Source organism: Streptomyces sp. NPDC059695, from assembly GCF_042733785.1.
Taxonomy (GTDB): Bacteria; Actinomycetota; Actinomycetes; order Streptomycetales; family Streptomycetaceae; genus Streptomyces.
The window spans coordinates 157696-213713 of record NZ_JBHWFF010000005.1 but is presented as its reverse complement, the minus strand read 5'-3'; the positions used below and the strand labels follow the sequence as shown (position 1 = coordinate 213713).

The following is a 56018-nucleotide window of genomic DNA, read 5'->3' as shown; positions in this document are numbered from 1 at the left end:
GAGAACGCCTCCGCGCCCTGCGAGAACGCCACGATCCGCACCGCGCTCCGGTACTCCTGCAACAACGTCTTCGCCAAGATGGCCGCCGACCTGGGCCAGGACAAGGTGAAGGCGATGGCGGAGAAGTTCGGCTTCAACGACGCCGAGCTGGACGTCCCGGTCCGCGCCTACGCGAGCGTGTACCCCTCCGGCATGGACAGGGCGCAGACGGCGCTCACCGGCATCGGCCAGTTCGACGTGACCGCCACCCCGCTCCAGATGGCCATGGTGTCGGCCGCGATCGCGAACGACGGCCTGCTCGCCGCCCCGCACATGGTCCAGCAGGTCGTCGACTCCGACGGGGACCCGCTGACCTCGTACAAGGACGGGGACACCGAGCGGGTCGTCTCCTCCTCGACGGCCGAGCAGCTGCGGAGCGCGATGGTGACGGTGGTGGAGAAGGGCACCGGCACCAACGCGGCCGTGGACGGGGCCGAGGTGGGCGGCAAGACCGGTACCGCGCAGCACGGCGAGAACAACAGCAAGACGCCGTACGCCTGGTTCACCTCGTACGCCAAGGACCCCTCGACCGGGAAGCAGGTCGCCGTCGCGGTGATGATCGAGGACTCGGGCGCGGCCCGCTCCGAGGTCAGCGGCAACGGCCTGGCCGCCCCGGTGGCGCAGAAGATGATGGAGGCGGCGCTGAAGTGACATGAGCCGGGGGCCGATTGGCCGCCGGGTCCTGTCACACGATATGCAGGGGGCACACCCCATGATTCGCACGCGTGCGCGGATCGCGGGGTGTGCCCCTGCTCTTCGTCCCTCGGAGGACCGCCGTGCGCCTGCCCCGTTCCCTGTCCGGCTGGACCATGGCGGTCTTCGGCGTGCTCGCCGCCGCCCTCGGGGTGGTGGGCCTGGTCGCCCCGGACGCCCTGCTCACCGTCATGGGCTTCGAGCCGGTGCCCGAGGGCGGGCGCGCGGACGGGGACCACACCCTGGTCTTCCTGACGGCCTCCTCGATGGCCGCGCTCAACATGGGCGTCTACTACGTCCTGGCCTCCCTCGCCGACTGGAAGGCCTTCTTCCGCTGGACGGTCCCCTTCCGGCTGCTCACCTGCGCGGTCTTCACCCTGGCGGTCGTCACCGGCCGCGCCCCGGCCGGGTTCCTCGGCGTGGGCCTGTGGGAGGGACTCGGCGCGGTGGTGACGGGGCTCGCCCTGCGGTTCGAGAAGCGCGCGGTCCCGGGGGCGCAGGCCCCGGCGTGAGCCCCGGCGTGAGCGACACCCCCTAGGTCACCGCGCGCGTCTCCGGGGAGTCGATCTAGGGCGACTGACCGATCCGGAGGACCCGCCTCAGACCGCAGTCTTCGGCCATGCGTTGGTATCTGACAGGTGTCGTCGTGTCCGGATTCGGCACGACGGCGATGTGGCTGGTCTCCGGTGTCTGGGTCAAGTCCCTCACCGGGTCCGACAGTCTCGCGGCCCTCGCCGCCTTCACCCTCTGGGCGCCCGTGCTGCTCGGGCCGCTGCTCGGCACGCTCGCCGACCGGGTGCGGCGCAGGCCGCTGCTCGTCGTCCTGAACCTGGTGATGGCGGCCCTGCTGCCGCTGCTGCTGTGGGTGGAGTCGGCGGACCGGGTGTGGCTGCTCTTCGCCGTCCTCGTGCTGTACGGGGCGCAGGGCACCGTCCACGACGCGGCCGAGCAGGCCCTGGTGGCCTCCGTGGTCGACGGGGAGCGGCTCGGCACGTTCAACGGGCTGCGGATGACGGCGAACGAGTCCATGAAGCTGATCGCCCCGCTGGCCGCGGCGGGCCTCTTCGCCGCGTACGGCAGCGGGCCCGTCGTCCTCCTCGACGCGGCGAGCTTCGCGGTCGCGGCGGCCGTGTTCGCCCTGATGCCGGTCCGGGAGGCCCGGCCGTCCCGGCCCGGGGCGCGGAACTGGTGGCGGGAGACCGCCGAGGGCGTGCGCCTGCTCCGGGCCTCACGGGTGCTCCGGCCCCTGGTGGCGACCGGTGCCTTCACGATGCTGCTCGCCGGGGTGAACGGAGCCGCGATCTACGCCGTGGTGGACCGGGGCCTCGGGCACGCGCCCGCGTACGCCGGGGTGCTGTACGCGGTGCAGGGCGTGGGCTCGGTCCTCGCCGGCCTGCTCACCGGTCCCCTGCTCCGCAGGATCCCGGAACGGACCCTCGCCGCCGCCGGCCTCGCGCTGTTCGCCGTGGCGATGGGCGTACGGGGAGCGCTGCCGTACGAGGCGACGGCCCTGGCGGCGAGCGCGGTGATCGGCCTCGGGATGCCCTGGGTCCTGGTCTCGGTGATGACGGCGGTCCAGCGGGAGGCCCCGGCCTCGGCGGTCGGCCGGGTGGCGGCGAGCGCGAACACCCTGGTCATGGCCCCGAACGCGCTGGCCATCGCGCTCGGCGCGGGCCTGGTCGCGGTGGCCGACGTCCGCGTCCTGCTGCCGCTGCTGGCGGCGGCGGGCCTCGGCTGGGCGTGCACGCTGCTCCCTGGCGCGTACCGGCACGGCCTGCTGCCCCGGACCGGCGGCACCCCGTAGCACCCGGCCCCACGGGCACCTTCGCCCACCCCCGCGTGGGCCGTCGCCCCCGCCCGGCAGCACGCGCCTGCCGCAGTGCGGGCCTTCGCCCGCTGCCCGTGTGGGCAATCGTCCCGCAGGGCGGGACGGGTGGGCACACGGGACGGCGCGCTTAGCGGCGCCTCCGCGTTCCGCGCCTGGACCCGCACCACGTGCGCGCCGCACCAGGAGGTGCGGGTCAGGGCACGGGAGCCTAGGCCCGGCAAGGGGCGCCGTTCCGTTGTGCCCACCCTCCCCCAAGCTCTCGGCTTCGCTCGAGCAGGGGGGACCCCCATCGCCCCAGCGGAACGATTGCCCACAACGGGCGGGGCGCGGGCCCACAACGGGCGGGGCGCGGGCCCGCAACGGGGCGGGCGCCGCCCACAACGGGCGCCGGGGGCCCGTGGCGGGGAGCATGGAGGGAGGCGGTGGGAGGAGGGCGGTGTGACGGCTGGTTCCTTCCCGGGGACAGCGGGACGGGTCGGCGTGCCCCTCGACGGCAAGGGGCTCCTCGACGTGCTCGGGGTCGCCGCCGTGGTCGTCGACGCCCGGGGCCGCATCGTCCTGTGGAGCCCGCAGGCGGAGGCCCTCTTCGGCTTCCGCGCCGACGAGGCCCTCGGCCAGTACGTGGCCCGGCTGATCGTCGGCGCGGACCACCGCGAGGAGGCGATGCGCCTCTTCGGCGAGGTGCTGCGCGGCGGCCCGGCCTGGGCGGGCACCTTCCCCGTACGGCACAAGGACGGCTCGGTGCGGCGGGTGGAGTTCCGCAACATGCGGCTCACCGACGACCTGGGCGACCCGTACGCCCTGGGCATCGCCGCCGACGGCGCCGCCGTCGAGCGCATCGAGACCGAGCTCGCGCTCTCCGACCGGCTGGTGTCCCAGTCGCCGCTCGGCCTGGCCGTCCTGGACACCGAGCTGCGCTACGTCCTGGTGAACCCCGCCCTGGAACGGATCAACGGCATCCCGGCGGCGGAGCACCTCGGACGGCGGATCGCCGACATGCTTCCGCAGGTCGACGCCGAGGTCCTGGAGGAGGCGCTGCGCGGGGTGCTGGCCACGGGGACTCCCGTGCTCGACCACGCCGTGGCCGGCCGGACCCCGGCGGACCCGGAGCACGAGCACATCTGGTCGCTCTCCTTCTACCGGCTGGAAGGGGCCGACGGCCGGGTCCAGGGCGTCGCGGCCTCGGTGATCGACGTGACCGAGCGGCACCGGGCGGCCGCGGACGCCGACCGGTCCCGGCGGCGGCTGGCACTCATCGCGGACGCCTCGGCGCGGGTGGGCACCACCCTGGAGGTGGAGCGCACGGCCGACGAACTGGCCTCGGTGGTGGTGCCGGAGCTCGCGGACATCGCCGCCGTCGACGTCCTGGACTCCGTCCTGGCGCTGCGCAGGCCCGGCGCGCCGGAGGAGGGGCCCGAGCTGTTCCGGGCGCTCGCGGTGAAGGCCGTGGGCCGTACGGAGGCCCTGCCGGCGGCGGATCCGCCCGGGGAGGTCGCGATGTACGGGGCGGACCGGCTCGTCACCCGCTGTGTGCACACCGGTCTGCCGGTCCTGGTGGAGCACGTGGGGCCCGGCGACCTGTCGCGGATCGCCCGGAGCCCGGAGGCCGCCGAGCTGCTCGCGCAGGCCGGGGTGCACTCGTACCTGGCGGTGCCGCTGATCGCGCGCGGCGAGGTGCTGGGCGCGCTGGACCTCAAGCGGGACCGCAACGCGCTGCCCTTCGACGGGGACGACGTCCTGCTCGCGACCGAACTGGCGGCCCGCGCGGCCGTCAGCATCGACAACGCCCGCTGGTACCAGAGCGTGCGGAACTCGGCGGTGACGCTCCAGCGCAGTCTGCTGCCGGGGGCTCCCCCGGACCGGGCGGGCCTGGAGGTCGCCGCCCGCTACCAGCCGGCGCACGCGTCGAGCGAGGTCGGCGGCGACTGGTACGACGTGATCGCGCTGCCCGACGACAAGACGGCGCTGGTCGTCGGGGACGTGATGGGCAGCGGGATCGACGCGGCGGCGACGATGGGCCGGCTGCGGACGGCGACCTGCGCGTTCGCGGACCTCGATCTCTCCCCGGCCCAGGTGCTGCGGCACCTGGACCGGATCACGGCGGGCCTGGAGCACTACATCGCGACCTGTCTCTTCGCCGTGCACGACCCGGTGCGGCAGCGGTGCCGGATCGCGAACGCGGGGCATCTGCCTCCCGTGCGGGTCCCGGTGGACGGGCCGGCGGAGCTGGTGCGGCTCTCCACGGGCGTGCCGCTGGGGGTCGGCGGAGGGACCTTCCGGACCACCCGGGTGACCTTCCGGCCCGGGGACCTGCTGGTGCTCTACACGGACGGCCTGATCGAGACCCGCACGGATGCGATCGACGACCGGCTCGCCCTGCTCGTACGGCTCCTGGACGAGATGCGCGGGCCCCTCGAGGAGACCTGCGACCGGCTGCTCCGGGCGCTGCGGCGGCCGGGCGCACCGGACGACGTGGCGCTCCTCATCGCCCGGAGCACGGGATGACCCGGGGCCGTGGGCAGGGGCGGGGAAAGGACAGCGGGCGCGGTACGGGGCTGCGGAGCGTCGCCGGGCAGGTGTTCGCGCTGGAGGCGCTGATCGCGCTCCTGGTGATCGCGGCGGCCGTGTTCGTGACGTTCCACCAGGCGCGCAGCGACACCGAGCGGGACGCCCGCGTCCGGTCGCTCGCGGTGGCGGAGGCCTTCGCGCACGCGCCGGGCATCGACTCCGCGCTGACCTCCCTCGATCCCACGGCGGTGCTGCAGAGCCGCGCGGAGGCGACCCGGAAGGCGACGGGGGTGGACTTCATCACGGTCCTGAGCCCCACGGGGGTGCGGTACACCGACTCGGATCCGGCGCTGATCGGCCGGAGGGCGACCGGTGACCTCTCGCGGGCGGAGGTGGACAAGGAGGCGTTCACGGAGCTGTTCCGCGGCGCGCCGAACGACGCGGTGCGCGCCGTGGTCCCGGTCCTCGACGAGAAGGGACAGCTCGTCGGCATGGTCAGCAGCGGCATAGAGGTGGAGAGCATCTCGCACGCGGTGCAGGGCCGGCTGCCGCTGCTCATCGGCGTGGCGGGCGGCGCGCTCGCGGCGGCGGTGGGCGGGGCGGCGCTGGTGAGCCGGCGGCTGCGGCGGCAGACGCACGGGCTGGGCCCCGCGGAGATGACCCGGATGAAGGAGCACCACGAGGCGGTGCTGCACGCGGTGCGGGAGGGCGTCCTGATCGTGGGCGCCGACCACCGGCTGCTGCTCGCCAACGACGAGGCGCGCCGGCTGCTCGGCCTGACGGCGGACGCGGAGCGGCGGCACGTGTCGGAGCTCGGCCTCGATCCGCGGACGGTCGAGCTCCTGGAGTCGGGGCGGTCGGCGACGGACGAGGTGCACCGGGCGGGCGACCGGCTCCTCGCGGTGAGCGTGCGGCCCACCCTGCCGCACGGCTCGGAGTCGGGGTGCGTGATGACGATGCGGGACACCACCGAGCTGGCGGCGGTGACCGGACGGGCGGCGGTGGCCCGCGGCCGCCTGCAGCTGCTGTACGAGGCGGGGGTGCGGATCGGGACGACGCTGGAGGTCGTACGGACGGCGGAGGAGCTGGCGGAGGTGGCCGTCCCCCGGTTCGCGGACTTCGCGACGGTGGAGCTCCTCGAACCGGTGCTGCGCGGCGAGGAGCCCGTGGAGATCGCGGACCCGTCCACGCCCACCGAGATGCGGCGGACGGCGCTGAGCGGGCTGCGGCCGGACCAGCCGCTCCAGCCCGTCGGGGACACCGTCCGCTTCGACGTGACCAGCACTCCGATGGCGACGGCCCTGCACGCGGGGCACGCGGTGGTGCAGGCGGAGCTGGCCGCGGCGGAGGGCTGGCGGGCGCAGGATCCGGAGGGGGCGGCGCAGGCGCTGGCGTACGGGATGCACTCGCTGCTCACGGTGCCGCTGCTGGCCCGCGGGGTCGTCCTGGGGATGGCGAACTTCTGGCGTGCGGACACCCCGGAGCCGTTCGGGGAGGAGGACCTGTCGTTCGCGGAGGAGCTGGCGGCGCGGGCGGCGGTCGCGATCGACAACGCGCGCCGGTTCACCCGGGAGCACGCGATGGCGGTGACGCTCCAGCGGAGCCTGCTGCCGCGGGTGCTGCCCGATCAGAGCGCGGTGGAGGTCTCGTACCGCTACCTTCCGGCGAAGGCCGGGGTGGGCGGCGACTGGTTCGACGTGATCCCGCTGCCGGGGGCGCGGGTGGCGCTGGTGGTCGGGGACGTGGTGGGGCACGGGCTGCACGCGGCGGCGACGATGGGGCGGCTGCGGACGGCGGTGCACAACTTCTCGACCCTGGACGTGCCGCCGGACGAGCTCCTGGGCCATCTCGACGAGCTGACGGGCCGGATCGACGACCGGGAGTCCGAGGGGACGGACGGCGAGGGACGGCGGCGGGACGAGGGCATCACGGGCGCGACCTGTCTGTACGCGATCTACGATCCCGCGTCCGGGCACTGCACGGTGGCGAGCGCGGGGCATCCCGGTCCGGCGCTGGTGAGTCCGGACGGGCGGGTCGAGTTCCCCGAGCTGTCGCCGGGCCTCCCGCTGGGCCTGGGCCTGGGGGACGCGCCGTTCGAGTCGACGGAGCTGGTGCTGCCGGAGGGCAGCAAGCTGGTCCTGTTCACGGACGGGCTCCTGGAGGACCACGGGCGGGACATGGACACGGGACTCGGGCTGCTGCGCTCGACGCTGGCCCGGCCGGACCGGAGCCCGGAGCAGACCTGCGCGGACGTGCTGGCGACGCTGCTGTCGCCGACCCCGCGCGACGACATCGCGCTGCTCGTGGCGCGGACCCGGCTGCTGGACCGGGAGCGGATCGCCGAGTGGGAGGTGCCCCGGGACCCGTCGGCGGTGTCGCCGGTGCGGAACGCGGCGGCGGCGAAGCTGTCGGAGTGGGGGCTCGACGGGCTCGCGTTCACGGCGGAGCTGATCCTGAGCGAGCTGATCACGAACGCGGTGCGGTACGGGGCGGATCCGGTGCGCGTGCGCCTCCTGCACGACCGGACGCTGATCTGCGAGGTCTCGGACGGCAGCAGTACCTCCCCGCACCTGCGGCACGCGGCGACGACGGACGAGGGCGGGCGCGGGCTCTATCTGGTCGCGCAGTACGCGGAGCGGTGGGGCACGCGGTACGCCCGGCGGGGCAAGACGATCTGGGCGGAGCTGCGGGTGAACGGGGAGGGCTCCGAGCCGGTGGCGATGGTCGTACCGGACCTGGACGCGCTGGAGGACCTGGCGTGGTGAGGGGGCCCGGTGTCGTGGGACCCGGCGCGGGGAGGCGGACCCGGGGCTGTGGGACCCGGCGCGGTGGGACCCGGAAAGCGTTTCTGGTATACCAAATGGAGTCCCGTTCCCGTGACTCCGAGGAGACCCCGTGACCCCGCCGCCCCGCACCGCCACCCTCTTCCACGACGTCCGGCCCTTCGGCGGACCGGCCCGCGACCTGGTCGCCGTGGACGGGGTGCTCGTCGACGGGGTGCCGGAGGGCGCCGTCGTCGAGCGGGTCGAGGGCGGCGGACGGCTGGCGCTGCCGACCCTGGTCGACGCGCACATCCACCCCGACAAGACCTCCTGGGGCGAACCCTGGCACAGCCGCCGTCCCGCGCACGGCATCGCCGAGTACGTCGCCGGGGACGTGGAGCTGGCCCGCGCCCTGCCGACCCCGGTGGCCGAGCGGGCGCTGCGGCTGATGTCGCACGCCGCCGCCCAGGGCACCCGGGCGATGCGGGCCCACGCGGACGTGGCCCCGGCCTACGGGCTCTCCGGGATCGAGGGGGTCGCGGAGGCGGCCCGGAAGCTCGCCGGGATCGTCGACGTGGAGCTCGTCGCGTTCCCGCAGCACGGGGTGGTCCGGACGCCGGGCGTGGCGGAGCTCCTGGCGGAGGCCGCGGCGAGCGGGCTCGTCACCCACATCGGCGGCATCGACCCGGCCGGCTTCGACGCGGACGGCGGCGACGGCGACCAGCTCGGGACGGTGTTCGGGCTCGCCGGGAAGCACGGGCTCGGGCTCGACATCCACCTCCACGACCGGGGCGAGCAGGGCCTCGCGCCGCTGCGGGACATCGCCGCCCGCACCCGGGCCCTCGGGCTCCAGGGGCGGGTGAGCGTGGCGCACGCCTTCGCGGTCGCCGGACTCTCCGGCGCGGAGCTCGACGAGACGGCGGACCTGCTGGCGGAGGCGGGGGTCGCGCTCACCACGGTCGCGCTGTCCGCGACCACCGTCCTGCCGTTCCGGCGGCTCGCCGAGCGCGGGGTGACGGTCGGCCTCGGTTCGGACGGGGTCAGGGACAGCTGGAGCCCCTTCGGGAACGCGGACATGCTGCACCGCGCCTGGCTCGCCGCCTGGGCCCTGGACGCGCGGCTCGACGAGGAGCTGGAGGGCTGCTTCCGGCTCGCCGCCGACGGGGGCGCGGACCTGCTCGGCCTGGCGCGGGCGGACCTGCGGCCGGGCTCGCCCGCCGACTTCATGCTCGTCGACGGCGAGTGCCTGCCGCAGGCGGTGGTGGACCTGCCCCGCCGCGACCTCGTGGTCCGCGCGGGCCGGGTGGTGGCGCGGGACGGCCGCCTGGTGTGAGGGCGTACGGGGCGGGGGCCGGCCTCCGCCCCGTACGCACCGCCGTCAGTCCCGCTCCACGTCCACGGTGGTGAGCGAGGCGTAGCGGGCGGGGTCCGTGCGCCGGATGCGGAGGGCCACGAGCAGACCGGTCGCCAGGACCACGGGCAGCGGCACCAGGAGGGCCGTGTTCACGGCGCCGGTGCGGCCGGTGAGCAGGTCGAAGTGGACCACCGCGAGCACGGTGAGCAGGGCGAGGCCGGCGCAGGAGACCAGCGGCGCCCAGACGACCCGGGCGGCCGACAGGCCCATCCGGTCGCGCCGGAAGTAGGCCCAGACGGCGAGCGCGGCGAGGGCCTGCATGCCCATGATGCCGAGGACGCCCACGCTGTTGGTCCACAGGAAGACCTCGCCGTACGGGTCGGCGGCGAGGAGCGCCCCGGCGGCGACGACGGCCAGGTTGAAGCCGGTCTGGGCGACGACGGCGCCGCCGGGCGAGCCGTGCTTCCCGGAGACCGTGCCGAGGCGGCGGGGCAGCAGGCCCTCGCGGCCGAGGGCGTACAGGTAGCGGGCGCCGGCGTTGTGGAAGGCGAGCGTGGCGGCGAAGGCGCTGACGACGATGAGCCCGTGCATGGCGTCCGCCAGCCAGGGTCCCGCGTACAGCTCGGCGGCCCGGAAGGTGAGTTCGGGTCCGTCGGCCGCGCGGGCCAGCCGCACGGCCTCGTCGGTGCCGAAGGCGCCCATGATCAGCCAGCAGCCGAGCGCGTAGAAGACGGCGAGGAAGCCGATCGCGATGAAGGTGGCCCGGGGGACGGTCCGGCGCGGTTCGCGCACCTCCTCGGCGAAGATCGCGGTGGCCTCGAAGCCGGTGAAGGCGCCGATGACCAGGACGAACATGCCCGCGACGCCGCCGGCGGCGAGCGTGGAGGGGGCGAAGGACGCGGTGTCGAGGGCGGCGGTGCCGCGCTCGCCGAGGATGCCGCCGTCCATGACGACGAGCGAGAGGACCTCCAGGACCAGGGCGATGCCGAGGACCTTGGCGCTGAGCGTGACCTTCAGCCAGCCGAGGACGCCGACGGCCAGGACGCAGAGCCCGGAGAGCGGCCACCACGGCACGTCGGTGCCGGTCGCGTCGCGGATCGAGCCGGCGGCGAAGTAGCCGAAGGCCGCGGCGACGCCCGGCGTGACGAGGTTGTACGAGACGACGGCGACGTAGGCGGTGCCGACGCCGAGGGTGCGGCCGAGGCCGCGGGCGACGTACGCGTAGAAGGCACCGGCGTTGCGCACGTGCAGGCTCATCGCGGTGAACCCGGCGGCGAAGAGGGCGAGCAGCGCGCCGGAGACGAGGTAGGCGAGCGGGGCGCCGGGGCCGCCGATGCCGATGGCGAAGGGGGCGACGCCGGCGAGGACGGTGAGCGGCGCGGCGGCGGCCACGACGAAGAAGACGAGGTCGAAGGTGCCGATCCGGCCGGCGGCGAGCTTCCCCGCCGCCTCCGGGGCCTGCGGAGCCGTGCGGGGGGCGGTGTCGGTGGTCACGCGGCTCCTCCGGCGGACGGGACGGGCACGGACGGGGCGAGGGCCGGCGAGGCGGGGGCCGGCGGGACGAGCGCGGGGTAGGCGTCGTCGGCGAAGGGGCCGACGACCTGTCCGGCGTGCAGCACGAGCAGGCGGCGGGGGTGCGCGGCGACGGCCTCGGGGACGGAGCCGGCGGCGACCACGACCAGGTCGGCGCGGGTGCCGGGGGCGATGCCGTGGTCGGTGAGGCCGAGCTCGGCGGCGGCCTCACCGGTGACGAGGGAGGCGGCGAAGGACAGCTCGGGGTCGGTCATGAGCCCGGTCCTGAGACCGATGATCGTGGCGCGTTCGAGCATGTCGGCGGTGCCGTAGGGCCACCAGGTGTCGCGGATGTTGTCGGAGCCCGCGAAGACCCGGACACCGTGCTCGCGCAGCCGGAGGACGGGCGGTACGGGGCCGCTCGGGCCGTTGGTCATGATCGCGACCCCGGCGGCGGCGAGGGCCGTGCAGGTGCGGTCGAGCTCGGCGTCGCCGACGTCCCCGAGGGCGTAGGCGTGGCTGACGGCGACCCTGCCGCCGAGGCCGAGGGCGGCGGTGCGGGCGGCGATGTCCCGCAGCTGGGCGGTGCCGGTCTCGCCGCCGTCGTGGAGGTGCAGGTCGATGCCCTTGCCGTGACGCTCGGCGAGCCCGAAGACGGTGTCGAGCTGTCCGGCGGCGTCACCGTCGAAGCCCACCGGGTCGAGGCCGCCGACGAGGTCGGCGCCGTCGGCGAGCGCGGCGTCGAGGAGGTCGGCGACGCCGGGCGCGCCGACGACCCCGGACTGCGGGAAGGCGACGAGCTGGATGCCGAGCCGGTCGCGGAACGCCTCGCGGACGCCGAGGAGGGCGTGCAGGTGGTCGAGGCCGGTGTCGGGGTCGACGTCGACGTGGGAGCGGACGTGTCCGGTGCCGAGGGAGACCATCCGGCGGGCGAGGGCGGCGGCCCGCTCGGCGACGGGCACCTCCTCGGCGCGGCGGGAGGCGCGCTCGGCCTCGATCTGCTCGTGCAGTGTGGCGGTGGTCCGGTGCGGGCGCCAGGGGGCGCCGAGGAGGGTCTTGTCGAGGTGGGCGTGGCCGTCGACGAGGGCCGGCAGCAGCAGCGCGCCGCCGAGGTGGAGGGCGCCGGGCACGGCGGGGCGGGCCGGGTCGTGCGCCTCGACGGCGCTCACCCGGCCGCCGTGGAGGCGGACGTCGGCGGTGCGGCCGTCGGGGAGGGTGGCTCCGAGGAGTGCGGTGGGGGCGGGCGGGGCGGTTCCGAGGAGGGTGGTGGGGCCGGGCGGGGCGGATGCCTCGCTCATGGTGTCTCCTTCACGACGTACGGACGGGTGGCGGGGGCGCGCGTCGGGATCCCCCCGGTGACCGCGGTGCGACGCAAAGGTAATTGGTATACCGAATACCAGGCAATGCCTGGAGGGCCCTCACTTCGGGACCCGCCCGAACCCGTCTGCGAAGATCGGGGCACCACAGCCCCCGCCGACTGGAGCCCGCCCGATGACCACCCCCCGCCCCGCCGGCCGCAGCACCGCCATCGGGGACACCCATCCGTCCCTGCGTGAGCGGGTGTACGCCGAGCTGCGCGAGCGGATCATCGAGGGCGAGTACCCGGCGGGGCTGCGGCTGGTGGAGCGCGAGATCGCCGACGAACTGCGGGTCTCCCGGGTGCCGGTGCGCGAGGCGATGCAGCGCCTGGAGTCGGAGGGGTTCCTCTCGGTGCAGCCTCGCCGCGGGTCGGTGGTGGCCGCGTTCGGCCCGGAGGACGCCGCGTACCTCTTCGACGTGCGGGAGAACCTGGAGGGCCTGGCGGCGCGGCTCGCCGCCCGGCACGCGAGCGCCGAACGGCTGCGGGACCTGGAGCGCCTCCTCGCGCGGGCGCGGAGGGCCGCGGAGTCCGGGCGGCTGCGCGAGGCGGTCTCGCTGAACGCCGACTTCCACCGCCGGATCGTCGAGTTCTCCGGGAACCCGCTCCTGGTGGACCTGATGGCCCCGCTCGACTCCCGGCTGCGCCGCCTCTTCCGGCTCACCTCGGCGCAGTCCGACGGCGAGCCGATGTGCGGGGCGCACGAGCGGCTCTTCGAGGCGCTCCGCGACCGCGACGAGGACGCCGCCGAGGCCCTGGCCCGCGCCCATGTCGCCGACACCCGCACGTCGACCCTGCGTCTGCTGGCGGAGCTGCCGGACACCGCCTGAGGCAGGTCGGGACGGCGGGACGGCGCGGGACCTCCCGGGCGTCCCCCGTTGGCCCGTTAGGGTGCCGGGATGGCGGACACGGGGGCGCACGGCGGGTACCGGACGGGCTGGCTGTGGGCCGTGGCGGGGGTCGCGTTCGGCGCGGTGCTGCTCGGCTCGGCGGCGGCGCTGCTGGGCATGCTCGAGTACGACGAGCGGTGCATGCAGGGGCTGGTGCGGGGTCCGGGCCGACTGCTGCGGACCCGGGACCAGGCGTTCCCCCCGGCCACCGTCTGCGTGTTCGAGCGGGGCGAGGTCTCCTCCCTCGACGGCTGGCCCGTCCTCGGCGCACTGCTCCGGACCGCCCTGGCGGTCCTGGTCGTCTGCCTGCTCGCGGCGCTGGTCGCGGAGTGGTTCGCACCGCGCCCCGGCGGCCGCTGGGTGCTGCCGACGTCCCGGGCCGAGAAGCTGCGCCGGACGGGGACGGCGTTCTTCGTGACCGGCTCCGCGTTCCTGGTGCTGTACGCGACGGCGGGCTGGAAGCTGCTCGCGGGCCCGTCGTCGGCCTGCGTCCGGGGCGGGGACTGGCGCTACCACCCGCCGAGGACGCTGGAGTACTCCTTCTTCCCGCCGCAGGCCACCTGCCGGTTCGCGAGCGGCGCGACGTCGCGGCTCAACCCCGACTGGCTGGCGTCGCTGACGGGGTGGGCAGCCGTCCCGGCGCTGCTCGCGGCCATGGGCTTCGCGCTGGCGTGGCGGCGCCGGCACGAGGAGCGGCGGACGGCGGACCCGGCCCGCACCCGCCCGCCGGACCACAGTGACGAAGGAGACACCTCTTGACCCGTCCACTCGCCCTCGTCACCGGCGTCGGCCGCACCGTCGGCATCGGCGCGGGCATCGCCCACCGACTCGCGGAGTCGGGCTGGGACATCGCGTTCACCTGCTGGACCCCCTACGACCTGCGCATGGAGTGGGGTGTCGAGCAGGGGGCGACCCGGGCGATCCTCGGGGACCTCGCCGAGCGGGGCGCGACCGCCCTGGCCGTCGAGGCGGACCTCGCCGATCCGGAGGCTCCCGGGCGCGTGTTCGACGCGGTCGGGGAGCGGTACGGCCGCCCGGTCACGGCCCTCGTCCTGTGTCACTGCGAGTCGGTCGACTCGGGCCTGCTCGACACGACGCTCGAGAGCTTCGACCGGCACTTCGCCGTCAACACGCGCGCGTCGTGGCTGCTGATCCGGGAGTTCGGCCGCCGCTTCACCGGCGCTCCGGGCACCGGTCGCATCGTCGCCCTGACCAGCGACCACACCGCCGGGAACCTCCCGTACGGGGCGAGCAAGGGAGCGCTCGACCGGATCACCCTGGCCGCGGCGCGGGAGCTCGCGCACCTCGGGGTCACCGCCAACGCCGTCAACCCGGGCCCGGTGGACACCGGTTGGATGACGGCGGAGCTGCGGCGGGAGACGGTCCGGCAGACCCCGCTCGGCCGCCTCGGCACGCCCCGGGACACCGCGCACCTGGTGGACTTCCTCTGCTCCCCCGAGGGCCAGTGGGTCAACGGGCAGCTGCTGATGAGCAACGGAGGACTGGCGTGAGCGGTGGGGTACGCAGGACCCGGCCGGACTGATACGGGGGAGCCGGCCGGGGCCCGGGCCGCGATGCGCGCCTCGGCGCATCCGACCAGCTCACCGTAGGCGCGGCTGAAGATCATCGCGATCCGCTGAACGCGGCAGCTGTCCGGATTGCGCGGTGGGTCGGTGCAAAGGAGCACGCGCCCGCCCGCCGGTGCGCCCCGGCGCCCCCTTCGACGCCCCCGACGGCCGTCCGGCGGCCCCCCGCGACCGTCCAGACGCCTCGACGCCCCGGCGCCCGTCAGCGGCCCGTCCGGAGCGTGCGGGAGGGCGACTCGCCGAACCGCTCCCGGTAGTGGGCCGCGAACCGGCCCTGGTGGGCGAAGCCCCAGCGCCAGGCCACCTCGCTCACGCTCACCTCGTCCGGCGCGGACGCCCGCAGCTCCTCGCGGACCCGGTCGAGACGGACCTCCCGCACGTACGCCATCGGCGACATCCCCACGTACTCCCGGAAGGACTCCTGGAGGCGGCGCACGCTCACCCGCGCGAGGGCGGCGAGCTCGGTGGTCGTGAACGGGTGCTCCGGGCGCTCCCGCACCGCGTCCATGGCGCGCTTGACCGGGGCCGGGCGCCGCGCCTCCGCCGGGTGCGCGAGCGCCTCGCGCCAGGGGTGCTCGGCCGCCAGCAGGAGCCCGTTCAGGAGCGCCTCCTGGAGCGGTCCGGCGACCAGCTCGTGCGTGGCGAGACCGTCCCCGGCCAGGGCCTCGGCGGCGACCTGGCGGGCGAAGCGCACCCAGCTCAGGCCGGGGCCGCGCGTGATGTCCAGGCGGGGCGCGAAGACGAGCGGACCGCGCGGCGGGCGGCCCGTCAGCCGTTCCAGGCGGTCGCGCAGCTCGGCCGCCCCGATCTTCACGGACAGGGTCCGGCAGTCCCCGCTCCAGCGGTCGAGGAAGGTGTCCCCGGCCGGGTCGAGGAGCAGTGCCTCCGCGGGCGTCGCGACGATCCGGGAGCCGCCGCCGCCCTGGCGCATCTCCATCGTCCCGCTCAGCGGAGCGTTCAGGTGGTACGCGCCGAGCTCGCCGAAACTCATCCGGACGTCGGCGCCGCAGCTGAGGTCGCCGATGACCAGCGGTCCGAGCGCCACGGTGTCGAAGCGGGCCGCGAAGGGGCGCCGCTCCCGGTCGACGACGGCCATGCGGTTCGCGTAGTAGCGCGCGTCGAGCTCCACGCGCGCCTCGTCCACGTCGCCCGTCCGGAACGAGCTCCCGCCCCCAGCACCCGCGCCGCGCGCGGCCCCCACACTCCCCATGGACCGAAAGAATATTCATATGACGGATCTGACCGGGAACGGCAGGATGCCCGGCATGCCACGACCCCAGGGATTCACCTACGAACAGCGCCGCGACGGCTCCGTCGTCCTCACCCACCGGGGACGCGCCGCGGGCGTGCTCCGCGGCGGGCGCGCCGCGAAGTTCCTGGCCGAGGTCGAGGCGGGCGACGCCCAGCTGGTCATGGCGCGGTGGACGGGCGCGTACCGCTTCGGCAACGAACGGCAGGCCAGGGACCACCCGCGTAACCGGTCCGGCCGAACCGGGCGCGGGTAAGGGAACGGCAAAGGGGGCCGGATCGTTAGCCCTGGCATGACCGCTATGACCCCCGGCTCGAACATCCCTCTCACCGCCGCGCGCGTGGCGGTGGACGTGGCCGCCCCCGTGCGGCTCGACGTCTCGGGCCTGCTGCTCGGCGCCAACGGCAAGGTGCGCTCGGACGACGACTTCATCTTCTACAACCAGCCTGCCGGGCCCGGCGTCACCTACCGCTCCGGCGGCGGGGCCGCGCCCGACGCGATCCAGGTGGACACCGGCGCCCTCCCCGCCGGCATCGAGAGGATCGTCGTCACCGCGAGCCCGGACGCCGCGGGCCAGACCTTCCAGGGCATCGAGCCCACGGCCACCATCCGGAACGCGGACGACGGCACCGTGATCGCGACGTTCACGCCGCCGCGGCTGGCCACCGAGACGGCCCTGGTGGTCGTGGAGATCTACCAGCGCAACGGCGCCTGGAAGGCCCGCGCGGTGGGCCAGGGATACGCGAACGGGCTCGCCGGCATCGCGACCGACTTCGGCGTCTCGGTGGACGACGAGCCCGCCGCCCAGGCCCCGGCCCCCGCCGCCCCCGCACCCGTCGCCCCGGCCCCCGTCGCCCCGCCGGTGCCGCCCGCGCCGCCCGCCGCCCCCGTGGACCCGCGCGTCGCCGCCCCCGTCCCGCCGGCCGCTCCCCCGGCCGCCGCCCCCGTCTCCAACGGCAAGATCAACCTCGACAAGGGCCGGGTCAGCCTCCAGAAGAACCAGACCGTGTCCCTGGTCAAGGGCGGCCGGCCGCTGCTCTCCCAGGTGAGGATGGGCCTCGGCTGGGAGCCCGCCTACCGGGGCAAGGACATCGACCTGGACGCCTCCGTCATCGCGTACGGCCCCCAGCGCAACCACCTGGACAGCTGCTACTTCGGCAAGCTGACCATCCTCGGCGGGTCGGTCAAGCACTCCGGCGACAACCTCACCGGCGAGGGCGCGGGCGACGACGAGGTCATCACGGTCGACCTCGGCCGTCTTCCGGCCGACGCCACCGGCCTCGTCTTCACCGTCAACTCCTTCTCCGGCCAGAAGTTCACCGAGGTCGCCAAGGCCTACTGCCGGCTGATCGACGCGGCGACGGGCGAGGAGCTGGTCCGCTTCGACCTCACCTCCGCCGAGCCGCAGACCGGCGTGATGATGGCCAAGCTGATCAAGCAGTTCTCCGGGGAGTGGGAGATGACGGCGATGGGCGAGTTCGTGAAATCGCGGACCGTCCGGGGCATGGTGAAGCCGGCCGCCCAGGCGCTGTAGACCTCAGAACAGCGCGCTGTAGGCGTTGAGGGCGGGCTGGCCGCCGAGGTGGGCGTAGAGCACGGTCGAGTCTCCGCCGATCTCCCCCCGGTCCACCAGGTCGATCAGACCCGCCATCGACTTCCCCTCGTAGACCGGGTCGGTGACCATGCCCTCGGTGCGGGCGGCCAGCCGCATCGCGTCGAGGGTGGTCTCGTCCGGGACGCCGTAGACGCCCGCGTGGTACCGCTCGTCCAGCTCGACGTCGGCCGCCGTCACCGCGCGCTCGACGCCGATGAGGGCGGCGGTGTCCCGGGCGATCCGGGTGATCTGCTCGTGCGTCGGGACGGGCTTCGCGGAGGCGTCGATCCCGATGACGCGGCGGGCCGGTCCGCCCTCCTCGGCGAGCGCGGCGAAGCCCGCGACCATGCCGGCCTGGGTGGAGCCGGTCACCGAGCAGACGACGACGGTGTCGAAGAAGACGCCGACCTCGCGCTCCTGCTCGGCCACCTCGTACGCCCAGTTCGCGAAGCCGAGGCCGCCGAGCGGGTGGTCGGAGGCGCCCGCCGGGATCGCGTACGGCTTCCCGCCGCCCTCCTCGACCTCCCGCAGGGCCTGCTCCCAGCTCTCCTTGAACCCGATGCCGAAGCCGGCCTTCACGAGGCGCACGTCGGCGCCCGCGAGGCGGCTGATCAGGATGTTGCCGACCTTGTCGTAGACGGAGTCGGGCCAGTCGACCCAGCTCTCCTGCACGAGCACGCACTTGAGTCCGGCGCGGGCGGCGACGGCGGCGACCTGGCGGGTGTGGTTGGACTGGACGCCGCCGATGGAGACGAGGGTGTCGCAGCCCTGGGCGAGGGCGTCGGCGACCAGGTACTCCAGCTTGCGGGTCTTGTTCCCGCCGTACGCGACACCGGAGTTGCAGTCCTCGCGCTTGGCCCAGAGGGCGGCGCCGCCGAGGTGGTGGGTGAGCCGGTCGAGCGGGTGGACCGGGGAGGGCCCGAAGAGGAGCGGGTAGCGGTCGAAGTCGGTGATCGGCATGGCGGCTCCCGGTGGGTGGCGGCGGCTGGTCGGAGGTCCTGGACGCGCTGGGGGTGTCCCGTCGACCGGATCGGGCCGATCGACGGGACGCCCGTCAGAGCCGTTCGGGCGGATCCACGGGTCCGGTGATGCCGGTGACCTCGGCCACCTCGATGGCGTCGTCCGCGAGTTGCTCCAGGGCGGCCCAGATCTCGGTGGTGACCCGCACCGCCTCGTCGGCGTCCCCCGCCGCGCACGCCTCGATGAGCCGGGCGTGCAGCTCGGCCGATCCACAGCTCCCGGCGTCGCCGAAGAGACGCCGCTCGACACGGCGGATCAGCGGGGTGTAGCGCGCGATGGTGGCGGCGGCGGCGTGGTTGCCGCTGGCGACGACGAGGACCTGGTGGAGCTCGTCGTCGGCGGTCAGGGCGGCCTCGACGTCGGAGGCGCGGACGGCCGCCGCGAAGCGCTCGTTGGCCTCGCGCATGGTCCGGATGCCCTCGGGGCCGAGCAGCGGCACGCCGGTCCTGGCGGCGAGCTCGTGCATCACCCGCACCACGGAGGCGGCGTCCCGGACGACCCGGCTGACCGGCCGGGTGACGCGGGTGTAGCTCTGCGGCTTGGACTCGACGAGGCCCTCGTCGCCGAGCCGGGCCAGGGCCTCGCGCACGGGTGCGCGCGAGAGCCCGAGCCGGTCGGCGAGATCGGCGTCCTTCAGCGAGGCGCCGGGGGCGAGGTCGCCGCGCACGATGGCCTCGCGCAGCGCCTCGTACGCCCGGTCACGCAGCAGGGTCCGGCCCACGGGCCGCAGTGCGTCCATGGACTGACATGTTAGATGTCAGTCCATGGGGCTGACCAGAGATCAGTTTCGGCCTCAACTGTCTCAGCGGCGGGGCTGGCGGCGCCAGGGACCGGTGATCGCGACCATGATGCCCGGGTCCTGGATGTTGGCGAACAGCGTGTCGCCGTCGGGCGAGAAGACCACGCCGGTGAACTCGCTGCCGTTGAGGTCGTTGCGGGCGATCGGGTAGGTGCGGCCCGAGTCGGTCGCGCCGAAGAGGTGCTGGACGCCCTCGCCGTCCTCGGCGATGACGAGCCCGCCGTACGGGGAGACGGTGATGTTGTCGGGGCCGTCGAAGGCGCCGTCCTCGTCCGGGGCCGCGTTCACCCCGAGGAGCACCTTGAGGGTGAGGGTGCGGCGCTTCGGGTCGTAGAACCAGACCTGGCCGTCGTGCGCGGTGCCGGGGCTCTCCTCGCGCGCGTAGGAGGAGACGACGTAGGCGCCGCCGTCGGCCCACCACATGCCCTCCAGCTTGCGGGCGCGGGTGACCTGGCCGGCCGTGAACTGCTTGCGGACGGAGGTGGTGCGGGCGTCACGGTCGGGGACGTCGACCCAGTCGACGCCGTAGACGGTGCCGATCCGGGTGGCGCGGGACAGGTCGTCCACGAACCGGCCGGAGGAGTCGATGCACTTGAAGGCCTGGAGCACACCGGCGTCGTCGGCGAGGGCGCGGAGCTTCCCGCGGCCGTGCTCGAAGCCCTTCGGCGGCACCCAGCGGAAGAGCAGCCCGTTGGGGCCGGAGGCGTCCTCGGTGAGGTAGGCGTGGCCGTGCCCGGGGTCGATGACGACGGCCTCGTGGGCGTAGCGGCCGAAGGCCTTGACCGGCTTCGGGGCGAGGTTGGCGCGGCGGTCGCGCGGGTCGACCTCGAAGATGTAGCCGTGGTCCTTGGTCATGCCGTTCTTGCCGGCCAGGTCCTCGGTCTCCTCGCCGGTCAGCCAGGTGCCCCAGGCGGTGCGGCCGCCCGCGCAGTTGGTGGAGGTGCCGGCGACGCCGACCCACTCGGCGACGGTGCCGTCGCGGTGGATCTCGACGACGGTGCAGCCGCCGGCCGCGGCCGGGTCGTAGACGAGCCCGTCGGTGAGCGGGACGGGGTGGGGCCAGGAGGCGCGGGGGCCCTTGAGCTCGTGGTTGTTGACGAGGTACGTGGTGCCGCGCGGGCCGGCGAAGGCGGCGGTGCCGTCGTGGTTGGAGGGCGTGAACTCGCCGGACTCCAGGCGGGTGACGCCGCTGTGGGTGACGACGCGGTACGAGAACCCCTCGGGGAGGGCGAGCATCCCGTCGGGGTCGGCGACCAGCGGTCCGTACCCGAGGGCGTGCCCGTGGTGGTGGCCGTGGCCGTGACCGGCTCCGTACGCCTCCGGCTCGTCGGAGGCGAGCGCCTCGGGCGCGGTGGCGAGAGCCCCGACGACACCGGTGAGGGCGAGGCCCGCACCGGCGACGGCGGACTGCTTGGTGAACTCTCTGCGGTTGAGAGGCATGGTGGTGGGGTCTCCCTGTGGTGGCCGGATCTCGCGGGACACCCTCCCGCGCCCCCGAGAACACCGTCTGAACACCACGGGAACACCACCGGGCGTCCCCCGTGGGACCGCGCACGGACGGCCGCGCCGACCGGTCCCGGAGGGCCGCCGGGTGTCAGGCGCCCGACGACCCCGTGCGGGAGCGGGCCTTGAAGGCCGACTTGCGGGCCTCCTTCGCCACCGTCCTGTCCCGGTGCAGGCGGCCCATCGCCTCCAGGACCTCGGCCGTCGCCGGGTGCTCCACCCGCCAGGCCGCCTCGAAGAAGCCGCTGTGGCGGCCGGTCAGACCCTCGATCAGCTCCTGGAGCTCCTGGAGGTCGCCGTCCGAGTCGAGCTGGGCCGCGATCGTGTCGATGGCCAGCCAGAAGATCATCGACTCCGGCGGCGCGGGCACGTCCGCCGCGCCGCGCTCCGCGAGCCAGACCCGGGCGAGGCCGCCGAGCTCCGCGTCGTCGAGGACCTCCCGGACGGCGGGCTCCGCGTCGGCGCCCACCAGGGAGAGCGTCTGCTGGCAGTGGAGGCGCCGGAGCGGGGAGCCCGCGTCGGCGCCCCGCGCGGCGTGCAGCAGCTCGCGCGCCGCGCCGAGCGCGTCACGGCCGGCCAGCCACGCGGCGGTCTCCTCGCGGGCCGCGGCCTCCGGGTAGCCGGCGATTCCGTCGAGGAGCGCGTCGGCGCCCTTGTCCGTCAGGTCGCCGACGGCGGGCGCGTCCACGCCGGCCTCCAGCATCCGGGCCCGGACACCGTAGAGACCGAGCGGGGTGAGCCGGACCATGCCGTAGCGGGTGACGTCCTCGTCGTCGACGGGCGGCGCGGGCTCCTCGCCCTCCTCGACCATCAGGGCCTCGTCGACGGGCTGGTACTCGACGAGCCCCATCGGTTCGAGGAGCCGGAACTGCTCGTCGAGCCGCATCATCGCGTCCGAGACCTGCTCCAGGACGTCGTCGGTGGGCTCGCCCATGTCGTCGGGGACGACCATCGACGCGGCGAGCGCGGGCAGCGGCACGGGGCCCTCGCCCGCGCCGCCCTCGCTGACGGTCAGCAGGTAGAGGTTGCCGAGGACGCCCTCCAGGAACTCGGCCTCCACCTCGGGGTCCCAGTCGAGCGCGTCGAAGTCGATCTCGCCGTCCTCGCCGACGATCGCGTCGAGGTCGTCGAGGACGGGGGCGACGGCGTCCGCGAAGACGGCGTCGAACCCGTCCAGCCAGAGCCCGAGGACGTCCTGCGGCGAACCGCCCGTGACCAGCGCGAGGTTCTCGCCGGGACCGGCCCGCCCGGGAAGGTCGGCGTCCTCGCGCTCCTCGCCGTCCTCGACGGCGACGAGACCGGTGTCGACGGCGAGCCGCCAGGCGTCGCCGGCCCAGGTCTCGCCGTCCTCGTCGTCGGCGAGCCCCAGGACCTCGGCGGCCTCGGGGAGCTGCTCGTCGACGAGCTCGCCGCCCGCGTCGACCCGGGTGCCGGGTCCGGCCCATCGGGCGAGGCGGACGGCCTGGGCGAGGAGGGGTGCGGCCAGGGCGTCCCGCGCCAGCTCCGCGTCCGCACGCAGCCGAACGGGGGGAAGGGTGGGGTGCTCCGCTGACATCTGGGGGGTCTCCTCGACGCGTGCGTGGGTGAAGGTGAAGGGGCTCGGAGAGCGGTCCTCAGCGTAGACGCATCCGGACCCCCGTCCGTCGGTTCACGGATCCGTCAGCCTTCGTACACCCGTCGACTCTTGACAAGTCCACTGCTCTCACAAGAGATTGACGCGCGTAGATTCATCTGCCGTTCCTCCAAGCACCCTCCGGAGCCTCTGATGTCTTCGTCCATACCGAGATTCGCGGCCGTCTCCGCCGTCGTCGCCTCCGCCCTCGCCGCGGGCCTGCTCGCGGGATCGTCGAGCGCCGTCGCGGAGGACGCCTCCGCCGTCCGTATCCACGACATCCAGGGCACGACGCGCGTCTCCCCCCTCGTCGGCAAGCAGGTCACCGGCGTCACCGGCATCGTGACCGGCGTCCGCACCTACGGTTCGCGCGGCTTCTGGATCCAGGACCCGGAAGCGGACGCGAACCCGGCCACCAGCGAAGGTGTCTTCGTCTTCACCAGTTCCGTCCCTACCGTCGCCGTGGGTGACGCGGTCAGCCTGAACGGCACGGTCACCGAGTACGTCCCCGGCGGCCTGACCTCCGGCAACCAGTCCCTGACCCAGATCTCGAAGCCCGTGGTCACCGTGGTGTCGAAGGACAACCCGGTCCCGGCCCCTGTGACGGTCTCGGCCTGGTCGGTCCCCGAGGAGTACACCCCCGCGGGCGACCCGGCCGCGGGCGGCTCGATCAACGGCCTGACCCTGGACCCCGAGACGTACGCCCTGGACTACTACGAGTCCCTGGAGGGCATGAACGTCCGGATCGGCTCCTCGCGGGTGGTCGGCGCCACCGACCCGTACGCGGAGCTCTGGGTGACGGTGAAGCCCTGGGAGAACCGCAACCTGCGCGGCGGCACGGTCTACGGCTCGTACGAGTCCCAGAACACCGGCCGGCTCCAGATCCAGTCGCTGACCCCGCTGGCCCAGCAGCCGTTCCCCAAGGCGAACGTGGGCGACCGCCTGACCGGCACCACCGAGGGCCCGCTCGACTTCAACCAGTTCGGCGGCTACACCCTGACCGCCCGCACCCTCGGCACGGTCGTCGACCGCGGCCTGGAGCGCGAGACCACGGACAAGCAGCACAAGAACGAGCTGGCCGTGGCGACGTACAACGTCGAGAACCTCGACCCGACCGACCCGCAGGAGAAGTTCGACGCGCTCGCGAAGGCGGTCGTGGAGAACCTCGCCTCGCCGGACGTCGTCGCCCTGGAGGAGATCCAGGACAACAACGGCGCCAAGAACGACGGCACGGTCGCCGCCGACGTGACGGTGAAGAAGTTCACGGACGCGATCGTGGCCGCCGGCGGCCCGGCCTACGCGTGGCGCTCGATCGACCCGGAGAACGGCAAGGACGGCGGCGAGCCCGGCGGCAACATCCGTCAGGTCTTCCTCTTCAACCCCGAGCGGGTCTCCTTCACGGACCGCCCGGGCGGCGACGCGACCACCGCCACCGCCGTGACGGGCTCGAAGGGCCGCGCCGCGCTGACCCTCTCCCCCGGCCGCGTCGACCCGGCGAACGCCGCCTGGGAGGCCAGCCGCAAGCCGCTCGCGGGTGAGTTCGTCTTCCGCGGCCGCACGGTCTTCGTGATCGCCAACCACTTCGGTTCGAAGGGCGGCGACGAGTCCATCGTCTCCCACCACCAGCCGCCGACCCGCTCCTCCGAGGCGAAGCGACTCCTCCAGGCGCAGGCCGTCAACGCCTTCGTGAAGGACATCACCGCGATCGACAAGCAGGCCGACGTGCTGGTGGTCGGCGACATCAACGACTTCGAGTTCTCGGGCACGACGCGGGCGCTGACCGACGGCGGCGCGCTGTACCCGGCCGTGAAGTCGCTGCCGCGCAGCGAGCGCTACTCGTACGTGTACCAGGGCAACACCCAGGTCCTCGACCAGATCCTGACCAGCCCCGGCGTCCACCACTTCGAGTACGACAGCGTCCACATCAACGCGGAGTTCGCCGACCAGGACAGCGACCACGACCCGCAGGTCCTGCGCTTCCGCCCCTGACGGCCCGTCCGGTCACACGCCCGCGCGCAGACTCAGCGCGGGCGTGTACCGCCGCACCCGGCCGCCCGTGAGCCGCGGGTCGTGCTGGACCCGCTTCCAGGCCTCGCTCTGCGGGGCGTCGTCCGTCAGCCACTCCTCGTGGGCCCGCTCGCTCTCCCACTCGGCGTAGTTGAGGACCCGGGCGCCGTCGGTGGACAGATGGAACTGACCGCTGACGCCACCGGGCGCCGGGCGCGTCTCCGCGTCCTCGTCCAGGGCGGCGAACACGCCGTCGACCCAGTCCTCGCGGACCCCGTCCCCGGCTCCCGCGAAGTCGGCCTCGACGATCACGACGACCCCGGGCAGCTCCCCCGTGCTCGTCGTGCCGCGCGCGGTGGAGCGGTGGACCGGCCCGTAGCGGCGGAGCTCCACCCGCTCGATGCCGGGGACGGCCGCGTCGATCTCCGCGTTCCGGTCGTCGCGGTAGGTGCGCACGAACGCGTCGTAGGCCCCCTGTGCGGTCCACTGCGAGTAGTGCAGCAGCGTGTCCCCGTCGGTGCCGGCGAGGACGCTGTACGAGAGCAGTCCGAGGTCCGGCCAGGCGCGGCCCTCCCAGGCCGTCCGGATGGCCTCGACGGCCGCGCGCTGGCGTTCGGGGGTGCCGACCCGCCAGGTGCTGACGAGGACGGCGCCGACTCCGGGGCGGTGGAGGTCGGGTCGGGCATCGGGGTGTGCGACGGCGTTCACGGGGTGTCTCCTCCTGCTCGGCTTCGAAGGGTCCGAGCCTCCTCCCTCAACCTTGGTCGAGGTCAAGGGGCTTCGCCGTGGGAGACTGCGCACCATGATCCTCCGCCCCGCCACCCGCGCCGAACTGCCCGCCGTCCTCGCCCTGCTCGCCGACGAGGACACGGTCGTGGACCCCGGCTCGGTCCTCGTCACCGAGGCGTACGAGCGGGCCTTCGCGGACATCGAGGGCGATCCGCGCAACGAGGTGCTGGTCCTGGAGGACGGCGGCCTCGTCCTGGGCTGCCTCCAGGCCACGTACATCCCGGGGCTCGGCAGGGGCGGCGCCGAGCGGGCCCTGATCGAGGCGGTCCGGATCAGGGCCGACCGGCGCGGCGGCGGGCTCGGCCGGGAGCTGATGGAGCGAGCCGTGGCGCGGGCGGGGGAACGCGGCTGCGCGCTGGTCCAGCTGACGAGCGACAAGCGGCGGACGGAGGCCCACCGCTTCTACGCCTCGCTGGGCTTCGCACGCAGCCACGACGGCTTCAAACGGGCCCTCTAGCCCAGCAGGTGCCCCCCGCCGTCGACGAGGAGCACCTCGCCGGTGATGTACGAGGCGTGGGCGAGGTCGAAGACGGCCCCGGCGATGTCCTCGGGGCGGCCGACCCGGCGCAGCGGGACGACGCCGGCCACGTGCTCCTTGGCGGCGTCGGCGCCCTCCACCCCGTCGAACCAGGGGGTGTCGATGAGGCCGGGTGCGACCGCGTTGACGCGGATGTCGGGGCCGAGGGTCTTGGCGAGGAGCTTCGTCATGTGGTTCACGGCGGCCTTGGAGACGGCGTACGGGATGGAGCTGCCGCCGGGCCGGACGCCGGCCTGGGAGGAGACGGTGACGATGTTCCCGCCGGTCTTCCGCAGGTGCGGGACGGCGGCGGTGACGGTCTGCCAGACGCCGATGACGTTGACGTCGTAGAGGTGGCGCCAGACCTCGGGCGAGGCGGCTTCCAGGTCGTCGTGCGGGATGAACCGGGTGGTGCCCGCGCAGTTGACGAGGAGGTCGAGCCGGCCGTACGCCTCGACCGCGGCCGCGACGAGCCCGGTGGCCTGTGCCTCGTCGGAGACGTCGGCCCGGACGTAGACGGCGTCCGGGAGTTCGGCGGCGAGGGCCTCGCCCGCCTCCACGGACCGGGCGGAGTTGACGACGATCCGGTAGCCCGCGTCGGCGAGGCGCCGGGCGACGGCGGCCCCGATGCCGGAGGACGAACCGGTGACGAGTGCGACGCGCTGTTCGCTCATGGTGTGCTCTTCTCCCTCTCCCCCTGTCGCGCCCGGCCGATCATGCCAGACGCCATCGTTCACGGATGCTGAATCCTCGAACCAAGCAGATCTAAGTGGACCTTCACGGTCGATCGCGCACAGACTTCCCGAATGAACACTGAACGCCCCTTCGGGCGCGCCCTGTGCGCGATGGTCACCCCGTTCGACACCGCCGGCGGCCTCGACCTCGTCGCGGCGCGCGAGCTCGCCGCCCGGCTGGTCGGGGAGGGCTGCGACGGCCTGGTCCTGAACGGCACGACCGGCGAGTCCCCGACCACCACGGACGCCGAGAAGAGCGAGCTGATCCGCGCGGTGCGGGACGCCGTCGGACCCGGGCCCGCGGTCGTCGCGGGCGTCGGCACCGCCGACACCCGGCACACCGCGGAGCTCGCCCGGCAGGCCGGGGAGGCGGGGGCGGACGGGCTGCTCGTCGTCACCCCGTACTACAGCCGTCCCCCGCAGGCGGCCGTGGAGGCGCACTTCCTGAAGGTCGCGGACGCGACCGGGCTGCCGGTGATGGTCTACGACATCCCCGGCCGCACCGGGACCCGGATCGAGCCCGCGACGATGCGGCGGCTCGCCCGGCACCCGCGGATCGTGGCGGTGAAGGACTGCTCGTACGACCTGCTCGGCTCGGCCCGGCTGATCGCGGAGACGGGGCTCGCGTACTACTCGGGCTGCGAGGAGCTCAACCTGCCGCTGTACGCGGTGGGCGGCGCGGGCTATGTCAGCACGGTGGCGAACGTGGCGCCGCGACAGCTGCGCGCGGTCCTCGACACCTTCGACGCGGGCGACACCGCGGGCGCGGCCCGGCTGAACGCCCGGACGCTGCCGCTGGCCGAGCTGATGATGGCCTCGGGCCTGCCGGGGACGGTGACGGTGAAGGCGCTGCTCGGCGGTCCGGTGCGGGAACCGCTGCAGCCCGCCGGCCGGGAGACGGCCGACGGGCTGCGGGCGGCGCACGGGGCGCTGGTTCAGGCGGAGTCGCTCGTGGTGGTGTGACCGAGGATCGCGGCGTGCTCCAGGACGTCCTCCAGCGGGTCGTCGATCTGTCCCGTGGAGATCAGGGAGACGTTCGGGCCGTTGTGCGAGTGGCTGTGCGTCTCGTCCGCGGCGGCCGTGCCGGCCGGCAGCAGGACGGCCGCCGCCGTGAGCACCCCGGTGACCGTGGGCCTCGTCCTCAATGTCGACTCCTCGCCTCTTCCGCGTGCGGTGACCCCGCGCTCTGCTAACGCGGGGTCACCGGAATCAGTTGTGGCTGTGCAGGATGTCGTTCAGGCCGCCCCAGACCGCGTTGTTCGGGCGGGCCTCGACGGCGCCGGTGACCGAGTTGCGGCGGAAGAGGATGTTCGAGGCGCCGGAGAGCTCGCGGGCCTTCACGACCTGGCCGTCGGGCATCGTGACCCGGGTGCCGGCGGTGACGTACAGACCGGCCTCGACGACGCACTCGTCGCCCAGCGCGATGCCGACGCCCGCCTCGGCGCCGATCAGGCAGCGCTCGCCGATCGAGATGACGACGTTGCCGCCGCCGGAGAGGGTGCCCATGGTGGAGGCGCCGCCGCCGATGTCGGAGCCGTTGCCGACGACGACGCCGGCGGAGATGCGGCCCTCGACCATCGAGGTGCCGAGGGTGCCGGCGTTGAAGTTGACGAAGCCCTCGTGCATGACGGTGGTGCCGGCGGCGAGGTGCGCGCCGAGGCGGACGCGGTCGGCGTCGGCGACGCGGACCCCGGCGGGCACGACGTAGTCGGTCATGCGGGGGAACTTGTCGATCGAGGTCACCTGGAGGTGGAGGCCCTCGGCGCGGGCGTTGAGCCGGACCTTCTCGATGTCGTCGACGGCGACCGGGCCGAGCGAGGTCCAGGCGACGTTGGCGAGCAGGCCGAAGATGCCGTCCAGGCTCTGGCCGTGCGGCTTGACCAGCCGGTGGCTCAGCAGGTGGAGGCGGAGGTAGGCGTCGTGGGCGTCGATCGGCTTCTCGTCGAGCGAGGCGATGACGGTGCGGACGGCGACCACCTCGACGCCGCGGCGGGCGTCCACGCCGAGGGCCTTGGCGGCGCCCTCGCCCAGGGCGTTGACGGCCTCGTCGGGGGTGAGGCGCTCGGTGCCGGCCGGGCCGGCCGCGTCGGTCAGCTCGGGGGCGGGGAACCAGGTGTCGAGAACGGTGCCGTCGCCGGAGATGGTGGCGAGGCCGGCGGCGACGGCGCCGGTGGTGCGAGGAGCAGTGGTCATGACGGAAAACCTAACCGGCGGGCCCCCGCCCGAGCCAACCGGTCTCAGGTGTCGGTCGGGTCCGCGGGAGGTTCCGACGAGCCCGCGAGCGGCGGTTTCGGTGCTTCGTTCAGGACGCGCGCGAGGATCACGCGCGCGTACTCCTCGTCGTAGACGCCGTCGGTGAGCAGGACCTGGAGGCAGATGCCGTCCATGACGGCGACCAGGGCGCGGGCGCTCACGGGGTCGGTGCGGTGGGCCAGCGCGGTGACGACGGACTCGGTCCATTCGGCGGCGACCGGGCGCAGGGCGGGACGGCGCAGGGCGGCGAGGTAGAGCTCGTACTCCAGCTCCACACGGGCGCGTTCGCCACCGAGCCACTCCCCCAGGAGGCGGGCGAGCGCGGCGGCGAGGCCGGTGTCCGGGTCGCCGAGGGCGGGGTGCTCGCGGAGCAGCCGCCCGAAGCCCTCGTTGGCCTTGCGGAGCGCGGCGACGAGCAGTTCGTCGAGGGAGGCGAAGTGGTACGTGGTGGAGCCGAGCGGCACGTCGGCCTCGGCGGCCACCGTGCGGTGGCTGAGTCCGCCGAGTCCGGCGCGCCCGACGACGGTGAGGGCGGCGTCGACGATGCGCTCGCGCCGCCCGGGGTCGTACCGCCGGGTCCGGGCCATCAGTGCGCGCCGCCGAGGTTGAGGACGGCGACCCCGGCGATGATGAGCAGGATTCCGGCGATCTTGGCGGCGCCCAGGCTCTCACCGAGGAAGAGGAAGCCGATGACCGCGACGGCGGCGGTGCCGACCCCGGACCAGATGGCGTAGGCCGTGCCGACCTGGAGCGTCTTGAGCGCCTGGGCGAGGAGCGCGAAGGCGACGAGGTAGCCGGCGCCGGTGACGAGGGAGGGCCAGAGCTTCGTGAAGCCCTCGCTGTACTTCATCGAGGTGGTGGCGAGTATCTCCGCCGCGATGGCGCCCGCAAGCAGTCCGTAACCCATGCGTACGAGCGTACACAGCATTGCGTACGGCCGTACACATTTATTCGCACGAACGTGCGCACCACTCCCCGATACGGTGTCCCGCATGACGTATCCTCCAGGTCCGCCCGGTGCCCCCTACGGCTACGGCTACCCGCCTCCGCCCCCTCCGCCGAAGCCCGGCGTGATACCCCTGGCGCCGCTCTCCCTCGGGACCGTCCTGTCCGGCGCCTTCGCCACCTTCGGCCGCTACTGGAAGCAGCTGCTCGGCGTGACCGGGACCGTCTACGGCGCCGCGCTGCTGGTCGTCGGGGCGGCGCTCGGCATCGCGTACGCCGCCGTGGGCGACCTCTTCCCGGCCGTGTTCGACGTGCCGTCCGGCCAGGACCCGCAGTGGGACGACATCCGTCCGCTGATCGTCGCCTTCGCCTGCGTCTGGCTCGTCGCGATGCTCGTGATGATCTGCGCCAACGGTGTCGTGGCGGCGGCCGTCCCGGCGGTGCTCCAGGAGGCGGTCCTCGGCCGGCCTCTCGCCTTCGGCGCGCTCTGGCGCCGCTCCTGGGCCCGGATGCCGTCCGTCCTGGGCACGGTGCTGCTGACGAGCCTGGCCGTGGCGATCCCGCTCGCCCTCGCCGTCGTGGCCTTCGTCGGCACGTTCGCGGCGCTCCTCGCGACCGCGGCCGACTCCTCGGACAGCCCGGAGAACGGCCTGTGGATCATCCCGCTGGTCGCCGTCGTCGCGGCTCTGCTCGTCACCCCGCTCGCGCTCTGGGTCTGGGTCAAGTTCAGCCTGGCCCCGGCGGCGGCGGTGATGGAGGGGCAGGGCGCCATCGCCTCGATGCGCCGCTCCTCGCTCCTGGTCCGCGGCTCCTGGTGGCGCGTCTTCGGCTCGCTGCTCCTCGTCGGCCTGATGGCCTCCGTGGCGAGCTGGGTGATCCAGCAGCTGCTGTCCCTGCTGATCACGGCCCCCCTGGCGGCCACCGACTTCTCCGGTGACGACACCGGCGCCCTGGTCGCCTCCTTCGCGGTCCTCTTCGGCTTCCTCGCCGTCGGCCAGCTCGTCAGCCAGGCGCTGGTCTCCCTCTTCCCCCCGCTCGTCGCCGGCCTTCTCTACGTCGACCAGCGCATCCGCAAGGAGAACCTGGCCCCGGAACTGGCCCGCTCGGCCGGACTCCTCTAGGCCGTCGCTTCCGGATCTTGCCGGGACCGCTCCGGACACGCGGAACGGCCGCGCCCCGAAGGGCGCGGCCGTTCTCCCGTACCGTCGCGATCAGACGTTGAAGCCGAGCGCGCGCAGCTGCTCGCGGCCGTCGTCCGTGATCTTGTCCGGGCCCCACGGGGGCATCCAGACCCAGTTGATCTTCAGCTCGCTGACGATGCCGTCCGTCGCGGACTTCGCCTGGTCCTCGATCACATCGGTCAGCGGGCAGGCCGCCGACGTCAGCGTCATGTCCAGCGTCGCGATGTTCGCGTCGTCGATGTGGATGCCGTAGATCAGGCCCAGGTTGACGACGTCGATGCCCAGCTCGGGGTCGACGACGTCGTACAGCGCCTCACGGACTTCTTCCTCGGAGGCCGGCTTCATCGTGGCCTCGGCGTTCTCGGTCATGCCGACTTCCTCTCCGCGTCACCCAGTGCCTGGGCGGTCGCGTCCTTCCACGCCATCCAGCTGAGCAGCGCGCACTTCACACGGGCCGGGTACTTGGAGACCCCGGCGAACGCGACCGCGTCCTCCAGGACCTCCTCCATCGCGTCGTCGGGCTCGATCTGCCCCTTGGACTGCATCAGCTCCAGGAAGGTGCCCTGGATCTTCTGCGCCTCGGCCAGCTCCTTGCCGACGAGCAGCTCGTTGAGGACGGAGGCCGAGGCCTGGCTGATGGAGCAGCCCTGGCCCTCGTACGACACGTCCTCGATGCGCGAGCCGTCGTACTTGACGCGGAGCGTGATCTCGTCACCGCACGTCGGGTTGACGTGGTGCACCTCGGCGTCGCCGTCGCGGAGACCGCGCCCGTGCGGGTGCTTGTAGTGGTCCAGGATGACGTCCTGGTACATCGAATCAAGCTTCACGAGCGTCCCCTAGCCGAAGAAGTTCCGTACGTGCTCCAGACCCGCGACCAGGGCGTCGACCTCGGCCGGGGTGGAGTACAGATAGAACGACGCCCGCGTGGTCGCGGGAATTCCGTACCGCAGGCAGACCGGCCGCGCGCAGTGGTGGCCGACCCGGACGGCGATGCCCTCCTCGTCGAGGACCTGGCCCACGTCGTGCGGGTGGATGTCGCCCAGCGTGAAGGAGATCGCCGCGCCGCGGTCCTCGGCCGTGGTGGGGCCGATGATCCGCAGGTCGGGCACCTCCTGGAGGCGCCGGACGGCGTACTCGGTGATCGCGTGCTCGTGGCGCGCGATGTTCTCCATGCCGATCGCCGACAGGTAGTCCACGGCCGCGCCGAGGCCGACGGCCTGGGCGATCGGGGGCGTACCCGCCTCGAACTTGTGCGGAGCGGGCGCGTACGTCGAGGAGTGCATCGAGACGGTCTCGATCATCTCGCCGCCGCCGAGGAAGGGCGGGAGGTCCTCCAGGAGCTCCTGCCGTCCCCACAGCACGCCGATGCCGGTCGGGCCGCACATCTTGTGACCGGTGAAGGCCACGAAGTCGGCCTGGAGCGCCTGCACGTCCAGGACCATGTGCGGGGCCGCCTGGGAGGCGTCGATGCAGACGAGCGCACCGACCTCCTGGGCGCGGCGGATGATGGTCTCCACCGGGTTGACCGTGCCCAGCAGGTTCGAGACCAGCGTGAACGAGACGATCTTGGTCTTCTCGGTGATGACCTCTTCGATGTTCGAGAGGTCGAGACGGCCGTCGTCGGTGAGGCCGAACCACTTCAGCTTCGCGCCCGTGCGCTGCGAGAGCAGCTGCCACGGCACGATGTTGGAGTGGTGCTCCATCTCCGTGATGGCGATCTCGGTCTCGTGGTCCACGCGGTAGGGCTCGTCGGCCCAGCCCAGCATGTTAGCCACGAGGTTGAGCGACTCGGAGGCGTTCTTGGTGAAGATCACCTCGTCGCGGCTCGGCGCGTTGATGAAGGCCGCGACCTTGTCACGGGCGCCTTCGTAGAGCGCCGTCGCCTCCTCGGCGACCGTGTACACGCCGCGGTGGACGTTGGCGTTGTGACGCTCGTAGTACTCGTTGAGCGCGTCGAGGACCTGCCGCGGCTTCTGCGAGGTCGCCGCGGAGTCGAGGTACACGATCTTCTTGCCGTCGTGGACCACGCGATCCAGGAGCGGGAAGTCCTTGCGGATCGCCTCGGTGTCGAGGAGGCCGGAGAGCCCCAGATGGGCAGAAGTCACGCGGACGCGCCACCCTTCACGTACTTGTCGTAGCCCTCGTTCTCCAGCTGGTCGGCGAGCTCGGCGCCGCCGGACTCGGCGATGCGGCCGTTCGCGAAGACGTGCACGAAGTCGGGCTTGATGTAGCGCAGGATGCGCGTGTAGTGGGTGATCAGCAGGGTGCCGACCTCACCGGTCTCGCGGACGCGGTTGACGCCCTCGGAGACGATGCGCAGCGCGTCGACGTCGAGGCCGGAGTCGGTCTCGTCGAGGATCGCGATCCTCGGCTTGAGGAGCTCCAGCTGGAGGATCTCGTGGCGCTTCTTCTCACCGCCGGAGAAGCCCTCGTTGACGTTGCGCTCGGCGAAGGCCGGGTCCATCTGGAGCTGCTCCATCGCGGACTTGACCTCCTTCACCCAGGTGCGCAGCTTGGGCGCCTCGCCGCGGACGGCGGTGGCGGAGGTGCGCAGGAAGTTGGAGACCGAGACGCCGGGGACCTCGACCGGGTACTGCATGGCCAGGAAGACGCCGGCGCGGGCGCGCTCGTCGACCGACATCTCCAGGACGTCCTCACCGTCGAGGGTGACGGTGCCGCCGGTGACCGTGTACTTCGGGTGGCCGGCGAGGGAGTACGCCAGGGTCGACTTGCCGGAGCCGTTGGGGCCCATGACGGCGTGGGTCTCGCCCTGCTTGATGGTCAGGTCGACGCCCTTGAGGATCTCGCGGGGGCCGTTCTCCGCCTCGACGGAGACGTGCAGGTCGTGGATTTCAAGCGTAGCCATGGGTGACTCAGGACTCCTGGGTGACGGAGACGAGCACATCGTCCCCTTCGATCTTTACGGGGTATACGGGGACGGGGCGCGTCGCGGGAAGGCCGGAGGGCTTGCCGGTGCGCAGGTCGAAGCTGGAGCCGTGCAGCCAGCACTCGATCGCGCAGTCCTCGACCTCGCCCTCCGAGAGGGAGACGTTCGCGTGCGAGCAGATGTCGTTGATCGCGTACACCTCGCCCTCGGTGTGCACGACCGACACCGGCGTGCCGTCGACCTCGACCCGCTTCGGGGTGTCGGCCTCCAGCTCGCTCAGTGCGCAGACTCGGACGAAGGCCATCAGACGGAGGCCTCCAGCTCCGCCTCGATCTTGGCGAGGAGCCGCTCCTGGACGTCCGGCAGACCGATCTGCTGGACGAGCTCCGCGAAGAAGCCGCGGACGACGAGGCGACGGGCCTCGGACTCCGGGATGCCGCGGGCCATCAGGTAGAAGAGCTGCTCGTCGTCGAAGCGCCCGGTGGCCGAGGCGTGACCGGCGCCGGCGATCTCGCCGGTCTCGATCTCCAGGTTCGGCACGGAGTCGACCCGGGCACCGTCCGTGAGGACCAGGTTCCGGTTGAGCTCGTACGTGTCGGTGCCCTCGGCGGCGGCCTGGATGAGCACGTCGCCGATCCAGACGGCGTGCGCGTCCTGGCCCTGCAGCGCGCCCTTGTAGGCCACGTTGGACTTGCAGTGCGGGGTGTTGTGGTCGACCAGGAGGCGGTGCTCCTGGTGCTGGCCGGCGTCGGTGAAGTACAGGCCGAAGAGCTCGGCCTCGCCGCCGGGGGCCGCGTACTGCACCCGCGGGTGGATGCGGACGACGTCGCCGCCGAAGGTGACGACGACCGACTTGAAGGAGGCGTCCCGGCCGACCAGCGCGTTGTGCTGGGCGACGTGGACGGCCTTCTCGTCCCAGTCCTGGACGGAGACGACGGTCAGCTTGGCGCCGTCGCCGAGGACGTAGTCCACGTTGGCGGCGAGCACGGCGTCGCCGGTGTGGTCGATGACCACGACGGCCTCGGCGAAGGCGCCGAGCTCGATCACCTGGTGGCCGAAGGCGACACCGCCCTGGCCGTGCACGGAGATGCGGATCGGCTCGGTGAGCACCGCCTCCTTGGCGACGGTGACGACCGCGGCCTTCTCGAAGGAGGAGTACGCCTGGGCGGCGACGCGGTCGACGGGAGTGCCGGCCTTGCCGAGGCGCTCGTCGTCACGGCCGACGGTCTCCACGGTGACGCCCTCGGGGGCCTCGACCTCGACCTTGACGCCCTCGCCGGACGCGACGGCGGTTCCGTCGTGGAGGCCGCGCAGGCGCGCCAGCGGGGTGAACCGCCATTCCTCCTCGCGGCCGTGCGGGACCGGGAAGTCCGCGACGTCGAAGGACGGGGGCGCGCTCATGCGCGTGGCGACGGTGGACTCGGCGGCCACCGCGATCGAGCCGGCGGTGGTGGAGCCCGCCGGGATGTTCTGAGCCTCAGCCATGGCTGTCGTCTTGCTCTCTTCCTGCCTCGTCTTACGGGCCCGCCCCGTGCGGAGGGCCGGTCCGGCCGGGCGCCCTGGGGCGCCGGCCGGGGACCTGCCGTCGTGCGGCGGGCTCGCGGGGCTCAGCGACTGAGCCCGGGTCGTTTGCCTGGTCTGCGGGGCGCTCTAGCCCACCGAGCCTTCCATCTGGAGCTCGATCAGCCGGTTGAGCTCCAGGGCGTACTCCATCGGGAGCTCCTTGGCGATGGGCTCGACGAAGCCGCGGACGATCATCGCCATGGCCTCGAACTCGGTGAGGCCGCGGCTCATCAGGTAGAAGAGCTGGTCCTCGGAGACCTTGGAGACGGTGGCCTCGTGGCCCATGGAGACGTCGTCCTCGCGCACGTCCACGTAGGGGTACGTGTCGGAGCGGGAGATCGTGTCGACGAGCAGCGCGTCGCAGAGCACGTTGGACTTGGCGCCCGGGGCACCCTCGCCGATCTCGATGAGACCGCGGTAGGAGGTGCGGCCGCCGCCTCGCGCCACCGACTTGGAGACGATGTTGGAGGAGGTGTTCGGGGCCATGTGGACCATCTTGGCGCCGGCGTCCTGGTGCTGGCCCTCGCCCGCGAAGGCGATGGACAGGGTCTCGCCCTTGGCGTGCTCGCCCATGAGGTAGACGGCCGGGTACTTCATGGTGACCTTGGAGCCGATGTTGCCGTCGACCCACTCCATGGTGGCGCCCTCGTAGGCGACGGCGCGCTTGGTCACCAGGTTGTAGACGTTGTTCGACCAGTTCTGGATGGTCGTGTAGCGGCAGCGGCCGCCCTTCTTCACGATGATCTCGACGACCGCGGAGTGCAGCGAGTCGGAGGAGTAGATCGGGGCGGTGCAGCCCTCGACGTAGTGGACGTAGGCGTCCTCGTCGACGATGATCAGCGTCCGCTCGAACTGGCCCATGTTCTCCGTGTTGATGCGGAAGTAGGCCTGGAGCGGGATCTCGACGTGCACGCCCTTCGGCACGTAGATGAACGAGCCGCCGGACCAGACGGCCGTGTTCAGGGAGGCGAACTTGTTGTCGCCGACCGGGATGACGGTGCCGAAGTACTCCTTGAAGAGCTCCTCGTGCTCCTTCAGCGCGGTGTCGGTGTCGACGAAGATGACGCCCTGCTCCTCCAGGTCCTCGCGGATCTGGTGGTAGACGACCTCGGACTCGTACTGGGCGGCGACACCGGCGACGAGGCGCTGCTTCTCCGCCTCCGGGATGCCGAGCTTGTCGTACGTGTTCTTGATGTCCTCCGGCAGGTCCTCCCAGGACTCGGCCTGCTTCTCGGTGGACCGCACGAAGTACTTGATGTTGTCGAAGTCGATGCCGGAGAGGTCGGAGCCCCAGGTCGGCATGGGCTTCTTGCCGAAGAGGCGCAGACCCTTGAGACGCAGCTTGAGCATCCACTCGGGCTCGTTCTTCTTCGAGGAGATGTCGCGGACGACGTCCTCGTTCAGTCCGCGCTTGGCGGTGGCACCGGCCGCGTCGGAGTCGGCCCAGCCGTACTCGTACCGACCCAGGCCCTCGAGCTCGGGGTGGCTGATCTCGGTGGTCATGCGGGGTTCCTCCCGGCCGTGCTTACGGATGCTGATTCGGTGGTCTGTGGGGCGCTGTGCGGGATGAACGTGGTGCAGACGCCGTCACCATGCGCGATGGTGGCCAGACGCTGGACGTGCGTTCCCAAGAGGCGGGAGAAGAATTCCGTCTCCGCCTCGCACAGCTGGGGGTACTGCTCGGCGACGTGGGCCACCGGGCAGTGATGCTGGCAGAGCTGCTCGCCGACCGGCGCGTTCCGCGCAGTGGCAGCGTACCCGTCCGCCGTGAGGGCCTTGGCCAGCGCCTCGGTCCGCTGGGCGGGCTCGGCCGACTCGACGGCCTCGCGGTACGCCCCGGCCTGGGCCTCGATCCGGTCGCGGGCGAAGGCAGCGACGGCCGCCTCCCCTCCGGCGTTGCGCTCGATCCAGCGGAGTGCCTCGACGGCGAGGGAGTCGTACGACTGGTCGAAGGCGTCCCGGCCGCAGTCGGTGAGCGCGAAGACCTTCGCGGGGCGGCCGCGGGCGCGGGTCCCGTAGACGCGCTTCTCGCGGGCCTCGACGACGTTCTCGGCGACCAGCGAGTCGAGGTGGCGGCGGACGGCCGCCTGGGTGAGGCGGAGCCGTCCGGCCAGATCGGCGACGGTCGAGGGCCCGTGATCCAGGATCGACCGCGCGACCCGGTTGCGCGTGGAACGCTCTCGGGTCGCGAGTTCCTCCACCGGAGCCGCGCCAACGTTTTTCACAACGCCATTGTTGCGTAATTAATCGGGGAGTGACAAGCGGCGTCCTGACCGGTGGCGATGTCGTGCGTCACTCAGGTAAGGCTTACCTGACCTGCGAAAACGATCATTGGTGGGATGAATTCCCCGCCCCGCGCACCGGGTCCCCCCGCACCCTCTCTAGACTTCCCGGCATGTCAAACGAGTCCGTCGGCAGCGTCGTCGAGGTACGTGGCCTGCTGAAGCGGTACGGGAACAAGACCGCCGTCGACGGCCTCGACCTCGATGTGCGCGCGGGCACCGTCACCGCCGTCCTCGGCCCCAACGGGGCCGGCAAGACCACGACCGTCGAGACCTGCGAGGGCTACCGCAGGCCCGACGCCGGGACCGTCCGCGTCCTCGGCCTCGACCCGGTCGCCGACGCCGAGGCCCTGCGCCCCAGGATCGGCGTGATGCTCCAGTCCGGCGGCGTCTACTCCGGCGCCCGCGCCGACGAGATGCTCCGCCACATGGCGAAGCTGCACGCCCACCCCCTGGACGTGGACGCCCTGATCGAACGGCTCGGCCTCGGCTCCTGCGGCCGTACCGCCTACCGGCGGCTCTCCGGCGGCCAGCAGCAGCGCCTCGCGCTCGCCATGGCCGTCGTCGGCCGCCCCGAGCTGGTCTTCCTCGACGAGCCCACGGCCGGACTCGACCCGCAGGCCCGCCGCGCCACCTGGGAGCTGGTCCGCGAGCTGCGCGCCGACGGCGCGACCGTGGTCCTCACCACCCACTTCATGCAGGAGGCGGAGGAGCTCGCCGACGACGTCGCGATCATCGACGCCGGCCGGGTCGCCGCCCAGGGCAGCCCCGAGGAGCTCTGCCGCGGCGGCGCCGAGAACACCCTGCGCTTCACCGGCCGCCCCGGCCTCGACCTGGGCTCCCTGCTCAAGGCGCTGCCGGACGGCTCGGCCGCCGCGGAACCGCTCCCCGGCACGTACCGGATCACCGGCACCGTCGACCCCCAGCTGCTCGCCACGGTCACCACCTGGTGCGCCCAGCACGGCGTCATGCCCGACGGCATCTCCGTCGAACGCCACACCCTCGAAGACGTCTTCCTCGAACTGACCGGCAAGGAGCTGCGCGGATGAGCACCGGTACGTACGCGCCGAAGCCGGGGGCCGCCCCCGTCGGGCGGATGATCACCGCGCAGACCGCCCTGGAGACCAGGATGCTGCTGCGCAACGGCGAGCAGCTGCTCCTGACCGTGATCATCCCCTCGCTGCTCCTGGTGCTCTTCTCCACCGTGGACGTCGTCGACACCGGCGACGGCAAGGCGGTCGACTTCCTCGCCCCCGGCGTCCTCGCGCTCGCCGTGCTGTCCACGGCCTTCACCGGCCAGGCCATCGCGACCGGCTTCGAGCGGCGGTACGGGGTGCTCAAGCGCCTCGGCGCCTCGCCGCTGCCCCGCTGGGCCCTCATGACCGCCAAGACGCTCTCCGTCCTGGTCACCGAGGTCCTGCAGGTCCTCCTCCTGACGGCGATCGCCCTGGCCCTGGGCTGGTCCCCGCACGGCAACCCGCTGTCCGTCCTGCTGCTCCTGGTCCTGGGCACGGCCGCCTTCTCCGGGCTCGGCCTGCTCATGGCCGGCACCCTGAAGGCCGAGGCCACCCTGGCCGCCGCGAACCTGGTCTTCCTGCTGCTCCTGGTGGGCGGCGGGGTCATCGTCCCGCTGGAGAAGTTCGGCGCCGCGGGCGACGTGCTCGCGCTGCTGCCGATCTCGGCGCTCTCCGACGGCCTGCGCGACGTCCTGCGGGACGGGGCCTCGATGCCGTGGGGCGACGCGGCGATCCTGGCGGTCTGGGCGGTGCTGGGCCTCGGCGCGGCGGCGAAGTTCTTCCGCTGGGAGTAACCGTAAGGTTCCGTTCCGCCATATACGCCCCCCTCGTGAAAGCGCGCACAAGCACCGCCCTACGATAGGGCCCGTGCAGACCCCCCTCGCCTCCATCGCCCAGCGCTGGACCCCGTCCCCCCGGACGCTCCGGCGCGCCGCGCTCGCCGCCGTCGTGATGAGCGTGCTCATCATCGTCACGGGCGGCGCGGTCCGGCTGACCGGTTCCGGTCTCGGCTGCGACACCTGGCCGAAGTGCACGGACGACAGCCTCATCGTGACGCCCGAGCAGGGCTACCGGGGCGCGATCGAGTTCGGCAACCGGATGCTGACGTACGTCCTGTCGGCCGCCGTCGGCTGGGCGATCGTCGCCGCCCGCTCCACCAAGCCGTGGCGGCGCGGGCTCACCCGGCTCGCCTGGGCCCAGTTCTGGATCGTGATGAGCAACGCCGTCATCGGCGGCATCACGGTGTGGATGGGCCTCAACCCGTGGACCGTCGCCGGCCACTTCCTCGCCGCGAACTCCCTGCTCACGGTCGCCGTCATCACCTGGCACCGCACCGGCGAGGGCGACACCGCCCCCCGGCCGCGGGTGCCCCGCCCGGTCCGCAAGCTGTCCTGGGCGATCACGATCGTCTCCGCCCTGCTCATCGTGCTCGGCACGACGGTGACCGGCGCCGGCAAGCACGCCGGCGACAGCAGCGACGTCCCGCGCATGCCGTGGGACTGGACGGACGCCGCGCACATCCACGCGATCGCCGCCTGGGTCGTCTGCGCCCTGGCGCTCGCCATGTGGCTGGTCCTGCGCGTGGTCGACGCCCCGGACGACACCCGCGCCCGCGCCCGGGACCTGCTGATCGTGCTGCTCGCGCAGGGGGCCATCGGCTACGTCCAGTACTTCACCGGCGTCCCCGAGCTCCTGGTCGCCGCCCACATGCTCGGCTCCTCGCTGATGTGGATCGCGGTCCTGCGCCTGGCCCTGAGCCTGCGCGAGCGCCCGGTCCCGACCCCGGAGATCCCGGCCCAGACCGACCCCGAGCTCGCGAACGCCTGAGACGCGCGCGGACCGGTGTCCGCGACCGCCCGGGCCCCCGCCCTCGCGCGGGGGCCCGGGCGCTTCCGGCTAGACGCCGACGGGTCGGCGGCCCAGCGCCTCGGGCAGGTAGCCGGACCGGACGCCCGGCTCCCAGCCGTGCGCCAGGTGCGCGAGCGCGGCCAGCGCCACGGCGCCCGCCGGCAGCAGGGTCCTCGGCTCCGGATCGGCTCCGACGCTCGCGCGGTGCTCCTCCAGCCGGTCCGCGAGCGCCTGCTCGAACGCCTCGCGGTCGTCGTCGAGCAGCACGCGCAGCAGCCGCTGGTCGGGGCCGAGCGCACCGGCCCCGTCGAGCGCCCGCGCCGCGCCCGCCCGCTCCTCCGCGTCGGGCCGGCGCACCGGGACGGGCCCGGGCACGGCGCCGGGGTACGGCCCGCTCTCGACGGCCAGGTACGCGCACAGCGCGTCCATCTCGGCGAGGTCGGCGGGCTCCGAGACCGAGTCGAACCGCGAGTAGGGCACTCCGGAGCGGATCGCGGGGGCGTAGTCCTCCCGGAGCAGCGGGCCGATCACCCGGCGCCGCTCCCAGATCAGCCCGCTGATCAGGCAGAGCGCGAACGCCTCGGTCCACGTCCGCGCGGTGGGCACCCGGTGTCCCCGGTCCCAGCCCTCGTCGAAGAGCTGGTCGTCGCTGGACAGCGTTTCGTCGGCGAGGGGCAGCGGGAGGTCCCAGTCGCCGTCGGGGAAGCATCCGATGCCCAGCACGCCGAGCGCGCACTCGGCGGCGGTGACCAGCGCCGTCCGCGAGGGGTCCGCGCCGAGCGCCGGGTCCTCGGAGGTGCGCGCTCCGACGTGGTCGAGGAGCACGTCGCGCAGCTCTCCCACCCTCGACAGCGCCATGCCCCCGTAGCGGAGGTCGTGCCAGCGGTCGAAGGTCTTCCCCCGGGCGTCCTCCAGCGCCCGCTCGATCCTCGTCGCGTCGACCTGGTGTCGCTGCACTTCCCGCACGCTTCGCTCCCCGTGATCCGTTCGATTCCGCCATGAACGCTACCAACGGGGACTGACAGCGGGTCAGGTCAGCCGGTAGACCCGTCGCGCGTTTCCCGCCGCGATCAGCGCGGCCACCCGCTGCGCGTCCGTACGGGACCAGGCGCCGTCCGTCACCCACTCCCCGAGCACCCGGGTGAGCGCCGCGCGGAAGGCGCCGGCCGCGACCGCGTGGAGCTCGGGCAGGCCCCGGGCGCCGCTGGAGAAGAGCAGCTTCCCGAAGGGCGCCCGTTCGAGGACCTCGGCGAGGACGGCCGCCGCCCGGGCGCCCGTGTGGGCCAGGACGGGGCCGAGGTCGGCGTACACGTGCGGATGGAGTCCGGTCAGGTGCGCCGCCGCCCGGTGGTGCGGATAGGTGTGCAGCAGGACGAGGTCGGCGCCGAGGCCCGCGGTGGCCGCGGCGAAGTCGGCGAGGACGGCCGGGTCCCGGTCGCCGGTGTGCAGCTGCAGGGGGCGCCCGGCGGTGACCGCGATCCACAGCAGGTGGCGCAGCAGGACGGGGTCGGTGAGCGGGCCGCCGGGCGGGCGGGCGGCCAGCCAGCGCCCCGCGGCGCCGCGCACCTCTCCCGGGCCGGGCGGCCCGGGCGCGCTCGCGAGCCCCTGGCGGACGCCTTCGGCAGAGGCGAGGGCCACGGCTCCGGCGGCCGCCGTGTGGACGGCCTCGGCGAGGTGGGCGAGGAAGGCCTCGACGGAGCCCGAGCTGTCGGCGACCTGTTCGGCGAGGCGTTCGAGGCGGACGATCTCGTGGGCCGCGGCGGCGCCCGCGGCGCCGAGCTCGGCGGGGGGCGTGAGGTCGCCGGGGAGCCCGGTGTCGACCAGATAGGTGGAGATCCCGGAGGCCCGGAGCAGCCGGCGGCCGGCCTCGGCGGCACCGAGTTCCCTGCGGCGGGCGAGGTAGCGGGCGGGCGGGCAGTGCGGTTCCAGGCCGAGGAGCGGCGGGCACCAGCGGCGCACGGCGAAGCCGGTCTGGGTGTCGAAGAAGGTGGTGCCGGCGGCGGGCAGCACCGCGGCCCCGCCGGGGCGGGCGCTCAGATGGGCGCCGAGGTGGGCCTCGAAGGTGCCGAGGCCGAGCTCCGTACGGAGCACCCCGTGGCAGTGCTGGTCCACCAGGTCCGGCGTGTCGATCATCTCGGGGGGCTCCCTGTGTGGACGTGTCTCCACACGTCCTAACGGGTGAGCCCCGCGCGAGGTTGTTGCCTCAGCCCTTGGAGGAGCCGCCGATCTGGATACCGGCCATCCGGGTCCACTCGTACGGACCGGTGGCGACCTTGGCGGCGAACTCGCCGTCGAACTCCTCGTGGAGGGTCAGGCCGGCCTTCTCGGCGGCCTGCTGCGCGACCGCGTACGTCGGCGCGACGAGGTCGCCCCAGCCGCCGTCCGTGCCGACCAGGACGATCCGGGTGCCCGCCTGGCCGATGTGCGCGAGGTGTCCCTCGGCGCCGTCGTGCGCCTTGGAGAAGGCCCGGATCTCCTTGGCGAGCCTGGCCGCCCTGCGCTCTTCCTGCTTCGTTTCTGCCATGACACGGATGCTACCGAGGGGTAGTTCCACTGGCGACGGCCGGGCCACGTGGGACAGCCCACACGGCCCGGCCGTCGGCCGTGCGCGATCGGATGAGCGCTCGGCTCAGCGCAGGAAGGGGTCCACGGCGACCGCCACGAAGAGCAGCGAGACGTAGGTGATGGACCAGTGGAAGAGGCGCATCTCCTTGAGCTTGGCGCCCGTCACCTCGGCCTTGGCGCGGTTGAGGAGCGCGTGCGCCTCCCAGAGCCACCAGCCGCCGGTCACCAGGGCCACGGCGGTGTAGAACCAGCCGGTGTAGCCCAGGGGGGTGAGCAGCAGGGAGACGGCGACCATGACCCAGCTGTAGAGCACGATCTGCTTGGCGACGACCTTGTTGGAGGCGAGCACCGGAAGCATGGGCACGCCCGCGCGTGCGTAGTCGTCCTTCACCTTCATCGACAGCGGCCAGTAGTGCGGCGGCGTCCAGAAGAAGATGACGAGGAAGAGGATGACCGCGGCCCACGACATCGAGTTCGTGACGGCCGACCAGCCGATGAGCACCGGCAGGCAGCCGGCGATGCCGCCCCAGACGATGTTCTGCGCGGTGCGCCGCTTGAGGATCATCGTGTAGACGACCACGTAGAAGAGGAGCGCGCCGAGCGAGAGGGCGGCGGACAGCCAGTTGACCAGCAGGCCGAACCACAGCGTGGAGACCACCGCGAGGGTGAGTCCGAAGACCAGTCCCTCCCGCGGGGTGAGCACGCCGGTGACGAGCGGGCGCTGCGAGGTGCGGTCCATCAGCGCGTCGATGTCGCGGTCGATGTACATGTTCAGCGCGTTCGCGCCGCCCGCGGAGAGGTAGCCGCCGAAGCAGGTGGCGAGCACCAGCCACAGGTCGGGCACGCCCTGCTCGGCGAGGAACATCACCGGAACGGTCGTGATGAGCAGCAGCTCGATGATCCGCGGCTTGGTCAGCGCCACGAATGCCTTGACGCGGGCCCCGAACGGCCGATGGCCCCCCGGGCTGGGAGTCAAGACGACCCCTGCGGGTCGGGACTCGACGGCCGTCACGCACACCCCTGACAGAGAAATTCCCAGCAAGCTCCCCGCGTGAAGAAGGGGTAAAGCTTGCGCGTACCACGCCACTGTAGACGTTGCCCAGACGCCGATCTTCGCGGGGGTGGGGTCGTGTTGGTGCGGTACGTCCCAAGGGGTGGACACGGTTCGGGGGCGGCTGCGGACCCGGCTCGGGAGGCGAACTCCCACGACCACCGGCACTCTTGCTGTGTCCTTTCATTTCTCCGCTCATTTGAGGGGCATGAACACGAAAAGAGGGGCGTTCCGCGGGGGTAGGCTCGACAACGCCGGTACACCCTCAGTCACCGGCTACAGACATGTGGAGAGGAGCCCTGACCCAGGGTGAGCACTAAGCCGACCACCACAGACCTCGAGTGGACCGAGTTGGACCAGCGGGCTGTCGACACCGCCCGCATCCTGGCCGCGGACGCCGTACAGAAGGTCGGCAACGGCCATCCCGGTACGGCGATGAGCCTGGCGCCCGCCGCGTACACCCTCTTCCAGAAGGTGATGCGGCACGACCCGGCGGACCCCGAGTGGGTCGGGCGCGACCGGTTCGTCCTCTCCGCGGGACACTCGTCCCTGACCCTCTACACCCAGCTGTACCTGGGTGGCTTCGGTCTTGAGCTGGACGACCTGAAGGCGTTCCGTACCTGGGGCTCGAAGACCCCCGGCCACCCGGAGTACGGCCACACCGCCGCCGTCGAGACGACCACGGGCCCGCTGGGCCAGGGCGTCGCCAACGCCGTGGGCATGGCGATGGCGGCCCGCTACGAGCGCGGTCTGTTCGACCCGGAGGCCGCGACCGGCGCCTCGCCGTTCGATCACCGGATCTACGTGATCGCCGGTGACGGCTGCCTGCAGGAGGGCATCTCCGCGGAGGCCTCCTCGCTCGCCGGCCACCAGAAGCTCGGCAACCTGATCCTGCTGTGGGACGACAACCACATCTCGATCGAGGGCGACACCGAGACGGCCGTGTCCGAGGACACGATGAAGCGGTACGAGGCGTACGGCTGGCACGTCCAGCGCGTCGAGCCGCAGTCGAACGGCGACCTGGACCCGGCCGCCCTGTACGCGGCGGTCAAGGCCGCCGAGGCGGAGACCGAGCGCCCGTCGTTCATCGCGATGCGCTCGATCATCGCCTGGCCCGCCCCGAACGCGCAGAACACCGAGGCCGCGCACGGCTCGGCGCTCGGCGACGAGGAGATCGCGGCCACCAAGCGCGTCCTGGGCTTCGACCCGGAGCGGACCTTCGAGGTCGGCGACGAGGTCATCGCGCACACCCGCGCGCTGGGCGACCGCGGCCGCGAGGCCCGCGCCGCGTGGGAGAAGCAGCTCGCCGAGTGGCGTACGGCCAACCCGGAGCGCGCGGCCGAGTTCGACCGCATCCAGGCGAACGAGCTGCCGGCCGGCTGGGCCGAGAAGCTCCCGGTCTTCGAGGCGGGCAAGGGCGTCGCCACCCGTGCCGCCTCCGGCCAGGTCCTCAAGGCGCTCGGCGCGGTCGTCCCGGAGCTGTGGGGCGGCTCGGCCGACCTCGCCGGCTCGAACAACACGACGATCGACAAGGACTCGTCGTTCCTGCCCGAGGGCAACCCGCTGCCGGAGGCCGACCCGTACGGCCGCACGATCCACTTCGGCATCCGCGAGCACTCCATGGCCGCGGAGATGAACGGCATCGCGCTGCACGGCAACACGCGCGTCTACGGCGGCACCTTCCTGGTGTTCTCCGACTACATGCGCAACGCGGTGCGTCTCTCCGCGCTGATGCACCTGCCCGTGACGTACGTCTGGACCCACGACTCGATCGGTCTGGGCGAGGACGGCCCGACGCACCAGCCGGTGGAGCACCTCGCCTCGCTGCGCGCGATCCCGGGTCTCAACGTGGTCCGTCCGGCCGACGCCAACGAGACGGCGATCGCCTGGCGCGAGATCATGCAGCGTCACACGAAGGTGTTCGGCAAGGGTGCCCCGCACGGCCTCGCGCTGACCCGCCAGGGCGTGCCCACGTACGCGCCGAACGAGGACACGGTCAAGGGCGGCTACGTGCTGTTCGAGGCCGAGGGCGGCTCCCCCGAGGTCGTGCTGATCGCCACGGGTTCCGAGGTGCACCTGGCCGTCGAGGCCCGCGAGCAGCTCCAGGCCGAGGGCGTCCCGACCCGTGTGGTCTCGATGCCGTCCGTGGAGTGGTTCGAGGAGCAGGACCAGGCGTACAAGGACTCGGTCCTGCCGCCGTCGGTCAGGGCCCGGGTCGCGGTCGAGGCCGGCATCGGTCTCACCTGGCACAAGTACGTCGGCGACGCCGGCCGGATCGTCTCCCTGGAGCACTTCGGCGCCTCGGCGGACGCGAAGGTCCTCTTCCGCGAGTTCGGTTTCACGCCGGAGGCGATCGCCGCCGCCGCGCGGGAATCCGTGGCCGCCGCCGCGCGCTGACGCCCATACGTACGACTTATTGGAGATGCAATTCTCATGACAGACGCTCTCAAGCGCCTCTCCGACGAAGGCGTCGCGATCTGGCTGGACGACCTCTCGCGCAAGCGGATCACGTCCGGCAACCTGGCCGAGCTCATCGACCAGAGCCACGTGGTCGGTGTGACGACGAACCCGTCGATCTTCCAGAAGGCCATCTCCTCGGGTGACGGTTACGAGCAGCAGCTCGTCGACCTCGCCGCCCGCAAGGTGACCGTCGACGAGGCCATCCGCATGATCACGACGGCGGACGTCCGTGACGCCGCCGACATCCTGCGGCCGGTCTTCGACGCGACGGACGGCCAGGACGGCCGGGTCTCCATCGAGGTCGACCCCCGTCTCGCCCACGAGACGGCCGCCACCATCGCCGAGGCCAAGCAGCTGGCCTGGCTGGTGGACCGCCCCAACACCCTGATCAAGATCCCGGCCACCCGGGCGGGCCTGCCGGCGATCACCGAGGTCATCGGCCTCGGCATCAGCGTCAACGTGACGCTGATCTTCTCGCTGGAGCGCTACCGCGCGGTCATGGACGCCTACCTGGCGGGTCTGGAGAAGGCCCGCGAGCGCGGCCTCGACCTCTCCAAGATCCACTCGGTGGCCTCGTTCTTCGTCTCCCGCGTGGACTCGGAGATCGACAAGCGCCTGGACGGCATCGGCACCGACGAGGCCAAGGCGCTCAAGGGCAAGGCCGCCCTGGCCAACGCCCGTCTGGCCTACGAGGCCTTCGAGGAGGTCTTCTCCTCGGAGCGCTGGGCCGCCCTCGACAAGGCGCAGGCCAACAAGCAGCGTCCGCTGTGGGCCTCGACCGGCGTCAAGGACCCGGCGTACAAGGACACCCTGTACGTCGTGGACCTGGTCGCCCCGGGCACGGTCAACACCATGCCGGAGGCGACCCTGGAGGCCACCGCCGACCACGGCGAGGTCGCCGGCGACACCATCCGCGGCACCTACGACCAGTCGCGGGCCGAGCTGGCCGCCGTCGAGAAGCTGGGCATCAGCTACGACGACGTCGTCCAGCTCCTGGAGGACGAGGGCGTCGAGAAGTTCGAGGCGTCCTGGAACGACCTGCTCAAGTCCACCGAGGCGGAGCTGGCGCGCCGCGGATCTTCGGAGGCGTAAGCACTTTGAGCGCAGTCCACGGAGCCAACCCGCTCCGTGACGCCGCAGACCGACGGCTCCCGCGCATCGCGGGGCCGTCGGGTCTGGTGATCTTCGGCGTCACGGGCGATTTGTCCCGTAAGAAGCTGATGCCTGCCGTCTACGACCTGGCCAACCGCGGCCTGCTGCCGCCGGGCTTCTCGCTCGTCGGCTTCGCCCGCCGCGAATGGGCGGACGAGGACTTCGCGCAGGAGGTCTACGAGGCCGTCAAGCAGCACGCGCGCACCCCCTTCCGCGAGGAGGTGTGGCAGCAGCTGATCCAGGGCATGCGGTTCGTCCAGGGCGACTTCGACGACGACACGGCCTTCGAGCAGCTCAAGACGACGATCGAGGAGCTCGACAAGGCACAGGGCACGGGCGGCAACTTCGCCTTCTACCTGTCCGTGCCGCCGAAGTTCTTCCCGCTGGTCGTCCAGCAGCTCAAGAAGCACGGCCTCGCGGACCAGAAGGACAACTCCTGGCGCCGCGCGGTCATCGAGAAGCCCTTCGGCCACGACCTGGTCTCCGCCAAGGAGCTCAACGAGGTCGTCCACGAGGTCTTCCCGCCCGAGGCGGTCTTCCGGATCGACCACTACCTCGGCAAGGAGACCGTCCAGAACATCCTGGCGCTCCGCTTCGCCAACACCCTCTTCGAGCCGATCTGGAACCGTTCGTACGTCGACCACGTGCAGATCACCATGGCCGAGGACATCGGCATCGGCGGCCGCGCCGGCTACTACGACGGCATCGGCGCCGCCCGTGACGTCATCCAGAACCACCTGCTCCAGCTGCTCGCACTGACCGCCATGGAGGAGCCCGCCTCCTTCGACGCCGACGCGCTGGCCGCCGAGAAGACCAAGGTCCTCGGCGCGGTGAAGCTGCCCAAGGACCTGGGCGAGTCCACGGTCCGCGGCCAGTACGCGGCCGGGTGGCAGGGCGGCGCGAAGGCCGTCGGCTACCTGGAGGAGGACGGCATCGACCCCCGGTCGAAGACCGACACCTACGCGGCGGTCAAGCTGGAGATCGACAACCGCCGCTGGGCGGGCGTCCCGTTCTACCTGCGGACCGGCAAGCGCCTGGGCCGCCGCGTCACCGAGATCGCGGTCGTCTTCCAGCGCGCCCCGCACTCCCCCTTCGACCACACCGCGACCGAGGAGCTCGGCCGCAACGCCATCGTGATCCGGGTCCAGCCGGACGAGGGCGTGACGGTGCGGTTCGGCTCCAAGGTGCCCGGCACCCAGATGGAGATCCGGGACGTGTCGATGGACTTCGCGTACGGCGAGTCCTTCACGGAGTCGAGCCCCGAGGCGTACGAGCGGCTCATCCTGGACGTCCTGCTCGGCGACTCCAACCTCTTCCCGCGCGTCGAGGAGGTCGAGCTGTCCTGGAAGATCCTCGACCCGATCGAGCAGTTCTGGGACACGCACGGCACGCCCGCGCAGTACCAGTCCGGGACCTGGGGTCCGGTCGAGGCGGACGAGATGCTCGCACGAGACGGCAGGAGCTGGCGCCGGCCATGAAGACCGACCTGACGGACACCACGTCCTCCAAGATCAACAAGGCGCTGGTGCTCGGGCGGCGGGCGATCGGCACGCCGGCCGTCGGCATGGTGCTCACCCTCGTGATCGTCACCGACGAGGAGAACGCCTACGACGCGCTGAAGGCGGCCAACGAGGCGTCCCGCGAGCACCCCTCGCGGACCCTCGTCGTCATCAAGAGGGTCTCGCGCTCCCCGCGGGACCGTGCCACGGCGCGGCTCGACGCCGAGGTCCGCCTCGGCGCCGACGCCAGCACCGGCGAGACGGTGGTGCTCCGGCTGTACGGCGAGGTCGTCGACCACGCCCAGTCGGTGGTGCTGCCCCTGCTCCTCCCCGACGCCCCCGTCGTCGTCTGGTGGCCGGTGAACGCGCCGTCCGACCCGGCGAACGACCCGCTGGGCGCGCTCGCCCAGCGCCGGGTGACCGACACGTACGCCGCCGAGCAGCCCATCCACGAGCTGACCGCGCGCGCGGACGCGTACACCCCGGGCGACACGGACCTCTCGTGGACCCGGATCACCCCGTGGCGTTCGATGCTGGCCGCCGCGCTCGACCAGGTCGTGTGCGAGGTCACCTCCGCCGAGGTGGAGGGCGAGGAGTTCAACCCCAGCGTCGAGCTGCTCGCGATGTGGCTGGCGGACCGGCTGAAGGTGCCGGTGCGGCGCTCGAAGTCGGCGGGGCCCGGTCTGACCTCCGTACGGATGGAGACCAGCTCGGGGCCGATCGTCCTCGACCGGCCGGACGGCTCGCTCGCGACGCTCTCCATAGAGGGGCAGCCCGACCGTGCGGTGGCGCTCAAGCGCCGCGAGACGGCCGAGCTGATCGCGGAGGAGCTGCGCCGGCTCGACCCGGACGACACCTACGCGACGGCGCTCAGGTTCGGCCTGGAGCGGCTCGACGAGAAGGCCGCGACCACCGCTCCCGAGCCGGCCGGTCCCGCGGCCGTGACGGAGACCGTCGCCGTCGAGGAGACCGTCGCCGTCGAGGAGACGGTCGTCGAGGACGCCCCCGCGGCCAAGCCCGCGGCGAAGAAGTCCCCGGCCAAGAAGGCGGCGGCCAAGTGAGCACCCCCCAGCTGGTCGTCCACCGCGACAAGGAGCTGATGGCCCAGGCCGCCGCGGCCCGGCTCATCACCCGGATCGTGGACGCCCAGGCCGCCCGGGGCTCCGCCTCGGTCGTGCTGACCGGCGGCCGCAACGGCAACGGCCTGCTCGCGGCGCTCGGTTCGGCACCCGCGCGGGACGCGGTCGACTGGTCGCGGCTCGACCTGTGGTGGGGCGACGAGCGGTTCCTGCCCGAGGGCGACCCCGAGCGGAACGTCACCCAGGCCCGTGCGGCGCTGCTCGACCGGGTGCCGCTCGACCCGGCCCGGGTGCACGCCATGCCGGCCTCGGACGGGCCGTACGGCTCCGACGTCGACGCCGCCGCGGCCGCGTACGCGCAGGAGCTGGCCGCCGCCGCGGGTCCCGGCGACCACGGCGGGGTGCCGACGTTCGACGTGCTGATGCTGGGCGTCGGCCCGGACACGCACGTGGCCTCGCTCTTCCCCGAGCTGCCGGCGGTCCGCGAGACCGAGCGGACGGTGGTCGGGGTGCACGGCGCGCCGAAGCCGCCGCCGGTCCGCGTCTCGCTCACGCTCCCGGCGATCCGGGCGGCGAAGGAGGTCTGGCTGCTCGCGGCCGGTGAGGACAAGGCGAAGGCCGCGGCGATCGCGCTCTCGGGCGCGGGCGAGGTGCAGGCCCCGGCGGCCGGCGCCTACGGCCGCTCGCGGACGCTGTGGCTGCTCGACGCGGCGGCCGCGTCGGAGCTGCCGCGGAGCCTGTATCCGCCGGCCTCGGCCTGACGTACCCGTCCGGAGGCCCGGTTCACCGCTCGGTGAGCCGGGCCTCCGGCGTGTGTACGGGTTCCAGGAAGGGCGCCAGGAGCCCGGGGACGGCCTCGGCGGCGAAGGTCAGGCCCTGGCTCTCGCCGGCGTCGAGGATGTCGTACGCGCCCTCGCCCGCCGCCGTGGTCGCGGTGACGGTCAGGATGCCGGCGCGGCGCTGGAAGTACGACCGCTTGACCGTCCAGCCGATGACGCCGGAGCGCTGGAGGGCGACCGTCGTCCGCCGGACCGTACCCGAACGGGTGACCAGCCAGGCGCCGCTGACGCCGTGTCCGAGTCCGCGGTACGCGTCGAGGGCGAAGAGCACGGCGACCGGGGTGAGGACGAGGGCGCAGCCGGCCGCCACGTACAGCAGGACCGGCGTGAGGAGCGCGCCGAGCACGGCGAGGAGCGCGGCGGGCCCCAGGACGCTCCACAGGGCCCAGCGCAGCCGCCGGGTGCGGGCGGCCCGGGGGTGGGTGGCGAGCGGTGTCCCGGTCGGGGGCTCCGGCTCGCCCAGGACCCGGGCGGCGACCCGCTCGGCGTGCTCGCGGGGGACGGCCGGCAGCAGGTTCTTCAGATCGCCGTGCTTGTCGTCGTCGTCCTGGGCGAGGCCGGTGGCGACGGCGTCGACGCGCGCGGCCCCGAACAGGCGCGCCCCGAGCGGCTCGACGAGCTCGATCCCGCGCAGCCTGCGCTCCTCCAGCGTGACCGAGCGGGCGGTGAACAGGCCGCGGCGGACGCGGAGCGTTCCCCCGGGCTCGCGCTCCAGGCGGTAGTTCCACCACATCTCGACCCAGAGGCCGAGGGCGCCGACCGCGCCCGCAGCGGTGGCGATCAGGAGCAGGTCGAGGATCATCCAGGTCACCGAGACGCCCTGGAAGCGGTCCCCTATCCAGTCGATGACCTTCCCCTGGGCACCGAACCAGTCGCTGACCTGCATGACGGCCCCGGCGGCGGCGCCGCCGAGCGCGGGGGCGACGAAGGAGACCGGGGCGTAGCGGATCCAGCGCGGGTCGAGGGTGGCCAGGGCGCTGTCGTCGCCGGTGTCCCCGGGGGACGGGGCGCGGGCGAGGAGCTCCTGGCGGAGTCGTTCGCCCTCGGCGCGGGTGACCAGGTCGAGGGCGAGGGTGGACTCGCCGCCGGTGTGCTCGCCGGTGCCGATGCGGACCTTGACCAGGCCGAGGACGCGCTGCAGCGGGTTGGCGGTGAGGTCGACGCTGCGGATCCGCTCACGGGCGAGGGAACGGCGCTTGAGCAGCAGGAGCCCGGTGTGGAGGTCGACCCGCTCGGGGCCGACGCGGTAGCGGGTGCGGCGCAGCCGGACCCAGTCGGCGGCGGTCCCGGCGAGGACGAGCAGGGCGGCACCGGCGAGGACCCAGGCGACGGCCTGCCACAGGGGCCTGCCCCCGGCGAGGCCGGCGACCGCCGGGAGTGCCGCGCCGCCGGCCACGCCGCAGAGGACGGCGGCACCGGCGAGCAGGGTGCGCGGGTCGAGCCGCCGCCACTCCTCGCTCATGTGGCGTCCCCGGGGGTGGCCCGGGTGAGGAGGGTGAGCCGCTCGGCGAGTGCGGCGGCCCGTTCGTGGTCGAGGCCCTCGATGCGGATCGCGCCCCTGGCGGAGGCGGTGGTGACGGTGACGGTGGCGAGCCGGAAGGCCTGCTCCAGCGGTCCCCGCACGGTGTCGACGGTCTGGATCCGGGACATCGGGGCGATCCGCCACTCCTGCCAGAGGGCCCCGGTGCGCACGTAGACGGCCTCGTCGGTGACCTCCCAGCGGTGCACCCGGAACCACCAGGCGGGGAGGAACGCGGTGCAGGCGAGGCCCAGGGCGGCCACGGCCCCGGCCGAGAGCAGCAGCCAGGACCGCGCGGGCCCGATCAGCGCGCCGAGCACGGCCAGGACCGTCACCGGGACGGCGGTGGTCACGAGCAGCCGGACCCGCCACCAGGTGACGGCCCGCTCGTCGACGGCGTTCCTGGGCGGCCGGAGCCGCACCGCGTTCTCCCCCGTCATGCGACTACCGTCCGCGCAGCGAGCGGTAGGCCGAGACGAGCGCGGCGGTGGAGCTGTCGAGCTGCTCGGCCCCCTCGCCCTCCGTCAGGACGGGCTCGATCCTCTTGGCGAGGACCTTGCCGAGCTCGACGCCCCACTGGTCGAAGGAGTCGATGTTCCAGACGGCGCCCTGGACGAACACCTTGTGCTCGTAGAGCGCGATCAGCTGGCCGAGGACGGACGGGGTGAGGGCCTCCGCGAGGATCGTGGTGGTCGGGTGGTTGCCCTGGAACGTCTTGTGCGGGACGAGCTCCTCGGCGACGCCCTCGGCCCGGACCTCCTCGGGCGTCTTGCCGAAGGCCAGCGCCTGGGTCTGGGCGAAGAAGTTGGCCATGAGCAGGTCGTGCTGGGCGACGAGGCCGGGCAGCAGGTCGTCGACGGGGCGGGCGAAGCCGATGAAGTCGGCCGGGATGACCTTGGTGCCCTGGTGGATCAACTGGTAGTAGGCGTGCTGCCCGTTGGTTCCGGGGGTGCCCCAGACGACGGGCCCGGTCTGCCAGTCGACGCGCTCGCCCTGGCGGTCCACCGACTTGCCGTTGGACTCCATGTCGAGCTGCTGGAGGTAGGCGGTGAACTTGGACAGGTAGTGGGAGTACGGCAGGACGGCGTGCGACTGGGCGTCGAAGAAGGCGCCGTACCAGACGCCGAGGAGGCCGAGGAGCAGCGGGGCGTTCTCCTCGGGCGGGGCGGTGCGGAAGTGCTCGTCGACGAGGTGGAAGCCGTCGAGCATCTCCCGGAAGCGGTCCGGGCCGATGGCGATCATCAGGGAGAGGCCGATGGCGGAGTCGAAGGAGTAGCGGCCGCCGACCCAGTCCCAGAACTCGAACATGTTGGCGGTGTCGATGCCGAACTCCTCGACCTTCTCGGCGTTGGTCGAGAGGGCCGTGAAGTGCCGGGCGACGGCCTCCTGGCCGGCTCCGAGACCGGCGAGGAGCCAGTCGCGGGCGGAGGTGGCGTTGGTGATCGTCTCGATGGTGGTGAAGGTCTTCGAGGCGACGATGAACAGCGTCTCGGCGGGGTCGAGGTCGCGGACGGCCTCGTGGAGGTCGGCGCCGTCGACGTTGGAGACGAAACGGACCGTCAGGTCCCGCCGGGTGAAGGAGCGCAGGACCTCGTAGGCCATGGCCGGGCCGAGGTCGGAGCCGCCGATGCCGATGTTCACGATGTTCTTGACCGGCTTGCCGGTGTGGCCGGTCCACTCGCCCGAGCGGACCTTGTCGGCGAAGGCACCCATCCGGTCGAGGACGGCGTGGACGCCGGGGACGACGTTCTCCCCGTCGACCTCGATCACGGCCCCGCGGGGGGCGCGCAGCGCGGTGTGGAGGACCGCCCGGTCCTCGGTGGTGTTGATCTTCTCGCCGCGGAACATGGCGTCACGAAGCTCGGCGACGCCGGTGACGGCGGCGAGTTCGCGCAGCAGGGTCAGCGTCTCGTCGGTGACGAGGTGCTTGGAGTGGTCCAGGAGGAGGTCGCCGACGCGCAGGGTGTGGCGGGTGCCCCGCTCGGGGTCGGCGGCGAACAGTTCGCGCAGATGGGTGTCGCCCAGCTGCTCACGGTGCTTGGCGAGAGCCGCCCACTCGGGCAGCCGGTTGAGCCTGGTACGGCCTTCGCTGGTCATCTCGGACATCGCCCATTCCTTCTCAATACTGCTTGTCTGCCCCGCTGCACCCCCAAACCTAATTGATCAGAGGGGCCAGCGACGCGACGGCGAGCGCGAACAGCGCCGCCGCGAGGAGGGCCGGTGTGTGCGGCCCGAGCCCGGCGGCCGCCGCGCCGCCGAGCAGGGCCCCGAGCGGGGCGCCCGCCACGGCGAGGGTGCGGAAGGCCGCGGCGATCCGGCCGAGCATCCCGTCGGGTGCGCGCTCCTGCATGAGGGTCGTCTGCTGGACGTTCCACACCGTCCCCATGAAGCCGAACACCGCCATGGCCCCGACCGATACCGCGAGGACGGGCACCGCGCCCATCAGGACCAGGCAGCCGGTCTGGACGGTCCCGGCGAGGAACACGGCGCGGATCCGTCCGGTCCGCTCCGCGATCCGCCGGGCGAGGAAGCCGCCGGCGACGGCGCCCAGCGCGTACCCGGTGATCGTGGCGGCGTATCCGGCGTTCCCCGCGCGCAGGCCCTCGGTGACGTGGACGACGAGCGTGGCGATGAGCGCCCCCATGCCGACGTTGCAGAGGGTGGTGGCGGTGCAGAGCCGTCTCAGGTGCCGGTCCGCCCGCAGGACGGCCAGTCCCTGGGCCATCTCCCTGCGGAGGGTCGAGCCGGCCGGGCGGGGCGGGCGCCCGGGCGCTCCGGTCCGCAGGGACGCGATGAGGAGCGCGGCCAGGACGTACGTGGCGGCGTCGGCCGCGTACGGGACGGCGGGCCCGGCGAGGAGCAGGAGCGGCACCGCGGGTCCGGCGAGGAGGCCGCCGGCGAGCTGCTGGCCGGTCATCAGACGGGCGTTGGCCGCGGCGAGGGTGTCGGCGGGGACGAGGGCGGGCAGCAGGGCCGTCGCCGCGTTGTCGAAGAGGGTCTGCAGGGTGGTGAGGGCGAAGGCCAGGACGAGCAGCAGGGCGATCGTGGCGTGCCCGAGGGCGACGGCCGCGGCGAAGGCGGCCACGAGTCCGCCGCGGACGACGTCGACCGCCCACATGGCGCGCCGCTGGTCGACGCGGTCGGCGACGGCCCCGCCGAGGAGCCCGAAGAGCAGCCAGGGCAGGAAGCCGCAGGCGGTGACGGAGGCGATGAGGAAGGGGTCGTCGGTGAGCGAGGCGGCGAGCAGCGGCAGCGCGGCCGTGCGCAGCGAGTCGCCGAACCGGGAGACCACGGCGGCCGTCCACAGCCGTCCGAAGCCGCCCCGCCACGCGGGCGCGGCCCTCGTACCGCCCACTGCCTCCGTCGTCGCCACGGCGCCCCCTCGGTCGATCACGTCCGCGACCGACGGTAGAGGACGCCACTGACAACGGAACGCACGAACGGGGCGTTGCCCCCCCCCCCCGGAGCCGGGCCCGCCCGGCGGGGGACACCGCCACACCCCGGGCAGAGAAAACCCCCCCCCCGT

The 56018-nt window shown here is 73.1% G+C and carries 52 protein-coding genes (1 of these 52 running past the window's edge); 23 read left to right on the top strand and 29 right to left on the bottom strand.

Annotated features, from left to right (window positions below):
* The 6 genes from ACFV2S_RS08890 to ACFV2S_RS08865 form a co-directional block, all read left to right on the top strand.
* A protein-coding gene (locus ACFV2S_RS08890) for a peptidoglycan D,D-transpeptidase FtsI family protein (RefSeq protein ID WP_385555579.1) crosses the window boundary here: on the top strand, positions 1-690 show its 3' portion. Its footprint begins 759 nt before the window's first position; only the last 690 of its 1449 coding nucleotides appear in the window; its start codon lies off the left edge, out of view; the stop codon is at positions 688-690.
* Between the two features lie 158 nt (positions 691-848).
* Entirely contained in the window at positions 849-1244 is a 396-nt protein-coding gene (locus ACFV2S_RS08885; protein ID WP_385555744.1) for a hypothetical protein, read from the top strand.
* Positions 1245-1351: 107 nt separating this feature from the next.
* The gene (locus ACFV2S_RS08880) at positions 1352-2536 is read left to right on the top strand and encodes an MFS transporter (protein WP_385555577.1); all 1185 of its coding nucleotides are present in this window, start codon (positions 1352-1354) and stop codon (positions 2534-2536) included.
* Positions 2537-2998: 462 nt separating this feature from the next.
* Complete coding sequence (locus ACFV2S_RS08875; protein WP_385555575.1) at positions 2999-5065, top strand: SpoIIE family protein phosphatase; 2067 nt, start codon at positions 2999-3001, stop codon at positions 5063-5065.
* On the top strand, positions 5062-7833 hold the full coding sequence (locus tag ACFV2S_RS08870) for a SpoIIE family protein phosphatase (protein ID WP_385555573.1): 2772 nt from the start codon (positions 5062-5064) through the stop codon (positions 7831-7833). The genes ACFV2S_RS08875 and ACFV2S_RS08870 overlap by 4 nt, the downstream gene beginning before the upstream one ends.
* 130 nt (positions 7834-7963) lie before the next feature.
* The gene (locus tag ACFV2S_RS08865) at positions 7964-9163 is read left to right on the top strand and encodes an amidohydrolase (protein ID WP_385555571.1); all 1200 of its coding nucleotides are present in this window, start codon (positions 7964-7966) and stop codon (positions 9161-9163) included.
* 45 nt (positions 9164-9208) lie between these two features.
* Here ACFV2S_RS08865 and ACFV2S_RS08860 read toward each other — a convergent pair whose 3' ends face one another.
* Entirely contained in the window at positions 9209-10678 is a 1470-nt protein-coding gene (locus ACFV2S_RS08860) for an APC family permease (protein ID WP_385555569.1), read from the bottom strand.
* Positions 10675-11994 (bottom strand): amidohydrolase, encoded by a 1320-nt coding sequence (locus ACFV2S_RS08855; protein WP_385555567.1) that lies wholly within the window; start codon positions 11992-11994, stop codon positions 10675-10677. The genes ACFV2S_RS08860 and ACFV2S_RS08855 overlap by 4 nt, the downstream gene beginning before the upstream one ends.
* Before the next feature lie 193 nt (positions 11995-12187).
* On the opposite strand from ACFV2S_RS08855, the gene ACFV2S_RS08850 reads away from it, so the two are divergent.
* From ACFV2S_RS08850 to ACFV2S_RS08840, 3 genes are all read left to right on the top strand, one after another.
* Positions 12188-12883 (top strand): GntR family transcriptional regulator, encoded by a 696-nt coding sequence (locus ACFV2S_RS08850; protein ID WP_385555565.1) that lies wholly within the window; start codon positions 12188-12190, stop codon positions 12881-12883.
* A gap of 69 nt (positions 12884-12952) precedes the next feature.
* Complete coding sequence (locus ACFV2S_RS08845) at positions 12953-13702, top strand: hypothetical protein (protein ID WP_385555563.1); 750 nt, start codon at positions 12953-12955, stop codon at positions 13700-13702.
* Entirely contained in the window at positions 13699-14454 is a 756-nt protein-coding gene (locus ACFV2S_RS08840) for an SDR family oxidoreductase (protein WP_385555561.1), read from the top strand. The genes ACFV2S_RS08845 and ACFV2S_RS08840 overlap by 4 nt, the downstream gene beginning before the upstream one ends.
* A gap of 277 nt (positions 14455-14731) precedes the next feature.
* Here ACFV2S_RS08840 and ACFV2S_RS08835 read toward each other — a convergent pair whose 3' ends face one another.
* Positions 14732-15673 carry an AraC family transcriptional regulator gene (locus ACFV2S_RS08835; RefSeq protein WP_385555559.1) on the bottom strand — a complete coding sequence of 314 codons (942 nt, stop codon included), beginning with the start codon at positions 15671-15673 and terminating at the stop codon, positions 14732-14734.
* Between the two features lie 121 nt (positions 15674-15794).
* Between ACFV2S_RS08835 and ACFV2S_RS08830 the strand changes: the two genes are divergently transcribed.
* The gene (locus tag ACFV2S_RS08830; RefSeq protein WP_383797136.1) at positions 15795-16034 is read left to right on the top strand and encodes a hypothetical protein; all 240 of its coding nucleotides are present in this window, start codon (positions 15795-15797) and stop codon (positions 16032-16034) included.
* A 36-nt stretch (positions 16035-16070) separates the two neighbouring features.
* Positions 16071-17312: a TerD family protein gene (locus tag ACFV2S_RS08825; RefSeq protein ID WP_385555557.1), complete on the top strand. Its 1242-nt coding sequence runs from the start codon at positions 16071-16073 to the stop codon at positions 17310-17312.
* A gap of 3 nt (positions 17313-17315) precedes the next feature.
* Here ACFV2S_RS08825 and ACFV2S_RS08820 read toward each other — a convergent pair whose 3' ends face one another.
* The 4 genes from ACFV2S_RS08820 to ACFV2S_RS08805 all read right to left on the bottom strand — a co-directional run bounded on the left by ACFV2S_RS08820 (position 17316) and on the right by ACFV2S_RS08805 (position 22249).
* Positions 17316-18332, bottom strand: a complete 1017-nt coding sequence (locus tag ACFV2S_RS08820; RefSeq protein WP_385555555.1) for a 1-aminocyclopropane-1-carboxylate deaminase — start codon at positions 18330-18332, stop codon at positions 17316-17318.
* Between the two features lie 94 nt (positions 18333-18426).
* The gene (locus tag ACFV2S_RS08815; RefSeq protein ID WP_383792886.1) at positions 18427-19131 is read right to left on the bottom strand and encodes a GntR family transcriptional regulator; all 705 of its coding nucleotides are present in this window, start codon (positions 19129-19131) and stop codon (positions 18427-18429) included.
* Between the two features lie 63 nt (positions 19132-19194).
* Positions 19195-20631, bottom strand: coding sequence for an alkaline phosphatase PhoX (locus tag ACFV2S_RS08810; protein WP_385555552.1), 1437 nt, complete (start codon positions 20629-20631; stop codon positions 19195-19197).
* A gap of 154 nt (positions 20632-20785) precedes the next feature.
* Positions 20786-22249: a hypothetical protein gene (locus tag ACFV2S_RS08805; protein WP_385555550.1), complete on the bottom strand. Its 1464-nt coding sequence runs from the start codon at positions 22247-22249 to the stop codon at positions 20786-20788.
* A gap of 210 nt (positions 22250-22459) precedes the next feature.
* On the opposite strand from ACFV2S_RS08805, the gene ACFV2S_RS08800 reads away from it, so the two are divergent.
* The gene (locus tag ACFV2S_RS08800; protein ID WP_385555548.1) at positions 22460-24295 is read left to right on the top strand and encodes an endonuclease/exonuclease/phosphatase family protein; all 1836 of its coding nucleotides are present in this window, start codon (positions 22460-22462) and stop codon (positions 24293-24295) included.
* A gap of 12 nt (positions 24296-24307) precedes the next feature.
* Here ACFV2S_RS08800 and ACFV2S_RS08795 read toward each other — a convergent pair whose 3' ends face one another.
* The gene (locus ACFV2S_RS08795; RefSeq protein ID WP_385555545.1) at positions 24308-25021 is read right to left on the bottom strand and encodes an antibiotic biosynthesis monooxygenase; all 714 of its coding nucleotides are present in this window, start codon (positions 25019-25021) and stop codon (positions 24308-24310) included.
* Between the two features lie 94 nt (positions 25022-25115).
* Here ACFV2S_RS08795 and ACFV2S_RS08790 point away from each other — a divergent pair, with 94 nt between their 5' ends.
* Entirely contained in the window at positions 25116-25559 is a 444-nt protein-coding gene (locus tag ACFV2S_RS08790; protein ID WP_385555543.1) for a GNAT family N-acetyltransferase, read from the top strand.
* Here ACFV2S_RS08790 and ACFV2S_RS08785 read toward each other — a convergent pair.
* Entirely contained in the window at positions 25556-26293 is a 738-nt protein-coding gene (locus ACFV2S_RS08785; protein ID WP_385555541.1) for an SDR family NAD(P)-dependent oxidoreductase, read from the bottom strand. The two genes, ACFV2S_RS08790 and ACFV2S_RS08785, sit on opposite strands and share 4 nt — an antisense overlap.
* A 132-nt stretch (positions 26294-26425) precedes the next feature.
* Between ACFV2S_RS08785 and dapA the strand changes: the two genes are divergently transcribed.
* A complete protein-coding gene (gene dapA, locus ACFV2S_RS08780) occupies positions 26426-27316 on the top strand; it encodes a 4-hydroxy-tetrahydrodipicolinate synthase (RefSeq protein ID WP_385555539.1) in 891 nt (296 codons plus the stop codon).
* Here dapA and ACFV2S_RS08775 read toward each other — a convergent pair.
* From ACFV2S_RS08775 to ACFV2S_RS08760, 4 genes are all read right to left on the bottom strand, one after another.
* A complete protein-coding gene (locus ACFV2S_RS08775; protein ID WP_190102717.1) occupies positions 27289-27498 on the bottom strand; it encodes a hypothetical protein in 210 nt (69 codons plus the stop codon). The two genes, dapA and ACFV2S_RS08775, sit on opposite strands and share 28 nt — an antisense overlap.
* Positions 27499-27562: 64 nt before the next feature.
* Positions 27563-28546 (bottom strand): 2,3,4,5-tetrahydropyridine-2,6-dicarboxylate N-succinyltransferase, encoded by a 984-nt coding sequence (dapD, locus tag ACFV2S_RS08770; RefSeq protein ID WP_385555537.1) that lies wholly within the window; start codon positions 28544-28546, stop codon positions 27563-27565.
* 44 nt (positions 28547-28590) lie between these two features.
* Positions 28591-29193, bottom strand: coding sequence for a TetR/AcrR family transcriptional regulator (locus tag ACFV2S_RS08765; RefSeq protein WP_385555535.1), 603 nt, complete (start codon positions 29191-29193; stop codon positions 28591-28593).
* Positions 29193-29513 (bottom strand): DMT family transporter, encoded by a 321-nt coding sequence (locus ACFV2S_RS08760; RefSeq protein WP_383792914.1) that lies wholly within the window; start codon positions 29511-29513, stop codon positions 29193-29195. Before ACFV2S_RS08760 ends, ACFV2S_RS08765 begins: the two co-directional genes overlap by 1 nt.
* A gap of 85 nt (positions 29514-29598) precedes the next feature.
* Here ACFV2S_RS08760 and ACFV2S_RS08755 point away from each other — a divergent pair, with 85 nt between their 5' ends.
* Positions 29599-30672 (top strand): oxidoreductase, encoded by a 1074-nt coding sequence (locus tag ACFV2S_RS08755; protein WP_385555533.1) that lies wholly within the window; start codon positions 29599-29601, stop codon positions 30670-30672.
* A 90-nt stretch (positions 30673-30762) separates the two neighbouring features.
* Here ACFV2S_RS08755 and ACFV2S_RS08750 read toward each other — a convergent pair whose 3' ends face one another.
* The 8 genes from ACFV2S_RS08750 to ACFV2S_RS08715 all read right to left on the bottom strand — a co-directional run bounded on the left by ACFV2S_RS08750 (position 30763) and on the right by ACFV2S_RS08715 (position 37407).
* On the bottom strand, positions 30763-31101 hold the full coding sequence (locus ACFV2S_RS08750) for a metal-sulfur cluster assembly factor (RefSeq protein ID WP_073917183.1): 339 nt from the start codon (positions 31099-31101) through the stop codon (positions 30763-30765).
* Positions 31098-31559, bottom strand: coding sequence for a Fe-S cluster assembly sulfur transfer protein SufU (sufU, locus tag ACFV2S_RS08745; protein WP_041128635.1), 462 nt, complete (start codon positions 31557-31559; stop codon positions 31098-31100). The genes ACFV2S_RS08750 and sufU overlap by 4 nt, the downstream gene beginning before the upstream one ends.
* A gap of 9 nt (positions 31560-31568) precedes the next feature.
* A complete protein-coding gene (locus tag ACFV2S_RS08740) occupies positions 31569-32837 on the bottom strand; it encodes a cysteine desulfurase (RefSeq protein WP_385555530.1) in 1269 nt (422 codons plus the stop codon).
* Positions 32834-33598 (bottom strand): Fe-S cluster assembly ATPase SufC, encoded by a 765-nt coding sequence (sufC, locus tag ACFV2S_RS08735; RefSeq protein WP_033208829.1) that lies wholly within the window; start codon positions 33596-33598, stop codon positions 32834-32836. The genes ACFV2S_RS08740 and sufC overlap by 4 nt, the downstream gene beginning before the upstream one ends.
* Before the next feature lie 7 nt (positions 33599-33605).
* Positions 33606-33923: a bifunctional 3-phenylpropionate/cinnamic acid dioxygenase ferredoxin subunit gene (locus tag ACFV2S_RS08730; protein WP_030692512.1), complete on the bottom strand. Its 318-nt coding sequence runs from the start codon at positions 33921-33923 to the stop codon at positions 33606-33608.
* Entirely contained in the window at positions 33923-35104 is a 1182-nt protein-coding gene (gene sufD / locus ACFV2S_RS08725) for a Fe-S cluster assembly protein SufD (protein ID WP_189802416.1), read from the bottom strand. Before sufD ends, ACFV2S_RS08730 begins: the two co-directional genes overlap by 1 nt.
* 165 nt (positions 35105-35269) lie before the next feature.
* Positions 35270-36685 carry a Fe-S cluster assembly protein SufB gene (gene sufB / locus ACFV2S_RS08720; RefSeq protein WP_385555528.1) on the bottom strand — a complete coding sequence of 472 codons (1416 nt, stop codon included), beginning with the start codon at positions 36683-36685 and terminating at the stop codon, positions 35270-35272.
* Entirely contained in the window at positions 36682-37407 is a 726-nt protein-coding gene (locus ACFV2S_RS08715; protein ID WP_385555526.1) for a helix-turn-helix transcriptional regulator, read from the bottom strand. The genes sufB and ACFV2S_RS08715 overlap by 4 nt, the downstream gene beginning before the upstream one ends.
* A 170-nt stretch (positions 37408-37577) precedes the next feature.
* Between ACFV2S_RS08715 and ACFV2S_RS08710 the strand changes: the two genes are divergently transcribed.
* The 3 genes from ACFV2S_RS08710 (at position 37578) to ACFV2S_RS08700 (ending at position 40307) form a co-directional block, all read left to right on the top strand.
* Entirely contained in the window at positions 37578-38513 is a 936-nt protein-coding gene (locus ACFV2S_RS08710; RefSeq protein ID WP_383792930.1) for an ABC transporter ATP-binding protein, read from the top strand.
* The gene (locus tag ACFV2S_RS08705; RefSeq protein WP_385555524.1) at positions 38510-39274 is read left to right on the top strand and encodes an ABC transporter permease; all 765 of its coding nucleotides are present in this window, start codon (positions 38510-38512) and stop codon (positions 39272-39274) included. The genes ACFV2S_RS08710 and ACFV2S_RS08705 overlap by 4 nt, the downstream gene beginning before the upstream one ends.
* A 64-nt stretch (positions 39275-39338) precedes the next feature.
* Complete coding sequence (locus tag ACFV2S_RS08700) at positions 39339-40307, top strand: heme A synthase (RefSeq protein ID WP_383792936.1); 969 nt, start codon at positions 39339-39341, stop codon at positions 40305-40307.
* A 69-nt stretch (positions 40308-40376) separates the two neighbouring features.
* On the opposite strand, the gene ACFV2S_RS08695 is transcribed toward ACFV2S_RS08700, so the two are convergent.
* The 4 genes from ACFV2S_RS08695 to ACFV2S_RS08680 form a co-directional block, all read right to left on the bottom strand.
* Positions 40377-41285, bottom strand: a complete 909-nt coding sequence (locus ACFV2S_RS08695) for an immunity 49 family protein (RefSeq protein ID WP_385555523.1) — start codon at positions 41283-41285, stop codon at positions 40377-40379.
* A gap of 72 nt (positions 41286-41357) precedes the next feature.
* A complete protein-coding gene (locus ACFV2S_RS08690) occupies positions 41358-42461 on the bottom strand; it encodes an amidohydrolase (protein WP_385555522.1) in 1104 nt (367 codons plus the stop codon).
* A gap of 70 nt (positions 42462-42531) precedes the next feature.
* The gene (locus tag ACFV2S_RS08685; RefSeq protein WP_385555521.1) at positions 42532-42852 is read right to left on the bottom strand and encodes a hypothetical protein; all 321 of its coding nucleotides are present in this window, start codon (positions 42850-42852) and stop codon (positions 42532-42534) included.
* Between the two features lie 105 nt (positions 42853-42957).
* The gene (locus ACFV2S_RS08680; RefSeq protein WP_385555519.1) at positions 42958-43905 is read right to left on the bottom strand and encodes a heme o synthase; all 948 of its coding nucleotides are present in this window, start codon (positions 43903-43905) and stop codon (positions 42958-42960) included.
* A 348-nt stretch (positions 43906-44253) separates the two neighbouring features.
* Here ACFV2S_RS08680 and tkt point away from each other — a divergent pair, with 348 nt between their 5' ends.
* Genes tkt through pgl form a run of 5 tightly spaced genes read left to right on the top strand, consistent with a single transcriptional unit; the run spans position 44254 to position 50895 of the window.
* A complete protein-coding gene (tkt, locus tag ACFV2S_RS08675) occupies positions 44254-46341 on the top strand; it encodes a transketolase (protein WP_385555517.1) in 2088 nt (695 codons plus the stop codon).
* Positions 46342-46377: 36 nt separating this feature from the next.
* Positions 46378-47496 carry a transaldolase gene (gene tal / locus ACFV2S_RS08670; protein ID WP_385555515.1) on the top strand — a complete coding sequence of 373 codons (1119 nt, stop codon included), beginning with the start codon at positions 46378-46380 and terminating at the stop codon, positions 47494-47496.
* A gap of 5 nt (positions 47497-47501) precedes the next feature.
* Positions 47502-49034 (top strand): glucose-6-phosphate dehydrogenase, encoded by a 1533-nt coding sequence (zwf, locus tag ACFV2S_RS08665; RefSeq protein WP_385555513.1) that lies wholly within the window; start codon positions 47502-47504, stop codon positions 49032-49034.
* Positions 49031-50116 (top strand): glucose-6-phosphate dehydrogenase assembly protein OpcA, encoded by a 1086-nt coding sequence (opcA, locus tag ACFV2S_RS08660; protein ID WP_385555511.1) that lies wholly within the window; start codon positions 49031-49033, stop codon positions 50114-50116. Before zwf ends, opcA begins: the two co-directional genes overlap by 4 nt.
* Positions 50113-50895 carry a 6-phosphogluconolactonase gene (gene pgl / locus ACFV2S_RS08655; RefSeq protein ID WP_385555509.1) on the top strand — a complete coding sequence of 261 codons (783 nt, stop codon included), beginning with the start codon at positions 50113-50115 and terminating at the stop codon, positions 50893-50895. The genes opcA and pgl overlap by 4 nt, the downstream gene beginning before the upstream one ends.
* A 22-nt stretch (positions 50896-50917) precedes the next feature.
* Here the strand turns inward: pgl and ACFV2S_RS08650 are convergent, their stop codons facing one another.
* From ACFV2S_RS08650 to ACFV2S_RS08635, 4 genes are read right to left on the bottom strand one after another with little or no spacing between them, the layout of a single operon-like run.
* A complete protein-coding gene (locus ACFV2S_RS08650) occupies positions 50918-52435 on the bottom strand; it encodes a PH domain-containing protein (protein ID WP_385555507.1) in 1518 nt (505 codons plus the stop codon).
* On the bottom strand, positions 52432-52932 hold the full coding sequence (locus ACFV2S_RS08645; RefSeq protein ID WP_385555505.1) for a PH domain-containing protein: 501 nt from the start codon (positions 52930-52932) through the stop codon (positions 52432-52434). Before ACFV2S_RS08645 ends, ACFV2S_RS08650 begins: the two co-directional genes overlap by 4 nt.
* 4 nt (positions 52933-52936) lie before the next feature.
* Positions 52937-54598, bottom strand: coding sequence for a glucose-6-phosphate isomerase (gene pgi / locus ACFV2S_RS08640; protein ID WP_385555503.1), 1662 nt, complete (start codon positions 54596-54598; stop codon positions 52937-52939).
* Between the two features lie 49 nt (positions 54599-54647).
* A complete protein-coding gene (locus ACFV2S_RS08635; protein WP_385555501.1) occupies positions 54648-55865 on the bottom strand; it encodes an MFS transporter in 1218 nt (405 codons plus the stop codon).
* Positions 55866-56018 lie beyond the last annotated feature (153 nt).

Bases quoted from the DNA above. Each gene is read 5' to 3' on its own strand.
- tal (WP_385555515.1), top strand. From the start codon at position 46,378: ATGACAGACGCTCTCAAGCGCCTCTCCGACGAAGGCGTCGCGATCTGG.
- ACFV2S_RS08850 (WP_385555565.1), top strand. From the start codon at position 12,188: ATGACCACCCCCCGCCCCGCCGGCCGCAGCACCGCCATCGGGGACACC.
- ACFV2S_RS08855 (WP_385555567.1), bottom strand. From the start codon at position 11,994: ATGAGCGAGGCATCCGCCCCGCCCGGCCCCACCACCCTCCTCGGAACC.
- ACFV2S_RS08760 (WP_383792914.1), bottom strand. From the start codon at position 29,513: ATGGGTTACGGACTGCTTGCGGGCGCCATCGCGGCGGAGATACTCGCC.
- ACFV2S_RS08785 (WP_385555541.1), bottom strand. From the start codon at position 26,293: ATGAGCGAACAGCGCGTCGCACTCGTCACCGGTTCGTCCTCCGGCATC.
- ACFV2S_RS08730 (WP_030692512.1), bottom strand. From the start codon at position 33,923: ATGGCCTTCGTCCGAGTCTGCGCACTGAGCGAGCTGGAGGCCGACACC.
- ACFV2S_RS08810 (WP_385555552.1), bottom strand. From the start codon at position 20,631: ATGCCTCTCAACCGCAGAGAGTTCACCAAGCAGTCCGCCGTCGCCGGT.
- ACFV2S_RS08870 (WP_385555573.1), top strand. From the start codon at position 5,062: ATGACCCGGGGCCGTGGGCAGGGGCGGGGAAAGGACAGCGGGCGCGGT.
- ACFV2S_RS08830 (WP_383797136.1), top strand. From the start codon at position 15,795: ATGCCACGACCCCAGGGATTCACCTACGAACAGCGCCGCGACGGCTCC.
- pgi (WP_385555503.1), bottom strand. From the start codon at position 54,598: ATGTCCGAGATGACCAGCGAAGGCCGTACCAGGCTCAACCGGCTGCCC.
- ACFV2S_RS08710 (WP_383792930.1), top strand. From the start codon at position 37,578: ATGTCAAACGAGTCCGTCGGCAGCGTCGTCGAGGTACGTGGCCTGCTG.
- ACFV2S_RS08825 (WP_385555557.1), top strand. From the start codon at position 16,071: ATGACCGCTATGACCCCCGGCTCGAACATCCCTCTCACCGCCGCGCGC.
- ACFV2S_RS08690 (WP_385555522.1), bottom strand. From the start codon at position 42,461: ATGATCGACACGCCGGACCTGGTGGACCAGCACTGCCACGGGGTGCTC.
- ACFV2S_RS08755 (WP_385555533.1), top strand. From the start codon at position 29,599: ATGACGTATCCTCCAGGTCCGCCCGGTGCCCCCTACGGCTACGGCTAC.
- ACFV2S_RS08815 (WP_383792886.1), bottom strand. From the start codon at position 19,131: ATGGACGCACTGCGGCCCGTGGGCCGGACCCTGCTGCGTGACCGGGCG.
- sufB (WP_385555528.1), bottom strand. From the start codon at position 36,685: ATGACCACCGAGATCAGCCACCCCGAGCTCGAGGGCCTGGGTCGGTAC.
- sufC (WP_033208829.1), bottom strand. From the start codon at position 33,598: ATGGCTACGCTTGAAATCCACGACCTGCACGTCTCCGTCGAGGCGGAG.
- ACFV2S_RS08885 (WP_385555744.1), top strand. From the start codon at position 849: ATGGCGGTCTTCGGCGTGCTCGCCGCCGCCCTCGGGGTGGTGGGCCTG.
- ACFV2S_RS08650 (WP_385555507.1), bottom strand. From the start codon at position 52,435: ATGAGCGAGGAGTGGCGGCGGCTCGACCCGCGCACCCTGCTCGCCGGT.
- ACFV2S_RS08750 (WP_073917183.1), bottom strand. From the start codon at position 31,101: ATGACCGAGAACGCCGAGGCCACGATGAAGCCGGCCTCCGAGGAAGAA.
- dapA (WP_385555539.1), top strand. From the start codon at position 26,426: ATGAACACTGAACGCCCCTTCGGGCGCGCCCTGTGCGCGATGGTCACC.
- ACFV2S_RS08800 (WP_385555548.1), top strand. From the start codon at position 22,460: ATGTCTTCGTCCATACCGAGATTCGCGGCCGTCTCCGCCGTCGTCGCC.
- ACFV2S_RS08765 (WP_385555535.1), bottom strand. From the start codon at position 29,193: ATGGCCCGGACCCGGCGGTACGACCCCGGGCGGCGCGAGCGCATCGTC.
- ACFV2S_RS08645 (WP_385555505.1), bottom strand. From the start codon at position 52,932: ATGACGGGGGAGAACGCGGTGCGGCTCCGGCCGCCCAGGAACGCCGTC.
- ACFV2S_RS08705 (WP_385555524.1), top strand. From the start codon at position 38,510: ATGAGCACCGGTACGTACGCGCCGAAGCCGGGGGCCGCCCCCGTCGGG.
- ACFV2S_RS08820 (WP_385555555.1), bottom strand. From the start codon at position 18,332: ATGCCGATCACCGACTTCGACCGCTACCCGCTCCTCTTCGGGCCCTCC.
- ACFV2S_RS08805 (WP_385555550.1), bottom strand. From the start codon at position 22,249: ATGTCAGCGGAGCACCCCACCCTTCCCCCCGTTCGGCTGCGTGCGGAC.
- ACFV2S_RS08790 (WP_385555543.1), top strand. From the start codon at position 25,116: ATGATCCTCCGCCCCGCCACCCGCGCCGAACTGCCCGCCGTCCTCGCC.
- dapD (WP_385555537.1), bottom strand. From the start codon at position 28,546: ATGACCACTGCTCCTCGCACCACCGGCGCCGTCGCCGCCGGCCTCGCC.
- ACFV2S_RS08880 (WP_385555577.1), top strand. From the start codon at position 1,352: ATGCGTTGGTATCTGACAGGTGTCGTCGTGTCCGGATTCGGCACGACG.
- opcA (WP_385555511.1), top strand. From the start codon at position 49,031: ATGAAGACCGACCTGACGGACACCACGTCCTCCAAGATCAACAAGGCG.
- ACFV2S_RS08685 (WP_385555521.1), bottom strand. From the start codon at position 42,852: ATGGCAGAAACGAAGCAGGAAGAGCGCAGGGCGGCCAGGCTCGCCAAG.
- sufD (WP_189802416.1), bottom strand. From the start codon at position 35,104: ATGGCTGAGGCTCAGAACATCCCGGCGGGCTCCACCACCGCCGGCTCG.
- ACFV2S_RS08845 (WP_385555563.1), top strand. From the start codon at position 12,953: ATGGCGGACACGGGGGCGCACGGCGGGTACCGGACGGGCTGGCTGTGG.